Annotated in this window: 58 protein-coding genes and 2 pseudogenes (2 of these 60 running past the window's edge); 33 read left to right on the forward strand and 27 right to left on the reverse strand. The window is 61.2% G+C overall.

The window, feature by feature from the left end:
- From ABLU95_RS09090 to ABLU95_RS09125, 8 genes are all read left to right on the forward strand, one after another.
- On the forward strand, positions 1-242 hold the end of the coding sequence (locus tag ABLU95_RS09090) for a CatA-like O-acetyltransferase, family 1 (protein ID WP_241516431.1). Its footprint begins 442 nt before the window's first position; only the last 242 of its 684 coding nucleotides appear in the window; its start codon lies beyond the left edge, outside the window; the stop codon is at positions 240-242.
- A gap of 342 nt (positions 243-584) precedes the next feature.
- Positions 585-2,288, forward strand: coding sequence for an ABC transporter substrate-binding protein (locus tag ABLU95_RS09095; protein ID WP_241516432.1), 1,704 nt, complete (start codon positions 585-587; stop codon positions 2,286-2,288).
- A gap of 44 nt (positions 2,289-2,332) precedes the next feature.
- The gene (locus ABLU95_RS09100; RefSeq protein ID WP_008804589.1) at positions 2,333-3,292 is read left to right on the forward strand and encodes an ABC transporter permease; all 960 of its coding nucleotides are present in this window, start codon (positions 2,333-2,335) and stop codon (positions 3,290-3,292) included.
- Entirely contained in the window at positions 3,289-4,239 is a 951-nt protein-coding gene (gene opp4C / locus ABLU95_RS09105) for an oligopeptide ABC transporter permease (RefSeq protein WP_101978566.1), read from the forward strand. The genes ABLU95_RS09100 and opp4C overlap by 4 nt, the downstream gene beginning before the upstream one ends.
- Positions 4,236-5,216: an ABC transporter ATP-binding protein gene (locus ABLU95_RS09110; RefSeq protein WP_348879278.1), complete on the forward strand. Its 981-nt coding sequence runs from the start codon at positions 4,236-4,238 to the stop codon at positions 5,214-5,216. The genes opp4C and ABLU95_RS09110 overlap by 4 nt, the downstream gene beginning before the upstream one ends.
- Positions 5,213-6,184, forward strand: a complete 972-nt coding sequence (locus ABLU95_RS09115; protein WP_277475896.1) for an oligopeptide/dipeptide ABC transporter ATP-binding protein — start codon at positions 5,213-5,215, stop codon at positions 6,182-6,184. The genes ABLU95_RS09110 and ABLU95_RS09115 overlap by 4 nt, the downstream gene beginning before the upstream one ends.
- A 367-nt stretch (positions 6,185-6,551) precedes the next feature.
- Positions 6,552-7,082, forward strand: coding sequence for an anti-virulence regulator CigR family protein (locus ABLU95_RS09120; RefSeq protein WP_044523602.1), 531 nt, complete (start codon positions 6,552-6,554; stop codon positions 7,080-7,082).
- Positions 7,083-7,199: 117 nt separating this feature from the next.
- Positions 7,200-7,688 (forward strand): DinB family protein, encoded by a 489-nt coding sequence (locus ABLU95_RS09125; protein ID WP_262963192.1) that lies wholly within the window; start codon positions 7,200-7,202, stop codon positions 7,686-7,688.
- An 8-nt stretch (positions 7,689-7,696) separates the two neighbouring features.
- Here the strand turns inward: ABLU95_RS09125 and ABLU95_RS09130 are convergent, their stop codons facing one another.
- The 3 genes and pseudogenes from ABLU95_RS09130 to ABLU95_RS09140 form a co-directional block, all read right to left on the reverse strand.
- On the reverse strand, positions 7,697-8,500 hold the full coding sequence (locus ABLU95_RS09130; RefSeq protein WP_348879309.1) for a LuxR C-terminal-related transcriptional regulator: 804 nt from the start codon (positions 8,498-8,500) through the stop codon (positions 7,697-7,699).
- Positions 8,501-8,656: 156 nt separating this feature from the next.
- Positions 8,657-8,770: pseudogene (locus ABLU95_RS09135) on the reverse strand (LuxR family transcriptional regulator); the annotation flags it as partial.
- A 159-nt stretch (positions 8,771-8,929) separates the two neighbouring features.
- A complete protein-coding gene (locus tag ABLU95_RS09140) occupies positions 8,930-10,462 on the reverse strand; it encodes an MFS transporter (RefSeq protein ID WP_348879280.1) in 1,533 nt (510 codons plus the stop codon).
- Between the two features lie 120 nt (positions 10,463-10,582).
- On the opposite strand from ABLU95_RS09140, the gene ABLU95_RS09145 reads away from it, so the two are divergent.
- Entirely contained in the window at positions 10,583-11,500 is a 918-nt protein-coding gene (locus ABLU95_RS09145; RefSeq protein WP_065805038.1) for a LysR family transcriptional regulator, read from the forward strand.
- A gap of 73 nt (positions 11,501-11,573) precedes the next feature.
- On the opposite strand, the gene ABLU95_RS09150 is transcribed toward ABLU95_RS09145, so the two are convergent.
- The 4 genes from ABLU95_RS09150 to ABLU95_RS09165 all read right to left on the reverse strand — a co-directional run bounded on the left by ABLU95_RS09150 (position 11,574) and on the right by ABLU95_RS09165 (position 16,198).
- Positions 11,574-12,563, reverse strand: coding sequence for a 2OG-Fe(II) oxygenase family protein (locus tag ABLU95_RS09150; RefSeq protein WP_072413302.1), 990 nt, complete (start codon positions 12,561-12,563; stop codon positions 11,574-11,576).
- A gap of 20 nt (positions 12,564-12,583) precedes the next feature.
- Positions 12,584-14,002 carry an amidohydrolase family protein gene (locus tag ABLU95_RS09155; RefSeq protein WP_087776880.1) on the reverse strand — a complete coding sequence of 473 codons (1,419 nt, stop codon included), beginning with the start codon at positions 14,000-14,002 and terminating at the stop codon, positions 12,584-12,586.
- Positions 14,003-14,013: 11 nt separating this feature from the next.
- Positions 14,014-15,003 carry an ABC transporter substrate-binding protein gene (locus ABLU95_RS09160; RefSeq protein WP_048335915.1) on the reverse strand — a complete coding sequence of 330 codons (990 nt, stop codon included), beginning with the start codon at positions 15,001-15,003 and terminating at the stop codon, positions 14,014-14,016.
- 295 nt (positions 15,004-15,298) lie between these two features.
- The gene (locus ABLU95_RS09165; protein WP_004202952.1) at positions 15,299-16,198 is read right to left on the reverse strand and encodes a LysR family transcriptional regulator; all 900 of its coding nucleotides are present in this window, start codon (positions 16,196-16,198) and stop codon (positions 15,299-15,301) included.
- 205 nt (positions 16,199-16,403) lie between these two features.
- On the opposite strand from ABLU95_RS09165, the gene ABLU95_RS09170 reads away from it, so the two are divergent.
- From ABLU95_RS09170 to ABLU95_RS09220, 11 genes are all read left to right on the forward strand, one after another.
- A complete protein-coding gene (locus ABLU95_RS09170) occupies positions 16,404-17,372 on the forward strand; it encodes a PDR/VanB family oxidoreductase (protein WP_065812963.1) in 969 nt (322 codons plus the stop codon).
- An 11-nt stretch (positions 17,373-17,383) separates the two neighbouring features.
- Positions 17,384-18,667: a cytosine deaminase gene (locus ABLU95_RS09175; RefSeq protein ID WP_102004547.1), complete on the forward strand. Its 1,284-nt coding sequence runs from the start codon at positions 17,384-17,386 to the stop codon at positions 18,665-18,667.
- The gene (locus tag ABLU95_RS09180) at positions 18,657-19,136 is read left to right on the forward strand and encodes a RidA family protein (RefSeq protein WP_016161230.1); all 480 of its coding nucleotides are present in this window, start codon (positions 18,657-18,659) and stop codon (positions 19,134-19,136) included. The genes ABLU95_RS09175 and ABLU95_RS09180 overlap by 11 nt, the downstream gene beginning before the upstream one ends.
- Entirely contained in the window at positions 19,133-20,014 is an 882-nt protein-coding gene (locus tag ABLU95_RS09185) for a creatininase family protein (protein WP_032453162.1), read from the forward strand. The genes ABLU95_RS09180 and ABLU95_RS09185 overlap by 4 nt, the downstream gene beginning before the upstream one ends.
- Entirely contained in the window at positions 20,014-20,997 is a 984-nt protein-coding gene (locus ABLU95_RS09190; RefSeq protein WP_048335919.1) for an ABC transporter substrate-binding protein, read from the forward strand. Before ABLU95_RS09185 ends, ABLU95_RS09190 begins: the two co-directional genes overlap by 1 nt.
- A complete protein-coding gene (locus ABLU95_RS09195; RefSeq protein WP_065881457.1) occupies positions 20,994-21,824 on the forward strand; it encodes an ABC transporter ATP-binding protein in 831 nt (276 codons plus the stop codon). The genes ABLU95_RS09190 and ABLU95_RS09195 overlap by 4 nt, the downstream gene beginning before the upstream one ends.
- Position 21,825: 1 nt before the next feature.
- Positions 21,826-22,641 (forward strand): ABC transporter permease, encoded by an 816-nt coding sequence (locus ABLU95_RS09200; protein ID WP_023289996.1) that lies wholly within the window; start codon positions 21,826-21,828, stop codon positions 22,639-22,641.
- 26 nt (positions 22,642-22,667) lie between these two features.
- Positions 22,668-24,089, forward strand: a complete 1,422-nt coding sequence (locus ABLU95_RS09205) for an FAD-binding oxidoreductase (protein ID WP_049014250.1) — start codon at positions 22,668-22,670, stop codon at positions 24,087-24,089.
- A gap of 391 nt (positions 24,090-24,480) precedes the next feature.
- Positions 24,481-24,957: a hypothetical protein gene (locus tag ABLU95_RS09210; protein WP_348879286.1), complete on the forward strand. Its 477-nt coding sequence runs from the start codon at positions 24,481-24,483 to the stop codon at positions 24,955-24,957.
- Position 24,958: 1 nt separating this feature from the next.
- Complete coding sequence (locus ABLU95_RS09215) at positions 24,959-25,390, forward strand: hypothetical protein (protein WP_348879287.1); 432 nt, start codon at positions 24,959-24,961, stop codon at positions 25,388-25,390.
- 41 nt (positions 25,391-25,431) lie between these two features.
- Positions 25,432-25,812, forward strand: a complete 381-nt coding sequence (locus ABLU95_RS09220) for a hypothetical protein (protein ID WP_289552235.1) — start codon at positions 25,432-25,434, stop codon at positions 25,810-25,812.
- 8 nt (positions 25,813-25,820) lie between these two features.
- On the opposite strand, the gene chrA is transcribed toward ABLU95_RS09220, so the two are convergent.
- The 4 genes and pseudogenes from chrA to ABLU95_RS09240 all read right to left on the reverse strand — a co-directional run bounded on the left by chrA (position 25,821) and on the right by ABLU95_RS09240 (position 29,251).
- Positions 25,821-27,188, reverse strand: coding sequence for a chromate efflux transporter (gene chrA, locus ABLU95_RS09225; RefSeq protein WP_136070135.1), 1,368 nt, complete (start codon positions 27,186-27,188; stop codon positions 25,821-25,823).
- Positions 27,157-27,438 (reverse strand): annotated as a pseudogene (locus ABLU95_RS09230) (chromate resistance protein ChrB domain-containing protein); the annotation flags it as partial. The pseudogene ABLU95_RS09230 and the gene chrA, both read right to left, overlap by 32 nt.
- A gap of 184 nt (positions 27,439-27,622) precedes the next feature.
- A complete protein-coding gene (locus tag ABLU95_RS09235) occupies positions 27,623-28,816 on the reverse strand; it encodes an MFS transporter (protein WP_226650512.1) in 1,194 nt (397 codons plus the stop codon).
- Between the two features lie 198 nt (positions 28,817-29,014).
- Entirely contained in the window at positions 29,015-29,251 is a 237-nt protein-coding gene (locus ABLU95_RS09240) for a tautomerase family protein (protein ID WP_289552230.1), read from the reverse strand.
- Between the two features lie 60 nt (positions 29,252-29,311).
- Here ABLU95_RS09240 and ABLU95_RS09245 point away from each other — a divergent pair, with 60 nt between their 5' ends.
- Together ABLU95_RS09245 and ABLU95_RS09250 are read left to right on the forward strand one after the other, a co-directional pair.
- Positions 29,312-29,773 carry a helix-turn-helix domain-containing protein gene (locus tag ABLU95_RS09245; RefSeq protein ID WP_023290003.1) on the forward strand — a complete coding sequence of 154 codons (462 nt, stop codon included), beginning with the start codon at positions 29,312-29,314 and terminating at the stop codon, positions 29,771-29,773.
- Between the two features lie 253 nt (positions 29,774-30,026).
- Positions 30,027-31,244, forward strand: a complete 1,218-nt coding sequence (locus tag ABLU95_RS09250; protein WP_065881439.1) for an MFS transporter — start codon at positions 30,027-30,029, stop codon at positions 31,242-31,244.
- Between the two features lie 60 nt (positions 31,245-31,304).
- On the opposite strand, the gene ABLU95_RS09255 is transcribed toward ABLU95_RS09250, so the two are convergent.
- Positions 31,305-32,213, reverse strand: a complete 909-nt coding sequence (locus ABLU95_RS09255; protein WP_032453173.1) for a DUF535 family protein — start codon at positions 32,211-32,213, stop codon at positions 31,305-31,307.
- 289 nt (positions 32,214-32,502) lie between these two features.
- Here ABLU95_RS09255 and ABLU95_RS09260 point away from each other — a divergent pair, with 289 nt between their 5' ends.
- On the forward strand, positions 32,503-32,643 hold the full coding sequence (locus ABLU95_RS09260) for a hypothetical protein (protein WP_002908189.1): 141 nt from the start codon (positions 32,503-32,505) through the stop codon (positions 32,641-32,643).
- A 47-nt stretch (positions 32,644-32,690) separates the two neighbouring features.
- Here ABLU95_RS09260 and ABLU95_RS09265 read toward each other — a convergent pair whose 3' ends face one another.
- On the reverse strand, positions 32,691-33,581 hold the full coding sequence (locus ABLU95_RS09265) for a LysR family transcriptional regulator (RefSeq protein ID WP_023290006.1): 891 nt from the start codon (positions 33,579-33,581) through the stop codon (positions 32,691-32,693).
- Positions 33,582-33,721: 140 nt separating this feature from the next.
- On the opposite strand from ABLU95_RS09265, the gene ABLU95_RS09270 reads away from it, so the two are divergent.
- The 6 genes from ABLU95_RS09270 to ABLU95_RS09295 are packed head-to-tail and all read left to right on the forward strand — an operon-like array spanning position 33,722 to position 39,446.
- On the forward strand, positions 33,722-34,429 hold the full coding sequence (locus tag ABLU95_RS09270; RefSeq protein WP_023290007.1) for a CoA transferase subunit A: 708 nt from the start codon (positions 33,722-33,724) through the stop codon (positions 34,427-34,429).
- Position 34,430: 1 nt separating this feature from the next.
- The gene (locus ABLU95_RS09275) at positions 34,431-35,087 is read left to right on the forward strand and encodes a CoA transferase subunit B (protein WP_021312467.1); all 657 of its coding nucleotides are present in this window, start codon (positions 34,431-34,433) and stop codon (positions 35,085-35,087) included.
- Positions 35,088-35,096: 9 nt separating this feature from the next.
- Complete coding sequence (locus tag ABLU95_RS09280; protein ID WP_348879291.1) at positions 35,097-36,278, forward strand: acetyl-CoA C-acetyltransferase; 1,182 nt, start codon at positions 35,097-35,099, stop codon at positions 36,276-36,278.
- An 11-nt stretch (positions 36,279-36,289) separates the two neighbouring features.
- On the forward strand, positions 36,290-37,213 hold the full coding sequence (locus ABLU95_RS09285; protein ID WP_348879293.1) for a 3-hydroxyacyl-CoA dehydrogenase family protein: 924 nt from the start codon (positions 36,290-36,292) through the stop codon (positions 37,211-37,213).
- A gap of 44 nt (positions 37,214-37,257) precedes the next feature.
- On the forward strand, positions 37,258-38,652 hold the full coding sequence (locus ABLU95_RS09290; protein ID WP_348879295.1) for a GntP family permease: 1,395 nt from the start codon (positions 37,258-37,260) through the stop codon (positions 38,650-38,652).
- Between the two features lie 23 nt (positions 38,653-38,675).
- Positions 38,676-39,446: a 3-hydroxybutyrate dehydrogenase gene (locus ABLU95_RS09295; RefSeq protein WP_277475908.1), complete on the forward strand. Its 771-nt coding sequence runs from the start codon at positions 38,676-38,678 to the stop codon at positions 39,444-39,446.
- A gap of 19 nt (positions 39,447-39,465) precedes the next feature.
- Here the strand turns inward: ABLU95_RS09295 and ABLU95_RS09300 are convergent, their stop codons facing one another.
- Positions 39,466-40,338, reverse strand: a complete 873-nt coding sequence (locus tag ABLU95_RS09300; protein WP_004145376.1) for a LysR family transcriptional regulator — start codon at positions 40,336-40,338, stop codon at positions 39,466-39,468.
- Between the two features lie 106 nt (positions 40,339-40,444).
- On the opposite strand from ABLU95_RS09300, the gene budA reads away from it, so the two are divergent.
- From budA to ABLU95_RS09315, 3 genes are read left to right on the forward strand one after another with little or no spacing between them, the layout of a single operon-like run.
- A complete protein-coding gene (gene budA, locus ABLU95_RS09305) occupies positions 40,445-41,224 on the forward strand; it encodes an acetolactate decarboxylase (protein WP_031590062.1) in 780 nt (259 codons plus the stop codon).
- A gap of 9 nt (positions 41,225-41,233) precedes the next feature.
- Positions 41,234-42,913 (forward strand): acetolactate synthase AlsS, encoded by a 1,680-nt coding sequence (gene alsS, locus ABLU95_RS09310; protein ID WP_023290012.1) that lies wholly within the window; start codon positions 41,234-41,236, stop codon positions 42,911-42,913.
- 23 nt (positions 42,914-42,936) lie between these two features.
- The gene (locus ABLU95_RS09315; protein WP_004151179.1) at positions 42,937-43,707 is read left to right on the forward strand and encodes a (S)-acetoin forming diacetyl reductase; all 771 of its coding nucleotides are present in this window, start codon (positions 42,937-42,939) and stop codon (positions 43,705-43,707) included.
- 174 nt (positions 43,708-43,881) lie between these two features.
- On the opposite strand, the gene ABLU95_RS09320 is transcribed toward ABLU95_RS09315, so the two are convergent.
- A complete protein-coding gene (locus ABLU95_RS09320; RefSeq protein WP_348879297.1) occupies positions 43,882-44,244 on the reverse strand; it encodes a TonB family protein in 363 nt (120 codons plus the stop codon).
- A 26-nt stretch (positions 44,245-44,270) separates the two neighbouring features.
- Here ABLU95_RS09320 and ABLU95_RS09325 point away from each other — a divergent pair, with 26 nt between their 5' ends.
- Entirely contained in the window at positions 44,271-44,495 is a 225-nt protein-coding gene (locus tag ABLU95_RS09325) for a hypothetical protein (RefSeq protein ID WP_348879298.1), read from the forward strand.
- 529 nt (positions 44,496-45,024) lie between these two features.
- Here the strand turns inward: ABLU95_RS09325 and ABLU95_RS09330 are convergent.
- The 12 genes from ABLU95_RS09330 to ABLU95_RS09385 form a co-directional block, all read right to left on the reverse strand.
- Positions 45,025-45,414 (reverse strand): hypothetical protein, encoded by a 390-nt coding sequence (locus ABLU95_RS09330; protein ID WP_043519870.1) that lies wholly within the window; start codon positions 45,412-45,414, stop codon positions 45,025-45,027.
- Between the two features lie 339 nt (positions 45,415-45,753).
- Positions 45,754-46,227 carry a GNAT family N-acetyltransferase gene (locus ABLU95_RS09335; RefSeq protein ID WP_048297685.1) on the reverse strand — a complete coding sequence of 158 codons (474 nt, stop codon included), beginning with the start codon at positions 46,225-46,227 and terminating at the stop codon, positions 45,754-45,756.
- 1,633 nt (positions 46,228-47,860) lie between these two features.
- Positions 47,861-48,703 carry a c-type cytochrome biogenesis protein CcmI gene (gene ccmI, locus ABLU95_RS09340; protein ID WP_348879300.1) on the reverse strand — a complete coding sequence of 281 codons (843 nt, stop codon included), beginning with the start codon at positions 48,701-48,703 and terminating at the stop codon, positions 47,861-47,863.
- Complete coding sequence (locus ABLU95_RS09345) at positions 48,700-49,146, reverse strand: cytochrome c-type biogenesis protein (protein ID WP_241516601.1); 447 nt, start codon at positions 49,144-49,146, stop codon at positions 48,700-48,702. The genes ccmI and ABLU95_RS09345 overlap by 4 nt, the downstream gene beginning before the upstream one ends.
- 11 nt (positions 49,147-49,157) lie before the next feature.
- A complete protein-coding gene (locus ABLU95_RS09350; protein WP_023290021.1) occupies positions 49,158-49,712 on the reverse strand; it encodes a DsbE family thiol:disulfide interchange protein in 555 nt (184 codons plus the stop codon).
- The gene (locus ABLU95_RS09355) at positions 49,709-51,661 is read right to left on the reverse strand and encodes a heme lyase CcmF/NrfE family subunit (protein ID WP_085551015.1); all 1,953 of its coding nucleotides are present in this window, start codon (positions 51,659-51,661) and stop codon (positions 49,709-49,711) included. Before ABLU95_RS09355 ends, ABLU95_RS09350 begins: the two co-directional genes overlap by 4 nt.
- Positions 51,658-52,116 carry a cytochrome c maturation protein CcmE gene (gene ccmE, locus ABLU95_RS09360; RefSeq protein WP_032453185.1) on the reverse strand — a complete coding sequence of 153 codons (459 nt, stop codon included), beginning with the start codon at positions 52,114-52,116 and terminating at the stop codon, positions 51,658-51,660. The genes ABLU95_RS09355 and ccmE overlap by 4 nt, the downstream gene beginning before the upstream one ends.
- Positions 52,100-52,330, reverse strand: coding sequence for a heme exporter protein CcmD (gene ccmD / locus ABLU95_RS09365; RefSeq protein WP_023290024.1), 231 nt, complete (start codon positions 52,328-52,330; stop codon positions 52,100-52,102). Before ccmD ends, ccmE begins: the two co-directional genes overlap by 17 nt.
- A complete protein-coding gene (locus ABLU95_RS09370) occupies positions 52,327-53,064 on the reverse strand; it encodes a heme ABC transporter permease (protein ID WP_023290025.1) in 738 nt (245 codons plus the stop codon). Before ABLU95_RS09370 ends, ccmD begins: the two co-directional genes overlap by 4 nt.
- A gap of 49 nt (positions 53,065-53,113) precedes the next feature.
- Complete coding sequence (ccmB, locus tag ABLU95_RS09375; protein WP_348879304.1) at positions 53,114-53,773, reverse strand: heme exporter protein CcmB; 660 nt, start codon at positions 53,771-53,773, stop codon at positions 53,114-53,116.
- Complete coding sequence (gene ccmA / locus ABLU95_RS09380) at positions 53,770-54,393, reverse strand: cytochrome c biogenesis heme-transporting ATPase CcmA (protein ID WP_048297691.1); 624 nt, start codon at positions 54,391-54,393, stop codon at positions 53,770-53,772. Before ccmA ends, ccmB begins: the two co-directional genes overlap by 4 nt.
- Before the next feature lie 83 nt (positions 54,394-54,476).
- Positions 54,477-55,726, reverse strand: the 3' portion of a protein-coding gene (locus tag ABLU95_RS09385; protein WP_072096551.1) for a cytochrome c. 91 nt of this gene lie beyond the right edge of the window; only the last 1,250 of its 1,341 coding nucleotides appear in the window; its start codon lies beyond the right edge, outside the window — the gene reads right to left on this strand; its stop codon occupies positions 54,477-54,479.

Raw genomic sequence — 55,726 nt, forward strand, 5'->3', positions numbered from 1 at the left:
TCACCTCGATGACCCATGCGGAATACGCGGTGGGCGCCGCGGTTCCGGCGCTCACCTGGGGGAAACTGCAGAACGGCGTGATCCCGGTGGCCGGGCGATTTAACCATGCCTTCGTCGACGGTCTCCACGCCAGCCGCTTTTATGCCCTCATCGAAGAGGGGTTTCGCGACCCCGAGCGGCTCTGGCAGCCGCTAGCCGCAACCGCCCCCTCACTGCTTCCCCCTGCGGCGAAGGAGCGTTAACGTCTGCCCGGAACCGACCGTCACGGTGCCTTACGCCGTACACGGCGGTCGGTACGGGTTCACTTTCATCGTTCTCGCCCAGCCGGCGAATACCGCGCAGGTGTGACGCCTGTTCAGAACCTCGCGATGGAAAGGCTGGGTCGCGGACAGCATGTTGCCTCCCTCATCGCACAGCGGAAACCACTGCTTCATAGCCATAGAATGGGATTATATTGCCGATCCTTTGCTAAGGATAATTGGTTATAAATCATAGCGTTTCAGTGTTAGACAGGGCGAAGTGCGCCTCTTATCTTTCGTCATGAATTGTAAATCACCACGCAATCACTTGATGAGGTAGCACTTTTGTCCAGATTACAACAAGGATTAAAAACCAGAAAAACCCGCTTTGCCCTGGCGCTAAAAGTGGCCCTGCTCGGCGGCGTGGTAGCATTTTCTTCTGCCATCTTTGCTGAGGGTCTCCTGAAAGAAGGTATCACCCCGGCCGCCGACGCCAGTCAGATCCCGGCCAGCGCTAAGCTGCGCAAGGACACGGTAGTGGCCGGGATCTCCGAGCCGCAGGGGATCTTCAACCCCTACTTTTTCGTCAACGGCTGGGATGAGAACGTCACTAACGTCATTTTTTCACGCCTAATCGACTGGGACAGCCAGGGCAAGCTGGTCCCGGGGCTGGCGGAGAGCTGGACGGTCAGCCCGGACAATAAAGTCTATACCATCAAATTGCGCCCTGGCCTGACCTTCAGCGACGGTTCACCGCTGACGGCGGAAGATGTCGCCTTTACCCTGACGGTCCTGCTCGACCCCAAATATGATGGCGATACCGACATCACTCTGGCCAATATCGCCGGCGGCGCAGAATACAAAGCCGGCAAGGCTGACCGCGTCAGCGGCCTGAAGGTCATCGACCCGCTCACCCTGCAGGTAACCACCACCCAGCCAGGCGCCACCACGCTGGCCAAAATTGGCGGGCCGGTGTTGTCGAAAGCCTGGTACGGCAAAGGATATCAGCGGGGAAATCTCGACTATCTGCGCTCACTGCACGGCAAGCCGCTGGGCAACGGCCCTTACGTGTACGATACCTATATTCCCGGTCAGGAAATTCGCTTCCATGCCAATAGCCACTTTTACCGTGGGACGCCGCCAACGCCGCGCTTTATCTATCGCGTAACCAATCCGTCGACCAACTTCCAGCTGTTCCAGACCGGGGAGACCGACTACGACGCCTTTACCTCTCGTCCTGACGATATCGAACAGCTGAAGATGCTCGGCTTCGCCAACATTAACCTTTACGGCTCCAGCGACTACAGCCAGGTGGAATTCAACGTTCATCGCCCGGCGCTGCAGGATAAGCGGGTGCGCCAGGCGCTGATTTACGGCCTGGACCGGCAAAAGCTGATCGACGTGGTCTATCAGGGATACGGCAAAGTCGCCATCGAGCCGATCGCCCCTATCTCCTGGGCCTTTAACGCAGAAGGCGTCAATCCTTACCCTTACGATCCGGCGCAGGCGAAAAAGCTGCTGGATGAGGCCGGCTGGAAAGCTGGCGCCGACGGTATCCGCGTCAAAGAGGGCCAGCGTCTGGAGCTGACCCTGCTGGTGAGCAAGAAGGTGCTCAACGATGCGTTGATCCCCATCGCCAAAGAGAACTGGCGGCAGATCGGCGTGCTGCTTAAGCCGCAGGTGGTGGATTTCAACGCCCTGATGGCGCAGCGCAAAGCCGGAAATTACGATCTGGCCTCGTTCAGCACCAGCACCCTCAACGACCCGCACGATGGGGTATGGGATTTCTACAGCAGCGAAGCGAAAGCGTCCGGCTACCACAACGCGGAGGTCGATAAGCTGATAAACGCCGGCAACGCGGTGCTCGACATCGAACAGCGCAAGCCGATCTATCACCAGCTGTACAAAGTGCTGGCCGACGATCCACCGGTGATCCTGCTCGGCTATCGCAATATTCTTTCCGCCAGCAGCGCCCGCGTCACCGGCTTTAAACCGGATATCTTCAACGGCCTGACCGGCAGCCTGCCGGATGTGAAAATCGTCAAGTAAATCCCCTGGCCGCCGGGTTAACCGGCGGCTGATGCGAGATCGTCATGAAAAATTTCATCCTGAGGCGCCTGCTGCAAACGCTGCCGATGCTGCTGCTGGCCTCGTTCATTATTTTTATGCTGTTTGCCAAAACCCCCGGCGACTTTATCGATGGCAATATCACCCTGACCGCCGCCCGCGCCGCGGAGCTGAAGGCGATCTATGGCCTCGACCAGCCGCTGTTCACCCGCTATCTCCACTGGCTGGGACAGCTGCTGCGCGGCGATTTAGGCTTTTCGCTGCAGTATCAGATCCCGGTCAGCCAGCTGCTCAACCAGTACATCTGGAACTCTTTTCTGCTGGCCAGCGTCGCGCTGGTCTTTTACTGGGGCATTGGCCTGGCGGTCGGCGTGGTGTCAGCCCTGCGACCCGGCTCCTGGTTTGATCATCTGGTGAGCGTCGCGGTGTTTGCCGCCATGTCGTTCCCCACCTTTTTCCTCTGCCTGCTGCTGATTAAATGGTTTGCCGTCGATCTCCACTGGCTGCCGGTAGGCGGGATGACCAATACCGGCAGCGACGAGAGCGGCTGGCAGTATGTGCTGCAGGTGGCGGCCCACCTGGCGCTGCCGGTGCTGGCGCTGGTGATGCTGCAGGCGGGCAGCCTGACGCGCTATGTGCGCGCCAGTATGCTCGACGTGGTGAAAATGGATTTTATCCGTACCGCCCGCGCCAAGGGGTTGCAGGAGCGCACGGTGATCCTCAAACATGCGCTGCGCAACGCCCTGCTGCCGATCATCACCCTGCTGGGCTTCGAGCTGCCGGGGCTGTTCTCCGGGGCGATCATTACCGAAAAGGTATTCAACTGGCCGGGGGCGGGCCACATCCATATCGACTCGCTGGCCGCCCGCGACTATCCGGTGCTGATGGGGTTCACCCTGTTTCTGGCGGTGCTGACGATCGTCGGTAATTTGCTCGCCGACGTGCTGTACGCCTGGGCCGATCCGCGTATTCGGGTGAGGTCATGATGATTCTGTCTTACTTTGCTACCCGTCGTCGCCAGCGGCAGGCGGCTATCCCGGCGCTGGCGCACATTACCCCCTCTCCCTGGCGCCAGGGGTGGCGACAGCTGCGCCGTAACCGGCTGGCCATGTTCTGCCTGTTCCTGCTGGCGGTCATGGCGGTGTGGTGCGCGCTGGGGCCCGTCTGGTCGCCGTGGAAAGAGGATGCCACCGACGCCCTGAGCATCAACCACCCGCCCGGTGCCGAACACTGGCTGGGGACCGATTTCCTCGGCCGTGATGTTTACACCCGCCTGCTGCTGGCCGGGCGCATCTCGCTGATTATCGGTCTGCTGACCATGGTGATGTCGGTGTTCCTGGGCTATCTGCTCGGCGCTCTCTCGGGGTATGTCGGCGGGTTAACCGACAGAGTGATCATGCGCGTGGCCGACCTGGTGATGACCATCCCCGGATTGCCGCTGTTGATCGTCGCCGGGGCGATGCTTTCCGAGCTCGATTTTTCTCCGGACTCGCGCATCTATATGGTGGTGGTGATGCTCAGCCTGCTGGAGTGGCCCCGACTGGCGCGGCTGGTGCGCGGACAATGTCTCTCCCTGCGCGAACGCGATTTTATGCTGGCCACCCAGGTGCTGGGCCTGTCGGCGCGTCGCCGGCTGTTTGGCCACCTGCTGCCGAATACCATTCCGATTCTGATGGTGATGGCGACCATGGCTGTCGCCAACGCCATTCTCAGCGAATCCGCGCTGAGCTATCTCGGCCTCGGCGTGGTGCCGCCGACGCCGTCGTGGGGCAATATGATGGACGCCGCCAATAGCCTGATCGATTTCCAGCGCCGTCCCTGGCTGTGGATGCCGCCAGGGATCGCCATCTTTATTACCGTGATCGCCATTAACGTGCTGGGCGATGGCCTGCGCGACGCCATGGATCCCAATATGAAACCGAGGCTGAAATGAGCATACCGTTAGTCTCCTTTAATCATCTCTCCGTCTCTTTCGCTGGCGAACGCCATCGCGTGCGCGCGGTGCAGGACGTCTCTTTCACGATTCAGGCCGGGCAAACCGTTGGCGTGGTGGGCGAGTCCGGCTGCGGCAAAAGCGTCACCGCGATGGCGCTGATGGGCCTCCTGCCGCCGCAGGCCGCGCGCATCGACGGCGGCGAGATCCGTTTCGCGGACCGCGATCTGCTGCGGGTAAAAGCCAGACAGATGGCCGACCTGCGCGGCCACCAGCTGGCAATGATCTTTCAGGAACCGATGTCGGCCCTGAACCCGGTGTTGACCATCGGAGAGCAGCTGTGCGAACCAGCGATCCGCCACCTCGGCGCCTCGCCGAAAGCCGCCTGGCAGCAGGCTACCCGGCTGCTCAGCGAGGTCGGCCTGGCGCGCGGCGACAGCCTGATGGTCAGCTATCCCCACCAGCTTTCCGGCGGCATGCTGCAGCGGGTGATGATCGCCATGGCGCTGAGCTGTCAGCCCAAACTGCTGATTGCCGACGAACCCACCACCGCGCTTGACGTCACCGTGCAGGCGCAGATCCTGCGCCTGCTGCGGGACCGGGCGCGGGCCAGCCAGATGGCGATGATGCTGATTACCCACGACCTGGGGGTGATCGCGCAGATGGCCGAGCAGGTAGTGGTGATGTATGCCGGACGGATTGTGGAACAGGGCGCCACCGCGGAGGTATTACGCCATCCGCAGCACCCTTACACGCGTGGGCTCATCGCCTCCCGCCCGGTGCCGGGCGAGCGGCGTCGGCGGCTGTACTCGATTCCCGGCCAGGTGCCGGACCTGGCCGCCCTGCCGACGGGCTGCGCCTTTGCCGGGCGCTGCGAGCGGGCGACACCGCGCTGCCGGGAGGCGATTCCGCCGCTGCTCGGCGAGCGCCAGCGGGCCGCCTGCTTTTACAGTGAATTTGCGGAGGCGACAGCATGAGCGAACGCTATGTTATTGAAGTGGATGGATTGAAAAAATATTTTCCGCTGCGCGACGGCCTGTTTGGCCAACAGACCGGCGAGCTTCGCGCGGTGGACGGCGTCAGCTTTAACATCCGTCCGGGCACCATTTTTGGCCTGGTGGGCGAGTCCGGCAGCGGGAAAACCACCGTCGGCCGAACCCTGCTTGGCCTGTACGAGAAGAGCGCCGGCAGCGTGAAATTTCACGGTCAGGAGCTGGCCGACCTGACCGCGCCTGCCCTGCGCGCTATTCGGCCGAGGATGCAGCTGGTATTTCAGGATCCCTACAGCTCGCTGAACCCGCGGCTGCGCATTGGCGAGGCGATAGGCGAAGCTATGCTGCAGCACAAGCTTTGCGCCCGCGATGAGCTGTATGACCGGGTGATCGACGTGATGAAGATCTGCGGCCTGGCGCCGGAACACTACGCCCGCTTCCCGCATCAGTTTTCCGGCGGCCAGCGCCAGCGGATCGGTATTGCCCGGGCGCTGATCCTCAACCCGGATTTTATCGTCGCCGATGAGCCCATCTCGGCCCTCGATGTGTCCATTCAGGCGCAGATCATCAATTTGTTTTCCGACCTGCGCGACGACCGCGGCGTCACGTTTCTGTTTATCTCCCACGACCTCGGGGTGGTGGAGCATCTATGTGACGATGTGGCGGTGATGTATCTCGGGCAACTGGTGGAAAGCGCCAGCCGCGATGCGCTGTTCAGCCGCCCCCTCCACCCCTACACCCGAGCGCTTCTGGCCGCGGTGCCGACCCTCGACCCGCACAGCGAACCGCAGACGCTGGTGCAAGGCGAGATCCCGGATCCGGTCAATCCTCCCGCCGGCTGCCGTTTTTCATCCCGTTGCCCGCAGGTCGGCGAGCGGTGCCGCAGAGAAGCGCCGGCGCTGCGCGAGGTGGCCCCTGGCCATCGGGTCGCCTGCCATTGGATCGCGTCCTGAGCGCGGTCGGCGTGGTTATTTATTTCTAAACAAGCGGCCGATTGTGCGCAGCGGCGCCAGGATTTACTATCCGCTCCGTCTTGTGAGACGCGTTATGAATGAAGCGTAATATTTTTATTCATTTGTGCCCGATGGCTTCGGGCATTTTTTTGCGACACGCCCGGGAGCGATCCTGCCGGCGACACATTTAGCGGGGCGCGGTCGCCCGTCTGTCAAAACGCAGCAATGGAACTGCTCGTCCGCGCCCCGCTATCCCTTTGTGACCTTCCCGTGAAAACCCGGCAAAAAATAAGACTATATGAGATTGCCTGGGGCATAGCTTTATCTTATTTTTTAAGCGTGTACTCCACATTAAGGAATCAAGATCATGCTTAAGCGTCGCACTATTAAAACAGCACTGGCGGCGGTTATTTCTCTCGCCGTCATGGCGGCTCCGGCCTATGCCAACCCGGGTAACGGCAATGGCAATGGCGGCGGTGGTAATCACGGGAACAGTGGTAACCATGGCAATAGCGGCAATCATGGTAACAGCGGTAACAGCGGCGACCATGGCAATAAAGGACAAAATAAAGGTCAGTCCAATGACGATCATGGCAACCGCAAAAACTACGGCAAGCCCGACCACGTCGACAGCGATATTAGCTTCTCACGGGCGCGCTCCCTTGCGGTGAACTACGGTCTGGTCGGCTATCAGGCGCTGCCTCCGGGTATCGCCAAAAATGTCGCCCGCGGCAAACCGTTACCTCCGGGTATCGCGAAAAAGACCCTGCCAGCTTCTATGATTAACGACCTGCCCTATTATCCGGGCTATGAATGGCGCGCGGTCGGCGATGACCTGGTGCTGGTCGCCCTGAGCACCGCCATCGTTACCGCCGTGATTAACGGTGTGTTTGACTAAATCACCTGCTGATTAAAAAGCCTCGCCCCGGCGAGGCTTTTTTGTGCCTGGCGCGGGAGAGTGACAACTCGCTGGCATCATCGCTAAGATAGTGGCTCAACCAACCCGGGACCGACAATGGACAAAGACACCGTAGTGACGCTGTTGAAATACAAGCGCTGGATTGACCTTGCCACCTTGCAGGCGATCCGCGCGATAGACGGTACAGTACATGGCGAAAAGCGTCACCTGACCCTCAGACTGATGAACCATATCCATGTCGTTGACATGATTTTCCGGGCGAATCTGCGCGGCAAGACGCACGGTTACACCGCGCTGAATACCCCCGAGACGCCAACCATTGATGAGCTGGAAACGGCCATGACCGCCTGTACGGACGAATACATTCAGTACGTCAGCGCCATGACGCCCGCCGATTTCCACGAACGTATCGCCTTCAAATTTGTCGACGGCGGCGACGGCAATATGACCGCGATGGAGATGCTCAACCACATGCTCTTTCACGGCGCCTATCACCGCGGCGCGGTGGGCTGGATGATTGGCGAATGCGGCGGCGTGCCGCCGAAAGAGGTGCTGACCGTTTTCCTGCGCGACCATCATTCCTGAGCAAGCTGTCAGCCGTGGATCGCGCGGATGATCAGCAACAGTTCTGCCTGATTACGGGTGTGGGTTTTCCGGTACAGGGCGCTGAGGTGGGTTCTGATGGTGGCGATTGATACGCCCAGATGTAAGGCGCACTCATCCGGCGTCATGCCCCGCACCAGCAGCTCCGCCACTGCGTTCTCGGCAGGCTTGACGTTAAACAGCTCCATCACGGCGCTACCGGTGAGAAACGGCTCAGGAATAATCACGCAGGCCACCCCGGCAAGGCGGGCCGCCGGGATCACGAGGATCGGTTTCAGCTGGCGCCCGGCGGTATAGCACAGCCCTGCCCTTGGCGGCTCTGCCGTTCGGGTGGCCTGCTCGATAGCCCGTTTCAGTTTTTTGCTGTCGGTATTAAGGCACAGCGTATCGCCCCCGCTGTACCAGGAGAGGCGGGCGTTGGCGCGCAGGTAGCGTTCGGCATGCGCGCTGGCGTAGAGAATGTTACCGCCATGATCCACCAGCCATACCGGGTAGATCCCATTGTCCATTACCGCGCTCTGGTATTTTATGGTGTCCCGCAGCTGTTCAAACCGGGCGTGTAGCTGGCAGGCGGTTTTTAGCGCCGGGATCAGGCGCCTGAACAGTTCAAACTGCGCCAGCTGCGGGTAAGCCGCCGTATTGGCCGTCATCAGTGACAGATAGGTGGCATAGCCATTGAGGGTGCACAGCTTGACGCTGGTAAGATTATTCAGATCGTTGGGGTGATGAAACTCATTGTAATAGACGCTGCCGGCAATAAACTTATCGCCTAAATACTCGCGGTCCCGGTACATCTGCCCGACCGGTAACGCGGTCAGTATTTTTTCGGCGGGATCGATGGCCAGAAACACGTCGCGATAGGCGGTGAAAACCTTCTCCTCCAGCAGGAGTGAATCGGTCAACAGGTGCGCATTGCCTTTATCGTAGAACAGAAATGCCGCGTACTGATGGCCGGTGAGGAACGCCAGTTTCTGCAGCGCCGATTTCCACAAATCAGGATCCAGGGTGGCCATCAGCATCGTTTCAAGGATCTCGATGTAAATCAGTTCCGGATCGCTCGCCATACCGCCACCTGTGAGTCACTGTTTCCGCTGCCGGAGCGGCGCATGTGGCCGCCCTAATCAGCATAGTTCCGCCAGAGAAACAATGACAGTCCCGGTTCGCTGAGCAGACCGGAAAAGACGATTATCGGGAGCGTGACGCCAATGCACCGTCATGGGGGTTCAGGATCCGCTGTTGCGGGTCTGGATAGCGCCCCCCTTGCGGCATAGCGTTCGCCAGACCATCAGGGCGCACAGCAGGGTGACGACCGCCAGCCCGCTAAACAGTACCGTATAAGCCGTGTCATAGCTCTCGCGCAGCGCCCGAAGGGAAAAGTCAGGCAAAAGCGCTGCCGCCTGCGGCATATTACCGGCCCCCAGCCAGCCTGCGGCGCGGCGAATCACCTCGGGCGCATACCCGTGAACGCGACTCTGCAGAGTCAGGTTATTGCTTGCCGTTAATACCGCGGTGACGACCGCCAGGGCGATCCCCTCGCCGGCAACGCGAACGGTGTTGAACAGGCCTGCCGCCATACCGGCTTTGGCGACCGGCACTGCGGATATCGCCAGGCCATCCATCAATCCCCAGGGAAGCGCCGCCCCCGCCCCGCACAGGATCAGCGCCAGCACCAGCTGCGGGAGGTGGTGGCTGTGAAAAGCATCACCCAGCAACAGCAACCCGACGGAGGCAATCATCAGCCCCCCCGTGGCCACCTGCCCCGGTGAAAACCAGCGGGTGAGCAGGGCCGCAAGGGATGGGAAAATCAGCATCGGCGCGGTCAGCGCCATCAGATACAGCGCGCTCTGCGACTCACTCATCCCCTCTCCGCCCATAAAATGCAGTGGAACGATAATCAGCAGGACAACGTAGCAACAGCAGGTGGCGACAGGCAGCAACAGTACGCCGACAAAACGCGGATGGCGCAGCAGGGAGAGTTCCAGCACCGGGTTATTCACTCTTCGGCAGCGCACGGCAAACGCGACGAACAGTCCCCCCGATACGATGAACAAGGCCAGCGTGGTCAGCGATAAAAAACCGCGGGCCGGAATGACCATCAGCGATGCAGTGAACAGCATCAGGGCCAGCGTAAACAGGGTTAAGCCGAGATTGTCGGGTGTCCGCGGCTCGCTTTTTTTTGCCGCGGGCAGACAGGCCAGACCGAGAAACAGAACCATCGCCGAGAGCAGCGCAAACAGGGCGTATACGCCGCGCCAGCCCACCGCGTCGGTCATGAAGCCGATCAGCAGCGGACCGAACGCCAGGCCGGCGCCGAACACCGTGCCCAGGATGCTGAATGCCCGCGTCCGCTGAGCGCCGTCATACAGCTGGGCCAGCGCCGCACTGCCGCTGGCTAAAATCATCGCCGCGGCCAGACCTTGCAGAGCCCTCAGCACGCCTGACAGGAAGAGATCGTGCGTCAGGCAAAACAGCAGACTGCTCAGGCAAAACAGCGCGGCGCCAGCGAGAAAGATGCGTTTTCTGTCAATGGCATCCGCGGTCACGCCTGCGGCCAGCAAAAAGCTGCCGAAGGTCAGCATAAAGCCATTGGTCAGCCACGACAGCGCAGCGGGAGAGCCGCCCAGCGACTGCTGTATCGCCGGGGTGGTCATGACGCCGCCGGTAAAACTTAACGGCAGCAGCATGGCCGCCATAAAGACAGAAAGCGCGGCCAGGGCGCTGGCGGATCGGGAATGTGTTCTGGCGGTGAGTAACATCAGGCGGCCCTCATCTGTCGGCAAGGAAGGAATGAATAAACTGCCGCCATCCTATTGCGGATGTTAATGCCGATAAATAGACTGAAAATATCTTCTTAAGAGACATAAGGTGTATAATCGATGGACAGCCTCACCTCGCTAACGTCCTTTGTCCGCACCGCCGAAACGCTAAGCTTTGTTCAGGCCGCCAGGCTGCTGGGCATTTCAGCCTCGGCGGTGGGTAAGAATGTCGCCCGGCTTGAGCATAAGCTGGGGGTCCGGCTGTTTAACCGCAGCACCAGAAACGTCAGCCTGACGGCGGAGGGAGCAGCGTTTCTGACCCGCTGCCAGAGTATCCTGGAGCAGATCCAGGAGGCCGAGTCTGAGCTGACGAGCAGTCTCTCACAGCCCTCCGGCAAATTGAGAATTTCACTGCCTGTCATCGGCTACCGCCTGCTGCTCCCTGCCCTCACCGCCTTTAGCCGTCTTTATCCGCAGGTTGAACTGGATCTCGATTTTAGTGACCGGCTGGTCAATCTGATCGATGAGGGATTTGATATCGCTATCCGCAGCGGTGAACTAGCGGACTCCCGCTTGATCGCCAGAAAGCTGGGGGGTTTTCGTTTTGTGCTCTGCGCCAGCCCGGCATATCTGGCGGAATACGGCGTTCCCGGCTCGCCAGCGGAATTGGCGGCGCACAAGTGCATTTTTTTTCGCTTCCCTTCGACGGGGCTGATCCAGCCCTGGGAACTGCGCGATATGCGGCTGACGGGGGATTTCAGGGCCGCTTCCGTGATGAGGGTCAATAACATTGAGGCAGCCATTCGCTTAAGCGCGGCGGGGATGGGTATCGCCTATGTCCCTGATTTTGTTGTGCGTGAGGCCATCAATGAGGGACACCTGCAGGAGGTGTTGCCCGGCTGTTGCGTCAAGGATGGGCATTTCTCCGTCCTGTGGCCTGCCAGCCGCTACCTGTCGCCGCGAATACGCTGTTTTATCGATTTTATGGCTGCGGCAGAGATACCCTTGTCGCCCGCATCGACAATACCGACCTCCTGAAAAGCCCAGCGCCGGATATCCTGCCGCCGGGCCAGCGAAAGCCGGCGACAGGAAAACCACTCAAGAGTACATCCTACCCTTTGGCGAAATTGGCCTGGATCCGCTGCTGCAGATAATCCTCGGCGCTGATGGGCGGGTACTTCCTCTGCGGCCCAAGGATCTCGATATCTTTATTGGCCTGGCAGAAAAACGCCAGGCTGTAGCGCGGCCCCTGATATTCGTGGGGCTGCGGGTTTCTCACCCGGTGGAAGTTAGACGGCAGCTGGTCGTCGCTCCAGCGCATCAGCATATCGCCGATATTGCAGGTGATGACCTCTTCCCTTGGCTCAATGCTGGTCCACTGCTGGCTTTCGCGGTCCTTGCCAGGGCAGACCTGCAGGCCGCCCTGACCGGGGCGCTGGAACAGCAGCGTCAGGCAGTCAAAATCGGTATGCGCACCGGCCCGCCACATCCCCTGCTGCGACTGCTCGGTTGCATAGTAGTGCAGCATGCGCAAGGTGCTCTGATAGGTGTCACGCTGCGGATCGTGCGCGGTGGTAAAAAACGATTCCGGAAAACCGAGCTTTAAAGCAAAGCAGGAGAGGATCTTCATCCCCAGCTGCCAGCACTGCGATTCAAATCCGAGCATCGTCTGTCGGAAGCCTGGCAGCTCCCGATCGCTGGGCCAGCGCCCGTCCATCAGCGGACGGGTTATCTGATATGACTCTTTTTGATCCGGCGTGCGGGTCGATGGCCGGACCTGCGCCTTGCTCTCCCAGCCGGCGTTGCCGGCCAGCGGATACTGGCGCTTCACCTCGTCGGGCAGGTCGAAAAACGCCTCGGTCGTGCTGAACGCCTGGCGGATCGCCGCCAGCGGAATACCGTGGTGGCTGACCTGGAAGAAACCGATCTCCACCGCCGCCTCCCACAGTTGTTCGGCAATGTCATTTTTTCTTTCTGCAAAGTTAGACAGGTCGATACAGCGCACTTCGCGGGCGAAGGTCTCTTCGCCCTGGGCGCCCATCAGCGCCTCTTTTTCCAGTTCCTGTAAGGCATAGCGTTGATTTTGGGTGGTTGCGTTCATCGTCATTATCCTGTTATCAGTTAAACAGCGGCGCGCTGTTGGAGGGTACGGACTGCCGCCAGCGCGTCGTGGCGCATCGCGTCAAGGTCGAGACCGGGAATGGCGTCATCTTCCACGATGGGCCGGCCATTCAGCAGCAGCGCCTTCAGCGCGGCGCGGCCGCCGCAGGCCACCGGGCCAATCGCCATATCATGCAGGCCGAAGTAGCGCGGATCGTCCAGCCGGTAAATGGCGAGGTCCGCCTGCATCCCGACCTGCAGGGTGCCGCTCTGCGCTAAGCCAAGGATCTGCGCCCCGCCGGCGCTGCCCCAGCGCACCACATCCTCCACCGTGGCCGCATCGGCTCCGCCCTCGAAGGTGCCTCCGGCGTAGCGCGGCTGCGCCAGCATCCCTTTGCGCGCGCGCTGTAGCAGCCATGCGGCATGGGCTTCGCTTTGCATATCCGCCGCTTCATTGGAGGCAGCGCCGTCCACCCCCAGCGAGACCGGGACCCCGGCCTGCTCCAGCGCCAGCAGATCGGCGATGCCGCTGCCCAGCCGGCCATTGCTTTGCGGACAATGAGCAATGCCGGTACCGGTGCGGCCCAGCAGGGCAATCTCCTCCGGCAGAAGCTTCACCAGATGGGCAAACCACACGTCATTTCCCAGCCAGTCGTGCTCCGCGCAGAACTGCACCGGCGTCATGGCGAATTTCTGCCGCGCGGCGTCAAGATAATCGACGGTTTCCGATAAATGGCTGTGCAGCCGGATCCCCAGCTGGCGGGCCAGCTTCGCCATCTCCCGCAGCTGGGCGCCCGGCGCGGAGTGCAGGATGGTAGTGGGCGCCATCACCACCCGGCGCAGCGAGTCGGGCCGCGGGTCGTGATAGCGGCTGACCAGCCGTTCGATATCCGCCATATAGCCGTCGAAGGTTTCCGGACGCAGCGCCACCGGCAGATCCTGCTCCACCGCCCGGCCCTGGGTCGCCCCACCCCGGCACAGAACGATGCGCATCCCCAGCGCTTCCCCTTCGCTGAAGAGAATCTCCGACGTATCGAAAGGCATATCCGGCCAGTACAGGTAGTTGTGATCCGCCACGCTGGCGCAGCCCGAGCGCAGGAGCTCCACCAGACCAATGCGCACCGCCAGACGAAAGGTATGTTCATCGAAAGCCGCGCGAAAGCGGTACGGCGTGGCGCTCAGCCAGGCCGTCAGGCTCTGGTTCAGCCCCTGCGGCTCGCCCTTCAGCAGCGACTGAAAAAGATGATGGTGCGTATTCACCCATGCCGGATAGATCACGCAGTCGCGGGCGTCGATCAGTCGCTCTTCCGGCAGCGGCGTCAGGCTGCCGATGGCCGCAATCTTGCCGTCGCGGATGCGAATATCCGGCCCGGCCAGCCGCGCCGCCTCTCCGGACAGACCGCTGAGGATGGCATGGGCATTTTTAATGATGAATGACATGGCGTCGCTCCTCAGGGTTTAACCTGCATGGTCTGGACAAAGTCGGTGGTATAGGCCTGTTTCCAGTCGGTGGCCGCCGCCAGCAGACCGGCGCTGACCATAAAGTCGCGCGTCTTCTGCCAGCGGGCGTCGGTCATCGTCCCCCAGCCCTGGCTGGCGGCATCCCCGCCGTCGATCAGGTGATGCTCACGGATCTGGGTCACGCCCCAGGCGAGCAGATCGTCGGTCATTTTCGGGTTGTCCTGCTTAATCAGCGCATTTCCCGGCGCCGGATCCTTGAGATAGCTCACCCAACCCTCCATTGAGGCGCGGACAAACTTCGCCATCGCCGCTTTACGCTCAGCGATGGTGTCCGGGCGGGCGATGAGAATACCGCCATAGGGAGGGTAACCATGCTCAGAAAAGAGGAAGAAGTTCGCCTTCACCCCGGCCTTCTGCACCTGGAACACCTCGGAGCTGACATAGGCCTGCTGGGCGACAGCGTCGTCGACGACAAAGGGTTGAATATTGAAGGTATAGGGGCGAACCTGAGCGTCGCTCAGCTGGTATTGCGCCTTCAGCCACGGCCACCATGTCGCCTGACCGGAGCTGGAGACCAGAATGGTTTTGTCTTTCAGCCCCTGCAGGGAGCTTACATCGGCGTGGGTCAGCAGCCCCTGGGGATCGTACTGAAAGGGCGCGGCAATGGCTTTCGCCTGGAAGCCGCGCTGAATGCCTTCCAGCAGCTGCAGATCGTAACCGATGATCACATCGGCCCGCTTGGACAACAGCAACTGCATGCCGTTGACCTGCGGTCCGCCGGAGCGGATCTCGACGTCGAGACCATATTTTTTGTACAGCCCAGTAGCCTGAGCCTGATAATAACCCCCCTGCTCCGCCTGAGCGTACCAGGAGGTCAGCAGAACGATTTTTTCCTCGGCCTGAACGGCCAGCGAGACACCGCCGAGGGCCATCAGGCCCAGCCAGCGTAAACCCCGGGGAAGGCGTGCGCCTGTTTTCATTATCCCTCTCCTCTTTACGCCGGGAGGGGGAGCGAGCGAATGTGGCTCAGCCTCCCATCCCGGTCAACATTGAACCGCGACATGGTGACTGAGCAATGTCCCGTATGGATAACCCGTACTGACCGCTTCTACTCACACTCAGCTATACAAAAACAATGCCAGATTTGATGGCCCGCGAGCGGCCGCGAAAAATCGCCTGCGCCGCCGCCCTTGGGCATGCAACCTTTGATTCATGCACACAATAAATGCACCACTTTGGTGCGTTGATGAATGATTTTAGTGCCTGTCCGGTCTCTCACAGCTGGCTGAAGAGCATCTCCAGCTGGTTCAGCATCATCGAGGCGGCAAGGGAAAGCTGGCGGGCGGGCGAGACGCATAGCGCCAGGGTGAAAGGCTTAAGCTGCGGATCGGTTAGCGGCACAAACGCCAGCTGGCCGGACTCGATCTCATCGAGAATATCCAGCCGGCACAGGATGCCGATGCCCATCTGCTCTTTGATCAGGGTGCGGATCATGTGGATGTTATTCGATACCGCCACCTCCTTCACCTCGTTGCCGCTGATGTTCACCAGCGCCTCCACCGGTTCGCTGATCATCAACGGGGCGGATGGCAGGATAAACGGGTAGTCGATGCACTGGCTAAAGCGCACAGCGCTGCGGCTGGCCAGCGGATGGCCGGTCGGCACTACGATCCCCATATTCATTTCGGCAAACGCCCGCACCTGCAGTTCGCGGGAGGTCTGCGGATTGAGCATGATGCCGAAATCCGCCTCGCCGGAGATCAGCGCCTGCTGGATGTGGATATTGTTGATGGTGGTCAATGTAAAAGAGATGTTGGGATAATGTTTGTGCACCTCTTTAAGCATCGTCGAAAAGAAATGTCGGTTAATGGCATCGATAGTGGCGATGCGCACATGCCCCCGCCGCAGTCCGCGCAGGTCATCCAGCTGCTCGCAGACCCGGGTAAAGTCCTTTTTCCAGTTATTGGCCGCGTGCAGCAGCAGCTCCCCGGCGGCGGTCAGCCGCAGCCCGGTGGGATGGCGCTCGAAGAGCGGCATCGCCAGCTCCTGTTCCACGCGCAAAATCTGACGGTCAATAGAAGACGCAGACACATGCAGCGCCTCTGACGCTTTACGAAACGACCCCTGACGGGCCACTTCGGTGAAATAGAGCAGAAATCGGGAGAAGGCAAACATCGTTTGGGTGCTCTCTTTTTTGCAACGGGTTGTGCGAATCAAAGCTCTGGACGCAACAGTTTTATCACAATACCGTAGCATTCATAGCGGAGAAACGATCGTTTCATCCATTTTTGCACGCCGGACAGTCACCGCGAAGGAGCGGGTATCCCTTCGCTGCCCCTGGCCGCCCTGCAGACAGCGGATTGAGGGAGAGAAAACGGTAATGCACAGCCACGATCTTATTTCGGTCTCGGTGGGGGAAATACGCCCCAACGGCGAGGGAAATCTATCTTTAATATTGCAGGCGGCGGCCGGGGAAATATTACCGGCCTACTCCGCCGGGGCGCATATCGATATTATTATTCCCGGCGTTGGCCCGCGGCAATATTCCCTGTGCGGCATGCCTGACCGCGGTAATCATTATGAAGTTTGCGTCCGGCTGACGGACGCGTCCACCGGCGGCTCACGCTATTTGCACCAGCAGCTCAAACACGGCGATCGGCTCTCCATATCGTCGCCGCGTAACCATTTTCCCCTGCCGGAGGCCGGGCGCTACCTGCTGTTTGCCGGCGGCATCGGCATCACGCCTTTGCTGGCGATGGCCGAAGCGATTGCCGCCAGAAAAGGGGCGCTGGAGCTGCATTATTATGTCGCCAGCTCGCGCCAGACGGCCTTCACATCGCGCCTGGCCCAGCTGGCCGCGAGCGGCACGGTGGCGATCCACTGCAGCGAGGAAGGCGCGTCGTTTCGCCAGCGGATCCCCGAATGCTTAACCACGCCCCACCCTGATACCGCAGTGGTGGCCTGCGGCCCGGAGGGCTTTATTCAGCGACTGCGGTCAGTCATGGAGGAATATCGCTGGTCGCCGTCGCAATTCGTATTCGAGCGCTTTACTCCCGCGGCGGAAAATAATATCGCGGCGAACAACGCATTTTATATTGAGCTGGCCTCCAGCGGGCAGCGTCTGCAGGTCGCCGCGGATCAAACCATTGCTCAGGTATTACAGCACGCCGGGGTGGAGGTGATGCTCTCCTGCGAACAGGGAATGTGCGGATCGTGTATTACCGGGGTTCTCGACGGGCTCCCCGAGCACCGGGACAGCGTGCTGACGGCGGAGGAGAAAGCCGGCAACGACCAGATCACACTCTGCTGTTCGCGGGCGAAATCGCCGGGTCTGGTTTTGGATCTGTGAGGAGACTGACGATGACGTTCCCCTCCTCTTGCGCGCCGCTCGCCGGCATCAGCCGCGCCCGACTTCCGGCCTGGGCGCTGCCCGACGGCTGGCCGACGCAGGCCAACGATGAACCGCGGCTGGCGGACCTGGCCTTTCGCGATGGACGGATCGCCGCCGTGACGCCGTCCGTCGAGCCGGCTCCCGGCCTGTGGGACCTGGCGGGGGCCCTGACGCTCCCCGGCCTGGTGGAACCCCATGCCCATCTGGACAAAACCTTTACCATTGAACGCTGCCGTCCAGCGCAGGCCGGGCTGCTGGCGGCGATCCACGCCATGCACGAGGATCGCCGACACTGGACCAGGGCGGATATTCAACGTCGGGCGTCCGCCGCGCTGGCCCGGGCGGCCGCAAATGGCGTGACCCATTTACGCAGCCATATCGACTGGTTTACCGCCGACGCGCCGGACGCCTGGCAGGAGATCGCCCGTCTCGATACCGGCGGCATCACCCTGGAACGGGTGGCGCTGGTCCCGCTGCCCCTGTTTCGCGATCCGGCGGACGCCGAGGCCATTGCCCGGACGGTCGCCAACAGCGGGGAGCGCTGCCTGCTGGGGGGCTTCATTCACTCCTCCAACTGGGACGCCGCCGCCATGGCAAACCTGCTGCGCAGCGCGGCCCGCTGGGAACTGGATCTGGATTTGCATATCGATGAGGAGCTCAGCAAGGTGTCTCAGGGGCTGACCTGGCTGGCGGATCATCTCTCCCGCCACCCATTCCCCGGGCATATCTGCTGCAGCCACGGCTGCGCGCTGGCCGCCGGCAGCGACGCGCAGGCGGCGCTGATCCTGCGCCAGCTGGCGGCGCACGGCGTCACCCTTATCGCCCTGCCGATGACCAACCTGCTGCTGCAGGATGCGACGTTCGGCCGCACGCCGCGCCAGCGGGGGATCACCCTGCTGCACGAGGCGCAGGCCGTCGGCGTGGCCACCCTGCTTGGGTGCGACAACGTACAGGACGCCTTTTGTCCGGCGGGAAGCTACGACCCGCTGGACACCCTGGCCTGCGGCCTGTTCAGCGCCCAGCTCAGCGACCCGTTCGACCGGCAGTCTCGGCTGATCTGCGATCGCGCGGCGCTAACCGGTTCGCCGGCAGACGCGGCCCCTTTTGCCGTCGGGGCGGCGGCCAGCGTGGTGATTTTCCCGGGTAGCGACCGTTTTACCTGGCCTTTAAACAGCGCCGCCCGTCTGGTGGTTAACCATGGCAGGTTAACCCACCGGCGAGTGTGGCAGGAGGAGATGGCACATGAGTCTTGAAGCAGGCGCGGGGGCGCCGCTGGCGCGGTATGCCGCCTGGCGCAGAGCCGGCGATTTTATTTTTCTCTCCGGCATTATTCCGGTCAATCCCCTGACCGGCACCATCGTCAACGGCTTTCAGGATGTGCCTGAGCCGGTGCGGGAGCTGCTGGGGGCGACCGGGGAATTTTCAACCGATGCGAAGCAGGGGCCGATCCTCGCCCAGAGCTGGTACGTACTGGAAAGCATCCGCCGCACCGTGGCGTCCGCGGGGGGGCAGATGAGCGACGTTATCAAGCTGGTGCAGTACTTTCGCAACCTTGACCATTTTCCCTATTACAGCCGGGTCAGGAAGCTGTTTTATCCCGACCAGCCGCCCGTATCCACCGTGGTGCAGGTCAGCGAAATGCTGCCCGACGCCACGGTATTGATTGAAGTCGAAGCAACCGTCTGGTTACCCCAGCCAATTCACTCCGAGGCACCGCGATGATTAACGGTTACATTCCTGCAGCGCGCTTTCTCCCTTTTCTGAGCTGGACGGACGTGGCCGCCCTGCCGGATAAAAGCAATACGGTTATCGTCCTCCCCACCGGGGCGATTGAACAGCACGGCCCCCATCTGCCCTGCTCGGTGGACAGCGTGATCTCCTCCGGCGTGGCGGGCCATGCCCTCGCCCGGCTGCCGGCGGCGATCCCGGCCTACGCCATCCCGCCGATCGTCTACGGTAAGTCAGAAGAGCATCTGCATTTTCCCGGCACCCTGACCCTCAGCGGCGACACCCTGCTGCATACCCTGCTGGAGATCGCCGAATCCCTCTATCGGGCCGGTTTTCGCAAGCTGCTGATGATCAACGGCCACGGCGGCCAGCCGCAGATCCTGCAGATCGCCTGCCGGGAAATGCGCCTGCGCCACGGGGATTTCATCGCCATCCCGCACGACGTGTTCAACGTGCCCAACTGCGAAAAACAGTTCCTCAGCCCGCATGAACAGCGGATGGCAATGCACGCCGGGCATAGCGAAACGGCGCTGATGCTGGCGCTGGCGCCGGAGTGCGTTCATATGGAGCGAGCGGTCGCCAACTTCCCGCCGGAATTCCCCTGCCCGACCCTGTCGAAAGGCCGTCCTGCGGCGGCGTGGGCGTCCTATGACTTTGGCCCCAGCGGGGTGATTGGCGACCCAACCCCGGCGACGCGGGAGCAAGGCGAAGGGCTTCTCGACTCCCTCGCCGCCAGCTGGGCGCAGGCAATCATCGAGATCCACCGCATGGCCTGGGTCGAACGTCGCGAACCGACCTGGGGCAAACAGCACTGGCACGGCTTTGTGCAGTCCCTACCACCCTCTTTCGCTGCTGAATCCAAGGAGCCCTGATGAATACCAGATCAACGCCAGTTTTTACCCTGCTGACCGTGGCCGCCCTCGCGGCCTCAGCCTCCTGCGTCGCGGCGGAGAAGTTCACGTTTCTCACCAACTGGTATGCTCAGGCGGAGCATGGCGGTTTTTACCAGGCCCAGGCCACCGGGCTGTATAAGCACGCCGGACTTGATGTCGAAATTAAAATGGGCGGCCCGCAGATCAACGTCATGCAGCTGATGGCGGCCGGCCAGGCGGACTGCACCCTTGGCGACAACGGCCAGGCGCTGGAGACCTGGCAGGCCGGGGTGCATGCGGTAACCGTCGCCACCGTGTTCCAGCACTCGCCGACGGTGTTTATCACTCATGACAAAGTGAGCAACCCGGCGGAGCTTAAAGACAAAACCTTCCTGCTCGCCACCGAGGCCTATACCTCCTTCTGGCCGTGGGCGAAGAGCGAGCTGGGTCTGGCTGGCAGCAAAGTGCGCCCCTATACCTTTAACGTCCAGCCGTTCCTCGCCGATAAAAATCTGGTGCAGCAGGGCTACGTGACCTCCGAGCCGTTCTCCGTCGCCAAAGGCGGGCAGCCGTTCTATGTCTATCCGCTCAGCGACTGGGGCTACCCGCCCTACGGCAACTCGATTATCTGTATGGCGGACACCATCCGCAAACGTCCGGCGGCGGTGGCGGCCTTCGTCAAAGCCTCCATGGAAGGGTGGAAAAGCTACCTGCAGGATCCTGGTCCCGGCAACAACCTGATCGGCAAAGCGAACCCGCAAATGAGCGCCGAGCAGATCGCCTTTGGCATTGCCCAGATGAAGCAGTACCAGCTGGTGACCGGCGGCGACGCCATGACCGGCGGCATCGGCATCATCACCGAGCCGCGGTTGAAGAAAACCTGGGACATGCTGGTGAAAAACAAACTGATCGACGCCAGCAAGGTGCCGTTTGAGCAGACTTACACCCTGGAGATGGTCAAAGACGCCGGAGTGATGCCATGAATACCGCCCCGAAACTGACCGTGATGAGCGACACCCGCTTTATGCCAGCCTCCGCCACGCCGGCCATCGAGGTGCTGTCGGCGGAGAAGATCTACAGCAACGGCACCCGGGCGCTGCTGCCCGTTAACCTGACCATCAACCAGGGGGAGTTCATTACCCTGCTCGGCCCGTCCGGCTGCGGTAAGAGTACGCTGCTGAAGATGGTCGCCGGCCTGGTGGAGCCCAGCGACGGCAAGCTGATGCTGTGGCGGCGCGACAGCCGGGAAAAAGCGCAGCATCCGCTCTCGTTCGTCTTTCAGGAGGCCACCCTGATGCCCTGGAGCAGCGTGCGCAATAACGTCAGGCTGCCGCTGGATCTGGCCGGCGTGCCGCGGGCGGAGGGGAATACCCGGGTGAGTGAAGTCCTTGAGCTGGTGGGGCTGGGCAAGTTCGCCGACGTCCTGCCGCGCGAACTCTCCGGCGGCATGCAAATGCGCGTCTCCATCGCCCGCGGCCTGGTCACCCGGCCAAAGCTGCTGCTGATGGATGAGCCCTTCGGCGCGCTGGATGAAATTACGCGGAACAAGCTCGACAGCGATCTGCTGCGCCTGTGGCAGGAGCAGAATCTGACGGTGGTCTTCGTCACCCACTCGATCCACGAAGCGGTGTTTCTCTCGCAGCGGGTGATCATGATGGCGGCCCGTCCCGGACGGGTGGTGGAAGATATCGCCATCCGGGAGCCGTTCCCGCGCAGCGAGGCGTTCCGCGTCAGTCCGGCATTTTCCCTGTATGCCCGTCAGCTGCAGGACAGTCTGTTGCAGGCCAGCCAGTCCGGTATGGAGCCATAATATGAAGACCACAACCTCAACGCCGTGGATCCAGCATCCGCGTTTTCTCAAAATTCTCTATCCGACCCTCGTCGCGGTGGCGGTGGTGCTCCTCTGGCAGGGCGCGGTAAGCTATTTCCGCATCCCGGCCTTTCTGGTGCCGTCGCCGCTGGTGATGCTGGACAGCCTGTGGACGCATCTCACGCCGCTGCTGCTGGCGCTGCTGTTCACTCTCAAGATCACCCTGATCTCGTTTCTGCTGTCGATTGTCATCGGCGCCGCCGTGGCGTTTATCCTGGTGCAGAACCGCTTTGTGGAGACCGCCCTGTTTCCCTACATCGTGTTTTTGCAGGTGACGCCGATCGTCGCCATCGCCCCGCTGATCATCATCTGGGTAAAGGACGCCACCCTCTCGCTGGTGGTGTGCGCCACCCTGATGGCGGTCTTCCCCATCATCTCCAATACCACCCAGGGACTGCGCAGCGTCTCCCCCGGCCTGCTGAGCTATTTCCGCCTCAATCACGCCAGCCGCTGGCAGACCCTGGTGCGGCTGCGTATCCCCTCGGCGCTGCCCTATTTCTTCGGCGCGCTGCGTATTTCCAGCGGGCTGTCGCTGATTGGCGCGGTGGTGGCGGAGTTTGTCGCCGGCACTGGCGGGACCAATACCGGGCTGGCCTATCAGATCCTGCAGGCCGGCTACCAGCTGGATATCCCGCTGATGTTTGCCGCGCTGCTGCTGATCTCTCTCGCCGGGATCGCGCTGTTCGGCGTGATGTCCTGGGTCTCGCGCCGGGCGCTCAGCGCCTGGCATGAAAGCGAAGCCGTGCAATCTCATTAATGTTTTGCTGACGAACAGGAAAAAGAATGATGACTGATGAACAGCGGCAACAAGCGGTCGCGGCGATCCAGCAGGCACTCCCGGCGCTGGAGTGGACCCTGCAGCCGGCGAAACTCAAACGGCTTTCCCGCGATTTTCACTGGTTCAGTCCGGTACTCGCCGAGCAGCTGGCGGGAAAACAGGCGGACGCGGTGGTTCGCCCGCGCGATGAAGAGGAGCTGCGCCAGCTGGTCGCCGCCTGCGCGCAGCATCAGCTGCCGCTGACCTTGCGCGGCAGCGCCACCGGCAACTACGGACAGCTGGTCCCTCTCGAAGGAGGGATGCTGGTGGATATGACCGGGCTCAACCAGATCGTCGCCCTCGGCAACGGCACGGTGAGGGCCCAAGCCGGTATTCGCCTGGCGGACATCGAAACCGCCGCCCGCCCGACGGGCTGGGAGCTGCGCTGTATGCCGTCGACCTATCGACTGGCGAGCCTGGGCGGCCTCTACGGCGGCGGGTTCGGCGGCATCGGCTCCATCAACTATGGGCCGCTGGCGGCGCCCGGCAATGTGCTCAGCGTCAAAGTGATGACCGTCGAGCCGGTCCCTCGCGTACTGACCGTCCCGGCTCCCGAAGCGCTGCTGCTGCATCATGCCTACGGCACCAACGGCATCATTCTCGAGGTTGAGCTGGCGCTGGCTCCCGTGCACCAGTGGATAGAACGCCTGGACGTGTTTGACGATTTCGCCGATGCCCTGAACTATGCCAACGCCTGCGTCCGCTCGCCGGGGCTGGTGAAGCGCCAGGTCGCGCTGCTGGCCACCCCGATCGCTGACTATTTTAGCCACCTCAACGATCGTTACCGCGCCGGGCAGCATGCGGTTATCAGCCTGATCGCCGAAGAGAGCGAAGGCGTGTGCGCCAGCCTGTTACAGCGCCATCGCGGGGCCAACGCCATCCGCCAGGCCAGCGATGAGGCCCGGGCGCACAATGGCTCGTTAATGGAATACTGCTGGAACCACACCACCCTGCATGCGCTCAAGGTGGACAATACGCTGACCTATCTGCAGACCGCGTTTGATCCGCAGCGCTATCCGCAGCAAATTTTACAGATGGAACAGCATTTCGCCGGGGAGGTGATGTCCCATATTGAATTTCTGCGCGATATCGAAGGCAACCTCACCGCCAGCGGTCTGCAGCTGGTGCGCTATACCACGCCCGAACGTCTCAACGCGATCATGCAGATATTTCGCGATAACGACGTCAAAATTAATAACCCCCACGTGCTGCAGGTTGAGGACGGCAAACAAGGGGTGATTCGCCCTGACGTGGTGGCGGTGAAACAATCTCTCGACCCCGCGGGATTGCTTAACCCCGGCAAGCTGCGCGGCTGGGCGCTGCGCGACCAGCTGGAACTGGACAGCAACCCGCTGGCGCGGGCCACCCGCGAAACTCCCGCGACCTGATCGCCCCGCTCCGCTCCGCGTGCGGGCTAACGCGGAGCGGGCCCGTCTCTCTTCCCCCTGCCCGCACGGCGAGTTTTTTTACGCCACTCATTCATATGAATGAGTGGCGTCTCTGTTTCCTCCGTTATACTCATCAAAAAAGCGACGATAAATTTATTATCGCGGGTTAAATTCACGGTTCAATATTGCTCTCGAGTTAAATTGTCATTTCTGGCAGGTACTGGCAAATAGTTTATTATTCGCGATCATTAAATTATCACTTGCCCCTTGCCTACCTGAACAATAAAAAATGACCGTGAAACTTACCCGCCAGGAATTATTCCTGTGCAGTAAACACTTGTTAAAAACGTTGTCATTTATTTTTATTCAACACAGAAATAGTGAGGGTGATATGAGCGATGCCATTTCTTCGCAACTTGAAAACATCATTACGATGCTGATCGCCATTAGTATCGCCTCGGAAAGAGTGGTAGAGATTATTAAAGGGTATTTTCCCTGGCTTAATCTGGAAAAGCAGGATCCAGTCATAGAAGGAAAACGCAAATCTGCCCTGCAGCTATTAGCGGTGGGGGCCGGAATTGTGACGGGGTTTTTGACGCAACCCTTCGTCGCCGGCAGTTTTTCGGCCTTTAAACACCCGGATCTGATGACATTATGTATTGGCTTGATGGCGAGCGGCGGGTCTGCGTTCTGGAACGCTATCCTTAATTATCTTTTGCAAGTGAAGAACCTGAAGAAGCAACAAGTCAACAGCGTGAAAGCGGATACAGTAGTCGATCCTCTCCCCCCATCTCCGGTTTATCAGGACATGGTTCCTGGCGCAGAACCGGTCAGCTCAAACCCCTGTTTCAATCCGGAGGGTAAATAACATGGTATGGCGTGTCGCAAAGAGTCTGCTGATACTCAGAGATCAGATTAATCAATATGCTCCGCACCGCAATAAGGCCAGCGATGGCACCATTGGTGATGAACATCATGCCCACACCAACTCGGATCATAACCCACAGGTGTTGGATGGAAATATTGGTGTGGTTACGGCTATCGATATTACGCACGATCCCGCTCAGGGGTGTGATGCTCAGGCGATTGTCAATGCACTGGTCGACAGCAAAGACAAACGAATTAAATACATTATCTGGAACAAACATATTATTAGCGCTTCTGTCCAGCCATGGGTATGGCGCGATTACCATAGCGCCAGCCCGCACGATAAGCATTTCCACTTATCCGTAGTGCCGGTGAAAGCGCTGTACGATTACACCTTACCGTGGCTTTTCTTTAAGCCACAAACCTGGAAGTAAAAATGAGTTAATCCTCTTTCTCCTGTTACTACGAGGCTAACATGACACAACAAACTGATATTGAGAAAATAAAAGCGGCACTCAACGCCATCGAAGAACTCGAACAGATTGCCCGTTCAACGCAGCCAGCCGATGTAAAGAATTTTTGCGTGGAATATAACAAAACATGGAAAAAGAAAGTGGATGCCGCGCTGACGCTGCTTGACGGATCTACAGGCTCACTGCTTGTTAAGTTCGTTCCGTACTTACCCATGCTGCTAATGATTATTAAGATGCTTAAAGAAGGAGTTGAACAATATTGTCAATTGCATCTCGCGGTGGAGCCTCCCGTAGTTAAAGAAGTGCTCCCCATCCGGCCAGGGCCTGCACAGGCACTGGCCTCTTCCCCGCTACCGCATCTGGCGACATTTCTCTCAGCCTGACGCCGACCTTATCCTGCGCCGGACAGTCCCGCCATATGGACGATAAGGCCCACCGCGGCGGCGGCGGCCAGCACCCAGGTCAGCTTCCACTTATAGCGAAACAGCAGCCCGGCGGCGGCGAGAGCAATGGCCGCAGACCATGGGTCGAAACCGGATGGTCCCCAGACGCTATGCCAGATAAAAAACAGCGCCAGATTCAGGATAACGCCCACCACCGCGGCGGTGATAGCAGTCAACGGCGCGGTAAATCCCACTTTATTATGCGTGGTTTCAATAAACGGCCCGCCGGCGAGAATAAAGATAAACGAGGGCAAAAAGGTAAACCATGTCACCAGGCACGCCGCCGCGATGCCCCCCAGCAGCACATCATCAACGCCCAATACCGCTTTGGTGTAGCCGCCGACAAACCCGACAAAGGTCACCACCATGATTAACGGCCCGGGGGTGGATTCCCCAAGGGCGAGGCCGTCCATCATCTGTCCTGCCGTCAGCCAGCCATAGTGGGTCACCGCCCCCTGGTAAACATAAGGTAAGACGGCATATGCCCCGCCAAAGGTCATCAGCGCGGCTTTGGTAAAGAACCAGCTCATCTGAGTCAGCGGATGCGCCCAGCCCAGCATTAGCGCCAGGGCGGCCATCGGCACCAGCCACAGCAGCATCCCGGCGATCAGCACCTGAGAGGTACGCCGCCAGCTGAAAATGGCATGGGCCGGGATCGGCGTCGCGTCATCAATGATGGCGGCCCCGCCGGGATGACTCTGCGCACGGTGGGCGTCCGCTTTGCCGAATGTCGCCGGCGCCATCCATCCGCCGATAAACCCGACGATCGCCGCGGTCAGGACGATCAGCGGAAAAGGAACGTTCAGCGCAAAAATAGCGACAAAGGCAGCGGCGGCGATGGCCCAGTAGGCGCCATTTTTCAGCGCCCGCGAGCCGATGCGGTGCGCCGCCTGCAGCACGATCGCCGCCACGGCGGGTTTGATGCCATAAAAAATCCCCGCCACCACTGCGACATCTCCCCAGACGAGGTAGATCCACCCCAGCGCGATGAGTAACGCCAGCGAGGGCAAAATAAACAGCACCCCGGCGATGACGCCTCCCCAGGTTTTATGCATCAGCCAGCCGATATAGGTCGCCAGCTGCTGCGCCTCCGGGCCGGGCAGGACCATACAAAAGTTGAGCGCGTGCAGGAATCGTCCTTCCGAGATCCAGCGGCGGTTATCCACCAGCTCCTGGTGCATCATGGCGATCTGCCCGGCAGGCCCGCCGAAGCTGATAAAGCCGAGCTTCAGCCAGAAGCGAAAGGCCTGCCAGAAGGAGACGGAGGCGACGACGGAAGGACTGTCACTCTGCGGAAGAACCACCGTTTTGCTCATGATTGCCAGACCTCATTTCACAGGATCTCAGTAGGCCGTCGAACAGCGAGCAGGCTGCCGCCAGCAGTTGGTGATCGTCCGTAATGGTTTCCCGCAGCCCTGCAAGCACACTCTCCACTCCCGCCGCCTCCGGGGTCGGTACCCCACCGACGTCCAGGAAGTGGATAAGCCGCCCCAGGGTATCGGGGATCGCGGCCTCCAGAGCACTGCGTCGGGCCAGAACGTCGAAGGTCACCCGCGTGCTGACGTGCTCTTCAGGGTTCAGCGGCTTGAGACATCGTCAGGTTGAGGGTCAGGAGATGCATTCTCATGCTGTAGACATTACTACAGCATGTCGCGTATGTGACGTTTTCCCACGCGCTGGCTTTGATAAAGTTCGGCAACGCATTTGCGAAAAGCGCAAAAAGACGGCCCGCGCAGCGGCAGACCAGGCGCTAAGCGCGGGGTGGCGATAAGGGGCGCAGCGGCAGGGTGAACAGCGCCAGCCCCACCGGCACCAGAGAGCCCCACAGCACCGCGTTCCAGCCGAAGGCGTTGAGCAGAACGCCGGACGAAAACGAACCCACGATCATCACGCCGAAGACCAGAAAATCGTTGAGCGACTGCACCTGGGTCTTCTCTTCCGGGCGGTGGAAATCGATGATTTTCGCCGAGGCGCCGGTGAAGCCAAAGTTCCAGCCGATGCCGAGCAAAATCAGCGACAGCCAGTAATGATATACCCCGACGCCGCTGAGACCGACCGCCACCGACGCGCCGGTGATCAGCAATCCCGCCGCCGCCATGCGCACGGCGCCGAAGCGCTGGATCAACCGGCCGGTGACAAATCCCGGGCCGTACATCGCCATCACATGCCACTGGATCCCGAGGTTGGCGGCCTGCTGGGAAAGACCGTGCATATGCATGGAGAGCGGCGCGGCGGTCATCAGAAAATTCATCACCATATAGGCCACCGCCCCGCTGAACACCGTGGTGGCGAAGCCCGGCTGGCGGATAATCTCGCGCAGCGGCCGCCCTCCGCGCACGCTGGCCGCCGCGGGCTCTGCCGACGTCACGCCTGCCAGCAGAATGGCGGCGAGCGCCGCCACCAGCGCCTGAGCGAGAAAGGTGAAGGCGAAGGTATGGGTCGGCCAGAGGTGCATGGTGCCGGTGACCAGCATCGGGCCAATGATCCCGGCGGCCACGCCGCCGCCCATCACCAGCGACAGCGCGCGGGCGCGACGTTCCGGAGCGACGCCGTCGGTGGCGGCAAAGCGAAAACTGAGCGCCACCGCGGCATAGGCGCCGCCGAGCATCGCGGCGAAGCAAAACAGCAGAAAAGAGCCCAGCACCACCGCCAGAGCGGCCGCCAGACCGGTGACCACCCCGGCGCCGGTACCGGCCATAAACGCGGCTTTGCGGCCCCGCTTTCGCGCCAGCGCGCCGAAAGGCAAAATCGAGGCCGCCATCCCCAGCACAAACAGGGTGATCGGCAGCGTGGCCAGCGACGGGCTGGGGGCGAGGGTATTGCCGACGATAGCGCCGGTGGCGTAGAACACCACCGAGTTGGCGCCGGCCAGCGCCTGAGCGGCGGCCAGGCGGATGATATTTTTGTTCTGCGCCGCCAGCGGCAGCATCTGTTCTGTAGACATCCGTTGTTTTCACCGGTGTGAGAGTGGCGCCAGGCTGGCCGTCTGGCATCGCGCCCTGTTTGTTGGGTTCCCTGACCGTTACCTTAGCCGCAAAATACGCTTTTGCACCATAGCGAATAGCAATATTACCCGGCGATCTGACTCCTCTTCTGCGCCAGATCGCCGGGGCGGGCTTCGCAGCCCGGTTTATTCAGGGGATCAGTCGCGCCGCGCCGCGGCGAATTTAGCCGCAATCATCGCGGCCGTCGGCTGGACGCCCCCGAGGCTCCACTGTTCCGGGTCATGTTCATCAATGCGGATCCATACCGACTGGCGGAACTGCGGATCGCTCTGCCCCTCAATCTCCACCAGCAGATCGGTCATCCGCCGCAGCAGCTCACTTTTCTGTTCCGCGGTCATGATCCCTTTAATGGTTTGCACGTTAACAAATGGCACGCTATGCTCCTTCGCATCTAAGTCTAAAATTCAAACTCAGAGTAGAAGGTCGATCTCGCGATGTCAAAAAATAAATCACTGCCCTACCTCGATCCGGAGCTGTGCGGCCTGGCGGAAGGAGCCAAAATACTCGGCGACCGCTGGGTGCTGCTGATCCTCCGCGAGGCGTTTTACGGTGTGACGCGCTTTGAAACGATGCAGACGCATACCCATATCACCCGCCAGACGCTCACCACCCGGTTGAAAACGATGACCGAAATGGGATTGCTCCGCAAAGTCCCCTACCGGGAAGCGGGGGCTCGCGAGCGCTATGAATATGTTCTCACCGATAAAAGCCGTAGCCTGGCGCTGGTGCTGTTCGCCCTGATGGAATGGGGCCACCAGCAGGTGCTGCACAGCGCGCCGCATATTGCGCTGGTGGACAGCGTCAGCGGCGAGGCCGTCCATCCGGGGTTCGTCACCGCCAGCGGCAGCGTGGCGAATCCCGCCGCGCTGCAGATCGTTAAAGCAGACGAACGCTGATAGCCCCGCGGCGCAGGCTGCGGCGCGGTTGCCCCGTTACAGAACTTTCGTAGACCTCTGGCGGAAGCCGCGACGAGCAGGTATGTTGCATTGCCACGTTACCCGAAGACAGCGGGACATTTTGCTTTCATCGAACGGTGCGATAAAGGATGACGCTCTCTGCCGGGTCCGATCCCGGCCATTATCCGTGGCGCACGCCATGACCGCCCTGGTCCGCCGCTGATCCGCGGATCGCTCATGCTAAAGGTAGAAAATGTCGCTTCGTTCACTGCGGGCTTTATGTTTGACCAGCTTCTTTATCGCCGACGTTCGCGACGGCCTTGGGCCGTTTCTGGGGATCTTTCTCACCCAGCGTCATTGGCAGGCGGAGGATATCGGCCTGTTGATGACCATCGGCGGCGTTGCTGGCCTGCTGGCGACCCTGCCCGCCGGCTTCATCACCGACACCTCGCGGCATAAGCGCGTGCTGCTGGCCGTGGTCTGCCTGGTGATAACCCTCACCACCCTGCTGCTCTGGTTCAGTCAGAAGACCAGCGTGGTGGCCCTTTCGCAAGTCGCCAGCGGGATCTGCGCGGCCTTTGTCGGACCGTTAATCGCCGGGATCACCCTTGGGCTGACCCGACAGCGCGGCTTTAGCGCCCAGATGGGCAAAAACGAAGCCTTCAACCACGCGGGGAATTTCTTCACCGCGCTGATTGCCGGGGCCATCGCCTGGTACTGGGGCATCGGCGGTATTTTCATTCTGATGGCCGGTACCACCCTGTTCACCCTCATCGCCCTGCTGGCGATCCGCGGCAGCGATATCGACGATGACGCCGCCCGCGGCCTCGAGTCGGCCGTCCCGCCCGCGCTGCCTGGGTTTGCCATCCTGTTCCGCCATACGCCGCTGCTGATCGCCGGCGTGACCCTGATGCTGTTCCATCTCGCCAACGCCGCGCTGTTGCCGATGCTGAGCATGCGGATCGCCGCCGCGCCGGGACACCTCAATCCGGGGCTGTTTGCCGCCGCCACGGTAATTATTTCGCAGGTGGTGATGATCCCGGTGGCCATTCGGGTCGCCGGCAGCATCGACAAATATGGTTACTGGAGATGCATTCTGCTGGCGCTGCTGATCATGCCCATCCGCGCGGCGCTGGCGGCCTCCAGCGACGCCCCGGAGATGATGGTCCCGGTGCAAATTCTTGATGGTCTGGCGGCAGGGATTTTGGGGGTGGCGGTGCCCAGCTTTATCGTCTCTCTGCTGCGCGGCAGCGGGCACGTCAACGCCGGACAGAGCGTGGTGATGCTGATGCAGGGGGCCGGGGCGGCGATGAGTCCGGCGTTAACCGGCGCTATCGCCGGACGCTACTCCTTTGCCACCGCCTTCGGGGTGCTGAGCGTTATCGCGCTGGTCGCGCTGATGGTGTGGTGGCGTAGCGCCCCGCTGCTCGCCGCCTCCGCGTCGCCGCCGGTCGGCGAAAGCGGCCAGTAAAGAGAGGATATCGTCAGGCGGACAACAGCCCCCTGCTGTCCGCCTGACGTATAAGAGGCGTTAATTCACCCGCGAACGCAAGGTGATTTGCCGCAGGGCGTTGGCCATATCGAGCTGAATCAGCTCTTTAATGCCTTCGCGCTTAATAAACTGGCTGCGGTGTTTACTTTTCACCTCTTCAATACTTTTTTTGATCTCTTGCGCCGGCAGTTTATACCAGCCGCGAGCCTGTTTCTCACCGCCCATTTCCAGCCACAGCGATGAGTAACTGGCTTTCACCAGATCGCTTTTCACGTGGTAATCGGAATCGATCGCGTAGACCGTGGTGATGTTGAAATAGCCTAAGAAACCATACAGCACGCTCATGATGATATTTTTCGGCCGCGCGCCATGCAGCTCTTTGGTCAGCGCCTTCACCTCTTCATTGGTGATATCTTTCCCGCCCTGAATACCGCCGATATAGGCGCGGCCATCGTCGGTACAGGAAAAACAGACGCTATAGACGCGACGGTCGCCGAGAAACAGCTGCAGCATCAGTTCCCCCTCCTCCTGAAACGGCGACGCCAGCAGCTTAACGTCAAGCTTATCGCCATTTTTCAAAGGAATAGCAAACATCGCCCGGCCAAAATCCGCCACGGTATAGAGCTGCGGCAGCACATCCGGCTGAAATGTTTTCTCGATAAAATTCAGCGAACCGTGGGCAATATCCAGCTTGCGCCGTTTTGACATCCGTTTATTAAGATAGGCCTTAAAGGGTTTATCCTCGAAAGGCACCAGCCCCTGGGTTACGGCGGTCAACCGCGCGCACTGATATTTGGCGCAAAGTCCTTGATATTCTCTGTACTTACCTCCTGCGAGCGAGAGCTCTCTGCATTTTCGTAAAATTTTTTTATAGTTTATTTTGACCTGACCGATCACTTTATTATGTTTACGCCATTCTTTGATGGCGCCTGCAACAGTATGTCCCATTGATTAAGATCCATAGATTCATCCATAATCGCGGCCATATTAACATAAAAGATATTCGTCAACGCTTAATTACACCTTTGTTGTCCTTTCATTTAATATTGCGGCAGAAAATTGTTCTGCCGACGATAATTAAAATTAACGCCATCCTGTCAACGGTTAATTATGGTAGGTGATGCCCGCCGCCCAGCGACTTAACGCTCTGTGCGTTCGGCTGGAAGCGCGGGTACATCCGCGGGCGGTTTTACCCTATACTTGACGCTGATCCAAAACCAGCAACGATAGGTAACTTATGGAAATTGATCTCGACAACCTGGTCTTCAGCGGCCTGGATGAAGCGGAAGAGCGCAACGCGGAGCGTCTGGAAGAAGCGGACAAAAAAGCCCAGGCGATCGTTGCCGATGACGATTGCGGCGACGCCTGCAAAATCTGATTATCAAACCGGCCCGCGGGCCGGTTTTTTTTTGCCTCCCGCCCGCCTCAGCTGGGTAAAAACCCTTTCAGCGTATCCAGCAGCGCCTGCGCCGCCTTCGACAGCGGCAGATGTCCGGCATAAATCGCCCCAACGCACTTTTCAATCGGCGGATCGCTAAGCGGAATGCACACCGCCCCCAGCGAGGCCATCTGCGTTTTACATAGCGCAGGCACCGCGCTGCCCCCCAGCCCGCTGGCCACCATTCTCCCCACCGTCACCAGCTGATGGCTCTCCAGGGCCACATCCAGCTGACGCCCGCTGCGCGCCAGCGCCTCCTCCAGCATCAGGCGCACCGCCGAAGGGCGCTGGAGGGTAATAAAGTCGAGGGTTAACAGCTCCTGCCAGGTGAGCTTTTTTTTCTTCGCCAGCGGCGATTGCCGGGGAACGATCGCCACGAAGCGGTCCACCGCCAGCGGGGTAAACAGCAGGTTGTGGCTGGGCGATGGCTCGAAAGCGATACCCATTTCCACCCGCCCCTCGCGCACCATCTCGATCACCTGCTCATTTATCACGTCATGCACCGTGACGTTCACCCCGGCATAGCGGTCGCGGAAGGCTTTCAGCGCCTCCGGCAGAACGTTGGCGGCGAACGACGGCATCGCGGCGACCGAGATTTTGCCCCGCTGCAGGGTAAAGCTCTGACGCATCGCCTCCTCGACGTTATCCCAGTCGGCCAGCAGCTGACGGGCCATCGGCAGAAAGAGTTCCCCCTCCTGGGTGAGGGTCACTTTGCGGGTGCTGCGCTGCAGCAGCGCGCCCCCCAGCGCCTCCTCCAACCCTTTGATGGTCAGGCTGAGAGCTGGCTGCGACAGATTCAGCCTTTCGCTGGCGTGGGCGAAATTGAGAGTGTGAGCTACCGCTAAAAACGCGCGTAACTGTTTGACACTCATTCTCATTTTTCATCCTGTTAACTAATTGAAAGAAATTAGTTAACAGGAAATTAATAAAATTTCCAAATGAGTGGGTCACAAATTCAAAATTATCAAATCAGTCGCCAGCGCCAATGATAAGGCTATCGCAAGGCAGGAGAGACAAGATGGCAGGACTGGATAAACGCGTCGCCAGCTACGAAGCGGCGCTGGAAGGGTTAACGGACGGCATGACGCTGCTCGCCGGCGGCTTCGGCCTGTGCGGTATACCCGAGAATTTGATCGCCGAAGTGAAGCGCCGCCAGGTGCAGGGGTTGACGGTGGTTTCCAACAACTGCGGCGTCGACGGCTTCGGTCTCGGCATGCTGCTGGAATCGCGCCAGGTCAGCAAAGTGGTGGCCTCTTACGTCGGGGAAAACGCGCTTTTTGAACAGCTGGTGCTGAGCGGCGAGCTGGCGGTAGAGCTCACCCCGCAGGGAACGCTGGCGGAAAAAATCCGCGCCGGCGGCGCCGGGATCCCCGGCTTTTACACCGCCACCGGCTATGGCACCCCGGTCGCCGAAGGCAAAGAGGTGCGCCAGTTCGACGGTAAAAATTACATTCTCGAACAGGCCATTCGCGGCGATTTCGCCCTCGTGAAGGGCTGGAAAGCTGACTGGTACGGCAACGTGGTTTACCGCCACACCGCGCAGAATTTCAACCCGCTAATGGCCACCGCCGGGCGCATTACGGTGGTGGAGGTGGAAGAGATCGTGCCGCCGGGCGAACTGCCGCCCTCCGCCATTCACACCCCGGGGATCTATGTCGACCGGCTGATCGTCGGGCAATTCGAAAAACGTATTGAACAGCGCACCCTGCGCGCCGGAGGGCACTGAGATGCTAACCCGTGAACAAATGGCGATGCGCGTCGCCCAGGAGCTGCGCGACGGCGACTACGTCAACCTCGGGATCGGTATCCCGACGCTGGTGGCCAACTATATCCCCGCCGGTATTGAAGTGATGCTCCAGTCGGAGAACGGCCTGCTGGGGATGGGCGAATTTCCCGATGAGGAAACCATCGACGCCGACATGATTAACGCCGGCAAACAGACCGTGACAGCGCAAACCGGGGCGGCGATCTTCGATTCCGCCCAGTCGTTCGCCATGATCCGCGGCGGCCACGTCGATCTTACGGTTCTTGGCGCCTTTGAGGTCGACGTCGCGGGGAATATCGCCTCATGGATGATCCCCGGGAAAATGGTTAAGGGGATGGGCGGCGCCATGGACCTGGTGGCCGGCGCGCAGAACATCATCGTGGTCATGACCCACGCCTCAAAGAACGGCGAATCCAAACTGCTGCCGCAGTGCACCCTGCCGCTCACCGGCGTGGGCTGCATTCGCCGGGTGCTCACCGACCTGGCCCTGCTGGACATTGTCGACGGGGCGTTTGTCCTGCGCGAAGTGGCTCCGGGGGTCAGCCCCGACGAGGTGATGCGTAAAACGGCGGGACGGCTGATCGTCGCCGACGACGTGCGCGAAATGCGCTTCAGCTAAGGAGAGACCATGACCGATATTGCCATTGTTGCTGCAGTACGCACCCCGGTCGGCAGCTTTCGCGGCGCCTTCGCCCCGCTTTCCGCCGTCGACCTCGGCGCGACGGTGGTGCGCAGCCTGCTTGAACGCTGCCAGCTGCCCGCCGCGGCGGTCGATGAACTGATTTTCGGCCAGGTGCTCACCGCCGGCTGCGGGCAGAACCCGGCGCGCCAGACCGCGCTGCAGGCCGGCCTGCCGGTGGACACCCCGGCGGTCACCGTCAATCTGGTGTGCGGCTCCGGGTTGAAAGCGGTTCAGCAGGCGGTGCAGGCGATCCGCTGCGGCGACGCCGGGATCGTTATCGCCGGCGGCCAGGAGAGCATGAGCAATGCTCCCTATCTGATGCACGGCGCCCGCGACGGCCTGCGTTTTGGCCACGCCAGCCTGCAGGACAGCATGATCCAGGACGGCCTGTGGGACGCCTTTAACGACTACCACATGGGCATTACCGCCGAGAACCTCGCCGATGCCTTCGATATCAGCCGCGAGCGCCAGGACGCCTTCGCCGCCAGCTCCCAGCGCAAAGCGGCGGCCGCTATCGCCGCCGGACGCTTTCGCGAGGAGATCGTCCCGGTCAGCGTCCCGCAGGGCAAAAAACCGCCGCGTGTCGTCACCGACGATGAACAACCGCGCCCGGAGACCAGCGAGCCGCAGCTGGCCAAGCTGCGCCCGGCGTTTCGCCCGGCTGACGGCAGCGTCACCGCCGGGAATGCCTCATCCCTGAACGACGGCGCCGCGGCGGTCCTGCTGATGAGCGTCGATAAAGCGCGCGAGCTTGGGCTGCCGGTGCTGGCGCGCATCGTCAGTGCGGCGGTCGCCGGGGTCGACCCGTCGGTGATGGGCATCGGCCCGGTGAGCGCCTGCCGCCAGGCGCTGCAGCGCGCCGGCTGGACGCTTGACGAAGTGGATCTTATCGAAGTCAACGAGGCCTTTGCCGTCCAGGCGCTGGCCGTCGGTCAGTTGCTCGAATGGGACAGCGAGAAAGTCAACGTCAACGGCGGCGCCATCGCCCTCGGCCATCCCATCGGCGCCTCCGGCTGCCGGATCCTCGTCAGCCTGGTGCATGAGATGCAGCGCCGGGGCGCCAGCAAAGGGCTGGCCACCCTGTGCGTCGGCGGCGGCCAGGGCATCGCCATGACCCTTCAACGTTAACAGGAGCCACTATGTTTACACCACGTCTGGCGGTACTCGGCGCGGGACTGATGGGCGTCGGCATCGCCTGTCATTTCGCCCGTCACGGTCACGCCGTCCGCCTGTATGACACCGATCCGCAACGTCTTGCCGAAGTGCCCTCGGTGGCGGGGGCGATCCTGCGCGAGCTGGAGGCGACCGGTCAGCAGGATCCCGCCGACCGCGACGCCGTGCTGAGCCGTTTAACCCCCACCCCGGCGCTGCAGGCGCTGGCCGACGCCACGCTGCTGATTGAAGCGATCCCCGAACGGCTGGCGCTGAAGCACGCCCTGTATACCGAACTGGAAACGCTGATCGCCGACGAGGCGATTATCGCCAGCAACACCAGCGGCCTGCCGCCGGATCGGCTGGCGCAGGGCATGCGCCTTCCGGAACGGCTGCTGATCGCTCATTTCTGGCATCCGCCGCACCTGATCCCGCTGGTGGAAGTGGTGCCCGGGAGCGCCACGCTGCCCCATCTGGCGCGCCAGGTAAGCGACTTTTGCGCCGCCTGCGCGCTGGAAGCGGTGGTGCTCAATCGCGCCGCGCCGGGCTTTGTCGGCAACCGGCTGCAGTTCGCCCTGCTGCGCGAAGCGCTGCACATCGTCCACAGCGGCATCGCTTCCCCGGAGGTGGTGGACCAGGTGATGCGCGCCTCGCTGGGCCGTCGCTATGCGATGGTCGGCCCGCTGGAGGCGGCGGACATGACCGGCCTGGCGACGGTCCAGGATATCTGCCAGCACCTGCTGCCGGAGCTGGCCAGCGGTACGGAGATGATGTCGCTGGTGGCGGAGAAAGTGGCGCAAGGCGACACCGGCGCCCGCAGCGGGCAAGGCTTTTACCGCTGGGACGAGGCGCGGCGCCAGCGCATCCAGTCGCGCCGGGAACACCAGCTGCGCTTCGCCCTGAAACCCTAGTATCGCGTTCTGTACCCCTACAATAACAATGAGAGTGAGACGTCGTGATGAGTGTGATAATAGCCCTGGCCGCGCTGGCGTTACTGATGCTGGCAGCCTACCGTGGATACAGCGTAATCCTCTTTGCGCCGATCGCCGCCCTCGGCGCGGTGCTGCTCACCGACCCGGGCGCGGTCGGCCCGGCCTTTACCGGCCTGTTTATGGAAAAAATGGTTGGCTTTGTAAAGCTCTATTTCCCGGTGTTTCTGCTGGGCGCCGTGTTCGGCAAGCTGATTGAGCTGTCGGGATTCTCACGGTCGATTGTCGCCGCCGCCATCCGCATCCTCGGCCGCCGCCACGCGATCCCGGTGATCGTGCTGGTGTGCGCCCTGCTGACCTACGGCGGGGTGTCGCTGTTTGTGGTGGCCTTTGCCGTTTACCCTTTCGCCGCCGAGCTGTTTCGCCAGAGCGGGATCCCCAAACGGCTGATCCCCGCCACCGTCGCCCTCGGCGCGTTCTCGTTTACCATGGACGCCCTGCCCGGCACGCCGCAGATCCAGAATATTATTCCCACCAGCTTCTTCGGCACCAACGCCTGGGCGGCCCCGTGGCTGGGGCTTATCGGCTCGCTGTTCATTATCCTCTTCGGTTTGCTGTGGCTGGAGCGCCAGCGCCGCAAAGCGCAGGCCAGCGGCGAAGGCTATGGGACCGATCTGCAAAATGAGCCGGAGACCCCGGATGACATCGACCTGCCGCATCCGCTGATCGCAATCGCCCCGCTGCTGCTGGTGGGGGTGCTGAATCTGCTGTTTACCCACTGGATCCCGCAATGGTACGGCGCCAGCCATGAGCTCACCCTGCCGGGTCTGGCGAAGCCTGTCGTCACCGAGGTGGGGAAAATCACCGCCATCTGGGCGGTGCAGGCAGCGCTGCTTTCCGGCATTGTGCTGGTGCTGGTCTGCGGCTATCGCAATATTCGCGGCCGGCTGGCGGAGGGGAGCCGGACGGCGGTGGGCGGGGCGATTCTCGCGGCAATAAACACCGCCTCTGAGTATGGCTTCGGCGCGGTTATCGCCGCCCTGCCGGGTTTCCTGGTGCTGTCGAAAGCCCTCGCGGCCATTCCCAATCCGCTGTTAAACGAGGCGATAAGCGTCACGGTGCTGGCCGGGATCACCGGCTCGGCCTCCGGGGGAATGAGCATCGCCCTGGCGGCGATGTCCGAAACCTTTGTCGCCGCCGCCCACGCCGCCAATATTCCGCTGGAGGTCCTGCACCGCGTCGCCGCCATGGCCAGCGGCGGCATGGACACCCTGCCGCATAACGGGGCGGTGATCACCCTGCTGGCGATCACCGGCCTGAGCCATCGCCAGGCCTACGGCGGCATTTTCGCCATCACGGTGATCAAAAGCCTCGCGGTGCTGTTTGTCATTGCCACGTTCTATGTAACCGGCATTGTCTGATACCAGATTGAAGGAGAAATAGCATGAATTTAGACGGTAAAACGGCGCTGGTCACCGGCTCCACCAGCGGCATCGGCTTAGGGATCGCCAAAGTGCTGGCGCAGGCAGGCGCCCAGCTGGTGCTCAATGGCTTCGGCGACAGCAGCCACGCCCGGGCTGAAGTCGCCGCGCTGGGCAAGATCCCCGGCTATCACGACGCCGACCTGCGCGACGTCGGGCAGATCGAGGCGATGATGCGCTATGCCGAAAGCACCTTCGGCGGCGTCGATATCGTGATCAATAACGCCGGTATCCAGTACGTCGCCCCGGTGGAGCAGTTCCCGGTGGACAAATGGAACGACATCATCGCCATCAATCTCTCCAGCGTCTTCCACACTACCCGCCTGGCGCTGCCAGGCATGCGTCAGCGCGACTGGGGGCGCATCATCAACATTGCCTCAGTGCATGGCCTGGTGGCGTCGAAAGAGAAATCGGCCTATGTCGCCGCCAAGCACGCGGTGGTCGGTCTGACCAAAACCGTGGCCCTGGAAACCGCGCGCAGCGGCATCACCTGCAACGCCATCTGCCCCGGCTGGGTGCTGACCCCGCTGGTGCAGCAGCAGATCGATAAGCGCATCGCCGAAGGGGTCGACCCGCAGCAGGCCAGCGCGCAGCTGCTGGCGGAAAAACAGCCCTCCGGGGAGTTTGTCACCCCGCAGCAGCTGGGCGAAATGGCGCTGTTTCTGTGCAGCGACGCCGCCGCCCAGGTGCGCGGCGCGGCGTGGAACATGGACGGCGGCTGGGTGGCGCAGTAAACCGCAGGCGTCGCGACGATCAGAACATCGCCAGAAAGCGTTTCACCGTGCGCGAGCGCTCGAAGCGCCGCCAGGCGATGGCGATATCGGTCTTCAGCGGCGCCCCGCTGAGCGGGTGATAGCTGACGTTCGGCTGTTGAATGCAGGTCATCGACTGCGGGACCAGCGCGAAGCCGAACCCGGCATTGACCATGCTCAGCGATGACGAAATCTGCGACGACTGCCAGGCGCGCTCCATATCGATGCCGGCGCGCAGGCAGCTGTTGTACACCAGCTCATACAGCCCCGGGGCCACCTCCCGCGGGAAGAGGATCGGCGCCACGTCGCGCAGCTGCTCCAGGGCCAGGGTCGGCTGCGTCGCCAGCGGGTTGTCGCGCGGCAGCGCGATAACCATCGGCTCCTCATCGATAATCCGCAGATTAAAGGCTTTACTGCTCTCGCACGGCAGACGGACGAAGGCGATGTCCAGCTCGGCCTCGCTCAGGGCGGTCATCAGATTGGCCATATTGTCTTCCATCTGGTGCAGGGTCACCCCGGGGTGATCGAGCTGAAAACGGTGCAGCAGCGTGAAGATTTGCGGGTGGAATGCATCAGAACTGGTAATGCCTAGCGACAGGCTGCCGTTCATCCCGCGGGCAATGCCCTTGGCCTTCTCCAGCGCCGCATCGCTCATGGCGAGGATCTGGCGGGCATCCTCATAGAACGACTCACCGGCCTCGGTGAGCTCCACCCCGCGGGTCAAACGCCGAAACAGCGGGGTCCCCACCTCGCGCTCAAGCCGCTGAATTTGCTGACTTAACGGAGGCTGTGAAATACCCAGTTCCTTGGCGGCCTGGGTGAAGTGCCGCGTCCTGGCGACGGCGACAAAATAGCGAAGATAACGAAGTTCCATATCGAAAACGTCTCAAACCAGCATGGTTTCTATATTGGAACTGTGAGCTGAATCGGGTCAACATTTATTTAACCTTTCTTATATTTGTTGAACGAGGAAGTGGTATATGAATCATTCTGCTGAATGCACCTGCGAAGAGAGTCTGTGCGAAACCCTGCGGGCGTTTTCCGCGCAGCATCCCGAGAACGTGCTCTATCAGACATCGCTCATGAGCGCCCTGCTGAGCGGGGTTTACGAAGGCAGCACCACCATCGCGGACCTGCTGAAGCACGGCGATTTCGGTCTCGGCACCTTTAATGAGCTGGACGGGGAGCTGATCGCCTTCAGCAGTCAGGTCTATCAGCTGCGGGCCGACGGCAGCGCGCGCAAAGCCCAGCCGGAGCAGAAAACGCCGTTCGCGGTGATGACCTGGTTCCAGCCGCAGTACCGGAAAACCTTCGACCATCCGGTGAGCCGCCAGCAGCTGCACGAGGTGATCGACCAGCAAATCCCCTCTGACAACCTGTTCTGCGCCCTGCGCATCGACGGCCATTTCCGCCATGCCCATACCCGCACCGTGCCGCGCCAGACGCCGCCGTACCGGGCGATGACCGACGTCCTCGACGATCAGCCGGTGTTCCGCTTTAACCAGCGCGAAGGGGTGCTGGTCGGCTTCCGTACCCCGCAGCATATGCAGGGGATCAACGTCGCCGGGTATCACGAGCACTTTATAACCGATGACCGCAAAGGCGGCGGTCACCTGCTGGATTACCAGCTCGACCACGGGGTATTGACCTTCGGCGAAATTCACAAGCTGATGATCGACCTGCCCGCCGACAGCGCGTTCCTGCAGGCCAATCTGCATCCCGATAATCTCGATGCCGCCATCCGTTCCGTAGAAAGTTAAGGGGGTCACATGGACAAACAGTATCCGGTACGGCAGTGGGCGCACGGCGCCGATCTCGTCGTCAGCCAGCTGGAAGCCCAGGGGGTACGTCAGGTGTTCGGCATCCCTGGCGCCAAAATCGACAAGGTATTCGACTCACTGCTGGATTCCTCCATTCGCATTATTCCGGTACGCCACGAAGCTAACGCCGCCTTTATGGCCGCCGCCGTCGGGCGCATTACCGGTAAAGCGGGCGTGGCGCTGGTCACCTCCGGTCCGGGCTGTTCCAACCTGATCACCGGTATGGCCACCGCCAACAGCGAAGGCGACCCGGTGGTGGCCCTGGGCGGCGCGGTGAAACGCGCCGATAAGGCCAAACAGGTCCACCAGAGTATGGATACGGTGGCGATGTTCAGCCCAGTGACGAAATACGCCGTCGAGGTGACCGCGCCGGACGCGCTGGCGGAAGTGGTCTCCAACGCCTTCCGCGCCGCCGAGCAGGGCCGCCCGGGCAGCGCTTTCGTCAGTCTGCCGCAGGATGTGGTCGATGGCCCGGTCAGCGGCAAAGTGCTGCCGGCCAGCGGGGCCCCGCAGATGGGCGCCGCGCCGGATGCCGCCATCGACCAGGTGGCGAAGCTTATCGCTCAGGCGAAGAACCCGATCTTCCTGCTCGGCCTGATGGCCAGCCAGCCGGAAAACAGCGCGGCGCTACGCCGTTTGCTGGAGGCCAGCCATATTCCGGTCACCAGCACCTATCAGGCCGCCGGGGCGGTGAATCAGGATAACTTCTCTCGCTTCGCCGGCCGGGTCGGGCTGTTTAACAACCAGGCCGGGGACCGTCTGCTGCAGCTCGCCGACCTGGTGATCTGCATCGGCTACAGCCCGGTGGAATATGAACCGGCGATGTGGAACAGCGGCAACGCGACGCTGGTGCATATCGACGTCCTGCCCGCCTATGAAGAACGCAACTATACCCCGGACGTCGAGCTGGTGGGCGATATCGCCGGCACCCTCAGCAAGCTGGCGCAAAATATCGATCGCCGGCTGGTGCTCTCCCCGCAGGCGGCGGAGATCCTCCGCGACCGCCAGCACCAGCGCGAACTGCTGGACCGCCGCGGCGCGCAGCTGAATCAGTTTGCCCTGCATCCGCTGCGTATCGTTCGCGCGATGCAGGATATCGTCAACAGCGACGTCACGCTGACCGTGGACATGGGCAGCTTCCATATCTGGATCGCCCGCTACCTGTACAGCTTCCGCGCCCGTCAGGTGATGATCTCCAACGGCCAGCAGACCATGGGCGTCGCCCTGCCCTGGGCCATCGGCGCCTGGCTGGTCAATCCTGAGCGCAAAGTGGTCTCCGTCTCCGGCGATGGCGGCTTCCTGCAGTCGAGCATGGAACTGGAGACCGCCGTCCGCCTGAAAGCCAACGTGCTGCACCTGATCTGGGTCGATAACGGCTACAACATGGTGGCCATCCAGGAAGAGAAAAAATATCAGCGCCTGTCCGGCGTCGAGTTCGGGCCGATGGATTTTAAAGCCTATGCCGAGTCCTTCGGCGCCAAAGGGTTTGCCGTGGAAAGCGCCGAGGCGCTGGAGCCGACCCTGCGCGCGGCGATGGACGTCGACGGCCCGGCGGTAGTGGCCATCCCGGTGGATTATCGCGATAACCCGCTGCTGATGGGTCAGCTGCATCTGAGTCAGATTCTGTAAGTCATCACAATAAGGAAAGGAAAATGAAAAAAGTCGCACTTGTTACCGGCGCTGGCCAGGGGATTGGTAAAGCTATCGCCCTTCGTCTGGTGAAGGATGGATTTGCCGTGGCCATTGCCGATTATAACGACGCCACCGCCAAAGCGGTCGCCTCCGAAATCAACCAGGCCGGCGGCCGCGCCATGGCGGTGAAAGTGGATGTCTCCGACCGCGATCAGGTGTTTGCCGCTGTCGAACAGGCGCGCAAAACGCTGGGCGGCTTCGACGTCATCGTCAACAACGCCGGCGTGGCGCCGTCCACGCCGATCGAGTCCATTACCCCGGAGATTGTCGATAAAGTCTACAATATCAACGTTAAAGGGGTGATCTGGGGCATTCAGGCGGCGGTCGAGGCCTTTAAGAAAGAGGGGCACGGCGGGAAAATCATTAACGCCTGTTCCCAGGCCGGCCACGTCGGCAACCCGGAGCTGGCGGTGTATAGCTCCAGTAAATTCGCCGTACGCGGCTTAACCCAGACCGCCGCTCGCGACCTCGCGCCGCTGGGCATCACGGTCAACGGCTACTGCCCGGGGATCGTCAAAACGCCGATGTGGGCCGAAATTGACCGCCAGGTGTCCGAAGCTGCCGGTAAACCGCTGGGTTACGGTACCGCCGAGTTCGCCAAACGCATCACCCTTGGTCGTCTGTCCGAACCGGAAGATGTCGCCGCCTGCGTCTCCTATCTTGCCAGCCCGGATTCTGATTACATGACCGGTCAGTCATTGCTGATCGACGGCGGGATGGTATTTAACTAATAAATAATAAGCTCTGACATGGCTTGCCCCTGCTGATATGCAGGGGCTTTTTTTGGTTTGAGAGTAAACATTACGGTAAAACGAACCCTCTATTGATAGGTAGAGTCCGCTCCTGGCACCCAGGGGACTTTACCGGCGTAGATGATGCGTCAGGCTATTAATCCTCAAAAGTGCTTACTGCTTATTCGCGGGACCGCCGTCTGATTTGGGTGGGATCTTGACGACTAATCTTTGAGCTATTCCCGGTTTGCCCTTTTCAAAACGCCATTTTTTAATCATTTTATCAATGACTTGATGTTCCAACTCCGGAGTCGTTGTCGATTCAAGTATCTTTACATTCTGAACTCTGCCATCTGAATCAACATCGTACTGAACCCGCAGGAAACTCGGCAGTAGGTTTCCGTTCTTATCACGAGTGGTAATTGATGTGTTTGCAGAGGAAATACTGCCTGAAGGTGTGCTGGCGCTGGCCTCTGTGCCGGCGCAGAGTGTCAGTAACAATGGCAAAATTAGAGTGAATAGTCTGCTAGATTTCATAAATCGTCTGAGTTCCAAAGTTCACCATGAATATTTACGTTACCAACGGCGCGCGTGACAGGTTACCAGATGAGATGATCCGTGAACACCGCGTCTTCAGCAGCAATCACGTTGACCTCCTGACCTGGCGCTTCGTACTGCATCCATTCCCGAGGACGTTTGGCTATCAGGACAAGTGGGCGCTGAGCGACTATATCAACGACTCTTTTGCCAGTTGTCGGCAGCGCGATCCTGCTCGTCGGGGAACATGAGCGAGCTAACCCCCTCAGGTGATTAGCATGGATTCGCGTCCCGCGCTGAAGACGTTCAGCTAATCCTTTTTAACTCCGGTGCTCGGTATCTACCGCGCTTGCAGCGTTAAGGGAGTGTTCTCCGGGGCCTAAGCGGCAGCCTGCAGCTGATGCTAAGGGGGAGATTCTTCAGTCATTCCTGCGACACCTGAAACTTAACACGAAAGCGGCTGAGCATAGCGCCAGCAGGGAGAATCCCGGATAGCAATACGTGACGCCTTATCCCGGCTACGCTGTTGGGCCGCTCTTGTGCCGTATTTTTGCCGGGTGGCGGCTGCGCCTTACCCGGCCTACAAAAACTCGCTAACTATCTGACTGGCTTGCGCCGCGTTGAGTGGTACCTGGTGATGTCAGCGCTTTCCGCTCCTGGCATCAAGCGGACAAACCAGGTGAGCCAAAGGTCCGACATGGGCGAGGAGCGGAAGTTTGCAACTCCCACAACTACGTTACTAACATTGAGGTGCCGTAATCAACGGAGAGCAGGTCAAAGTCATTTTAGCTGCTTCAAGGGATAAGAGTTCGTGGTACTGGAACCGTCACTATAGAGCTCGGTAATAATTATTTTTTTACCATCAATAGAATATTTGACTGTACTGTCCGCAGGATCATCCCGCCAGCGACCGGTGCTGTCAGGGTTATCAGATGCCCACATAACCTGATCACCTATAAGTTTGCACTTTATTGCCCAACGGGTGCCATCGTTCTGTCGGATATAATGTACGTAGGCAATACCTGATTCAACTTTATCCAGTTGCATGATCTTATGGTCACGGCCAAACATCGCAGCAGAAGTAGCCTTACAAATCTGACCTACCGTGACTTCAGAAGCCTGTACCGGCGCAGTAAACACCAGCGGAAAAAGAAGTAAAAGTTTTTTCATACGGCTCAATCCATTTTGTTTATTTTCAGGAATAACATTAAATGTATATGTCGGCAATCTAAAGCGTTTCTTGACGCTAATTTAGTGTTGCGATGGCAGGACTGATTTTAGTCCCTAGCGTAATTTCAAGCTCTTCCTGATTGCCAGCTTGACTCCTTTGACACGCTCCCCGTTGCACCACACAGAATGTTGTAACCACTTCCGCACTTGGGCACAGAAGAAATTCATGCTAAGCAAGGTCCGGACGGTGCAAAGAGCGGACGTTAATTTTTGAAGCTTTTAAGATCTATCTGCAGTGGTTACTGGGTATAGTGATCATTGCGATTAGACAGCGAACTACTATCCCAGGAGATTTATAGACATTTCCATGCAGCGCAGTTCAGCCTGCGCCAAGGCAGAGGGATACATGCTTTCCTGCATAAGTTTGAAACCATGCTTCTCATAAAAAGTCTGGGCATTAGGTGTTGAGGACAAAGTCAATTGCTCAAATCCACGTTCACGAGCTTCACTTTTGATGGCTTCAATAATCTGACTACCTAACCCTTTACCTGTATATCGAGGTAACGTAAATACAGCCTCAATACTTCCTGTAGATAGATCAAGATAGCCTGTAGCTAATAGTCTGCCATCAGCCGCAACAACGAAAAAAGGATTCGCTACAATGACATTCCTGTAGCTTTCAGGCATTTTTTCCGGTGTCCAGGCTGCAATAACCGCATCATCATAACTATTCTTACATCCGTAACGTATAGCCTGATTTCGAATGTTCCAGCATTCTTCTGCCTCTACAGGCACAGCTAGTCTGATCTTCATAGCTTTTCCTTGTACGTTTTATTCTGCGAGCTATTTACATCTACCATAAAAGTTCTAAAGCATCCCCATCAAATTTGAGTGAGGCGACAATGTCCGCTCCTGGCACACAGCAGACGTGAAATTCTGCAATAGCATTCGTACCCTTACAATATCAAGTAGCTTCTGGATACCGCGTCAGCGGCATCACAGCGCCAGATGATGTCCATGTGGCAGTCCAGCCAAATGGCGCCGAAGGCCCGGCGCAGTCGGTTATCGGGTTATAAATTCTGCCGGTCCCCCTGCCCTGATTAGCCTTAACTCGCGTTCCGCGCTGAAGCCCCTTTTAACCTCGTTGATCGAGTTCTACCGCGCTTGCAACCTTAAGAGAGTGATCTCCGGGGCCTAAGCGACAGCCTGCTGCTGATGCTTAGGGGGAGATTCTTTAGTCATTCCTGCGACACCTGAAACTTAACACGGAAGCGGCTGAGCATAGCGCCAGCAGGGAGAATCCCGGATAGCGATGCGTGACGCCTTATCCCGGCTACGCTGTTAGGCGGTATTTGTGCCGCTCTTGTGCCGTATTTTGCCGGGTGACAGCTACACCTTACCCGGCCCGCGATTTGGTGCTCTATTCGCGCCCTTCGTAGGCCCGCGCAAGCGTAGCGCCGCCGGGCAAGGACAGCGGGCACGGAGCCGATTTTGTGCCGGGTGGCGGCTGCGCCTTACCCGGCCTACAGGGTTCGTGCGACCTGTCGTTAATATATTCACCATGGTTGCTGAAACTGCCGGTGCTGGCGGCCTCAAAATCGCTGAGACGTTCCCGGAAGGCCGGGGCAGCCCGCATGGATGCGGGCTGAGGGCCGTGTTTTGCACGGACGCTGCCTCGGCCCGACCCGAAGCCTGCAGGGATAAGTCGAAGGGACCACGCAGTGGCGATTTTGCTGGCCGGAGCCCGGGGGTACAGGGGGCGGCGGCGACTGGCCGCCCCCTGTGCGCTCCCTGCGCCATGAGTGACATAACGCAGACAATTAACCGGGAGCGCAATACCCGCTGAAGCCACAGATAACATAAAAGCCTTCCCAGCAGTACTTTCCCGCCCCTGGCCCTCTCCCGGAGGGAGAGGGAACCGTCCGGCAGTCGTTGCCGCTGCCATACTGCTCCCTGCGCCACGGAAAACAGGGTGCAGCAACACGAAGCGGGAGCATAAAGTACGCTGAAGTCACGCGTGATAAACACTTTCCCCGGGCTGAGAACCTGTAAAACCGATAACAGTCTGCCCCGCCGCCGGGCAAGCTATCGCTCCGTGCCCGCCATGTTGCCGGGTGGCGGCTGCGCCTTACCCGGCCTACAAAGACCTCCCGTCAGCTCATATCCCCAGGCCCACGCTAACGCAGCGCCGCCGGGAAGGTATCAGGCTCCGAGCTCAACATGTTGCCGGGTGGCGCTTCGCTTACCCGGCCTACAAAGGCTGCCCGCGATTTGGTGCTCTATTCGCGCCCTTAGTAGGCCCGCGCAAGCGTAGCGCCGCCGGGCAAGGACAGCGGGCACGGAGCCGATTTTGTGCCGGGCGGCGGCTGCGCCTGACCCGACCTACAAAACCAGGGCTGTCCGTACCGTCCTCGCGGTAGACCCCACGTTCAGCGCCGCCGGGCAGTTACTGCGCCTGCTGCTGCGCCTGCGCCAGCTGGCGGACAATCGCCTCGCGCCGCGCATCCCCTTCCGGCAGCCGGGCCAGCAACGCCTGCAGGACCGCCACGGCTTCGGGGTAATCTTCATTACGCACCGCGCTCAGGGCCAGCATCTCCAGCACCGGCAGGCTGGTCGGCTGTCGCTGATGCAGGTCGCGCAGCAGCAGCTCGCCCATCCGGACCTGACCGCTATCCCCCGCCCGCACCAGCGCGCTGGCATAATCGAAAGCCGCCGCCGGGTCGTCCGCCGCCAGCGCATGCGCCCGGCCAAAAGCGCCGATCGCCGTCTCGCCATCGTTCAACAACAGCCCCAGCCGCCCAAGCAGCTGCCAGCCGGCGAGGTCGTGCGGAGTATTCTGCAGATGGCTGCGCAGGCCAAGCCGCAGCTCCGCCAGCTCATCCATACGCAGAGGCGGCGCGGTCGGGTCCTTAACCTGCTGCAGCAGCGCAGGATAATGCCGCTCCGCCTGCTGCCAGAGCAGCACCTGGCCAATATCACTGGTTTTCAGATACAGGCCCAGGCTCAGGACCACCAGCAGCAGCGCGCCCGGAAACAGCGCCCAGCGGCTTAGCGGCCGTTCGCCAGGCTGTGCCTGGGGCGGGATATCCGTCAGCAGCGTGCGCTGCAGCTCGACGACCAGCGCCGGGTTGTCCTCGCCGCGCTCCTGCGCCAGCTCCTGCAGGCGCGACTGATACAGGGCGCGGTTAAGGGTATCGCGGTCCACCGCCCCTTTGCCCGGCCACGGGTAATAAAGCAGCCCCAGCGCGCCAGCCAGCAGCAGCCCGGCGATAACCACTAACAGGCTCATCGTTCTTTTCCTTCTTTCAATAATGCCGCCAGCCGCTGGCGCTCTTCAGCGCTGAGCGCCGCGTCAGGGATGTCGCGACGACGCGCGCGGGCGATAATCACCCCCGCGCCCGCCAGCACGAACAGCCCCGGCCCCAGCCACAGCAGCACCGTGCCCGCGGTCAGCGGCGGCTCGTAGCTGACAAAATTGCCGTAGCGGGCCACCATATAGTCAACGATCTGCCCTTTCGTTTTCCCCTGCTGCATCAGCTCGTACACCTTCTGCCGCATATCGGCGGCAATCATCGCGTTCGAGTCGGCGATGCTGTTGTTCTGGCATTTCGGGCAGCGCAGCTGGGAGGTGATCTCGCGGAACGCCTGCTCCTGGGCCTCGTTTTTAAACTGCCAGGTATCGATGGCGGCCCACGCCTGGCCGGTCAGCATCAGCGCCAGCAGGATGGCTATGACACGTCTCATCAGCCCGCCCCCCGGTTGTATTGATTCCACAGCGGCTGGAGCTCCTCGCGCCACACCCGGTCGTTCAGGTCGCCGGCGTGCCGCCAGCGGATAATGCCCTGACCGTCGATGAGAAACGTCTCCGGCGCGCCATAAACCCCCAGATCCAGGCCGAGCATGCCGTTGCCGTCGTACAGGCTCAGCCTGTACGGATTACCCAGGCGCTGCAGCCAGCTGATCGCCTTCTGCCGATCGTCTTTGTAGTTCATCCCCACCACCCGCACGCCCTGCTGCGCCAGGCCGTTGAGAAACTGATGCTCGGCGCGACAGGTTGGGCACCAGGTTGCCCAGACGTTAAGCAGCAGCGGCTTGCCGTCAATCAGCGTCCGTCGGTCCAGCGTCTGGCCGGGGGTATTCAGCGCTTCAAGGCGAAATTCCGGCAGCGGTTTGCCAATCAGCGCCGACTCGAGGGTCGTCGGGTCGTCGCCATCGGCGTTACGCATCAGCTGCCAGAACAGCGCGGCGGCCAGCGCCAGAAACAGCACCAGCGGGATAAACAGCAGCTTCCGGTTCATGAGGCCTCCTGCAGCTTCTTACGCATCCGGTAGCGCGGGTCGAGCATGCAGCACAGACCGCCGAGGGCCATCAGCACCCCGCCATACCAGATCCAGCGAACGAACGGTTTGTAGTACAGACGCACCGCCCAGCTGCCGTCGCTCAGTTCTTCCCCCAGCGCGGCGTACAGATCGCGGGTCAGCCCGCCGCTGATCGCCGCCTCGGTCATCATCATCCGGCTGGCGGTGTAAAAGCGCTTCTCGGCATACAGCGTCGCTTCCGGGCGGCCGTTGCGGGTCACGGCAATAATGCCTTCCCCGCCGGTCCAGTTGGGGCCGACAATATTGCGCACGCCGTTAAACACGAAGTGATAGCGGTGGATATCGATACTGTCGCCGGGGCGCATCCGTACATCGCGCTCCACGCTGTAGTTCTGGCTAAAGGTGATGCCGATAACGGTCACCGCCACGCCGACGTGACCGAGCACCATCCCCCACTGGCTGCGGGTCAGCGTCCGCAGGCCGCGCCAGAAGCCGTGGCGATGGGTGGCCCGTTCGTGAACCTCCATCAGGGCGAAGATCAGCACCCACAGGGCCATCATCAGGCCAATGACCGCCATCGCGGTGATACGATCCTGCAGCAGCCACGGCAGCGCCAGAGAAAGTGACAACGTCACCACCAGGGCGACCACCAGGCGCTTAATCTGCCTGGCGACGTCATCGCGCCGCCAGCGGATCAGCGGTCCCAGCCCCAGCAGCAGCGCAAACGGCGCCATCAGGGCGGTGAACATGGTGTTAAAGAACGGCTCGCCGATGGAGATGCTGCCGAGGCCCAGCTCTTTATGCACCAGCGGCAGCAGCGTTCCGAGGAGCACCACCAGCATCGCGGCCATCAGCAAGATATTGTTGCCAAGCAGGAACGACTCGCGCGACCACAGCGTATGTTCCACCCGCGCGCGCACCCTGCCGCCTTTCAGGGCGTACAGCAGCAGCGACCCGCCGATGGCGACAATCAGCAGCGCCAGAATAAACAGCCCGCGCGATGGATCCGAGGCAAAGGCATGCACCGAGACCAGCACGCCGGAGCGCACCAGGAAGGTGCCCAGCAGGCACAGGGAGAAGGCGGCGATGGCCAGCAGCACCGTCCAGGCGCGGAAGCTGCCGCGCTTCTCGGTCACCGCCAGGGAGTGCAGCAGCGCGGTCCCTACCAGCCACGGCATAAACGAGGCGTTTTCCACCGGGTCCCAGAACCACCAGCCGCCCCAGCCCAGTTCGTAATAGGCCCACGCCGAGCCCAGCACGATGCCGAGAGTGAGGAACATCCACGCCGCCTGGGTCCAGGGACGCGACCAGCGCGCCCACGCGGTGTCCAGCCGCCCCGCAAGCAGCGAGGCGATGGCGAAGGCGAAAGCCACCGAGAAGCCGACGTACCCCATATAGAGGATCGGCGGATGAAAAATCATGCCGATATCCTGCAGCAGCGGATTAAGGTCGCGGCCGTCAATGGGGTACTGCGGCAGGCCGCGGCTGAACGGGTTGGAGGTAAAGAGGATGAACAGCAGGAACCCAAAGGCGATCATCCCCATCACCGCCAGCACCCGGGCGACGGCGTCGAGCGGCATCCGGCGGCTGAAGAGGGCGACGGCGAAGGTCCAGACGCTGAGCAGCAGGACCCACAGCAGCAGCGAGCCCTCGTGCGCCCCCCAGGTCGCCGCCACCCGATACCACACCGGCAGCGCGCTATTGGAGTTTTCCGCCACGTAGCGGACGGTAAAGTCATTGACCACAAAGGCGTGCACCAGCAGCAGGAAGGCGCCGCCGATGCAGGCGAACAGCCCACAGGCCAGCGGCCGCGCCAGGGCCATCAGCCGCCGGTCCTGCCGCGCCGCGCCCCACAGGGGATAGACGCTCAGAAGCAGCGCCAGCCCCGCCGCCAGACACAATAAAAAGTTGCCCAGCTCCGGCATCATGGCTGCGCCTCCGCTTTCGCCGGCGTCATGGCGTTTTTCACCTCCGGCGGGGTGTAATTTTCATCATGCTTGGCCAGCACCTGCTGAGCGGTGATATGCCGCTCGCCGTCCAGAACGCCCTGGGCCACCACGCCCTGTCCTTCACGGAAGAGGTCCGGCAAAATGCCCTTATAGCTGACGTCCACGACCCCGCGGGCGTCATACAGCTTAAAGCGCACGTCGAGGGTTTGCGGGTCGCGCTGCAGGGAGCCGGGCTGAACGTAGCCTCCCACCCGCAGGCGCTGCCCGGTATGGGGCAGCGCCCGGGTTTCCGTTTTACCGTAGATAATTTCTCCCGGGGTGTAGAACAGATCGATATTGCTGCTCAGGGCGTACAGCGTCAGGCTGACGGTCAGCCCAAGGCCGGCGAGCACCGCCAGCACGATATACAGCCGGGTTTTACGACGCGCTTGCATCCGCGGCCTCCTTGTCATGTTCGCGAGCGGCCGCGATCCGCCGCTCGCGCGCCTGCTGGCGTCGCACCTCCTGGAATAGCGCCCGCCGCGCCCACAGGGTATGAACCGTCAGCAGGCCAAAGGCGGCGATGGCCACGGCCACCGCCAGCCAGACGTACAGGGCATAGCCGCCCATATTCAGGAAGGCGGCGAACGAAGAAAAAGCGGGGCTCATCGGGCGGCTCCTTTGTTAGCCAGCGCCACCACCCACGGCCGACGACGTTCCAGCTGGAGGATCAGGTTACGCAGGCGCATCAGGGTCAGGGTGACCGACAGCGCGAGGAAAGCAAAGATACAGATCCGCAGCGGCAGACGCATGCTCGGGTCGATGGTTTGCTGCAGGTTGGTCGAGCCCTGGTGCAGGGTGTTCCACCAGTAAACCGAGTAATGAATGATGGGCAGATTGACCACCCCGACCAGCACGAGGATCCCCGCCGCGCGCCCGGCCAGGCGGCGGTCGTCAAAGGCGTGCCACAGGGCGATGACGCCGGCATACAGAAACAGCAGCACCAGCTCCGAGGTCAGGCGGGCGTCCCAGATCCACCAGGTCCCCCACATCGGCTTGCCCCACGCCGCGCCGCTGACCAGCGCCACCAGGGTGCAGACCGCCCCTACCGGCGCCAGGGCGGCGATCGCCAGGTCGGCCATTTTGATCTGCCACACCACCCCGACGAAGGCCGCGACGGCCATCGCCAGGTACAGCCCCATCGACCACATCGCCGCCGGGACGTGAAGATACATGATCCGGTAGCTTTCCCCCTGCTGATAGTCCGCCGGGGCGAAGCCAAAGCCCCACCCCAGGCCGATGACCAGCAACAGCGCGCTCAACGCCGCCAGCCAGGGGATCCAGCACCCGCACAGGCGGTACAGCCGCTCGGGGATCGCCAGTTGATGTAACGCTTTCCACATAGACGCTTACTCACACGGTTATGATGGCCGCGCCCGCAGGCGCAGCGAATTATTGCACGGTCAGCCGCAGCGCGGCGGCGGTGGCGAACGGACACAGGGTGGCGCTGGCGGTTAAGAACGCCGCCAGCATCGCCAGATAGCCGCCGACCGGGAGCCCAGCGGCGGCCGCCTGGCAGGCCGCGGTGGCGAAAATCAGCAGCGGCACCGCCAGCGGCAGCACCAGCAGGCTCAGCAGGACGCCGCCGCGCTTCAGGCCGACGGTCAGGCCAACCCCCACCGCGCCAAGAAAACTGAGCGTCGGCGTGCCAAGCAGCAAGGTCAGCGCCAGCACGCCGGCGTCGTGCAGATTCATCCCCAGCAGCAGCGCCGCCAGCGGCGAGACGATCAGCAGCGGCAGGCCGCTCATCATCCAGTGAGCGACCACCTTCACCAGCACCACCGCCATCAGCGGCGTCGGCAGAAGCATCAGCTGCTCCAGGGAACCGTCCTGCCAGTCGTCGCGAAACAACCGATCCATCACCAGCAGCGCCGCCAGCAGCGCGGCGACCCACACCACGCCCGGCGCAATCTGCGCCAGCAGGTGCGGCGCGGCGCCGACGCCGAACGGAAACAGGGTGATGACGATCAGAAAGAACCATAGCGGATTGAGGATCTCTGCCCCGCTGCGCCACGCCAGGCGCAGTTCCCGGGCCAACAGCGCTCTCATCATTGCCGCCTCCCGCCGTCGTCGCCGAGGCGCAGGGTGCGCAACGGGCAGCCCAGCGGCCGCAGCGGCTGATGGGTGGTGAGGATCGCGCTTCCCCCCTGCCGGGCGTGCTGCTCCAGGCGACGGGTCAGGGTTTCTATCGCCGTGGCGTCGAGGGCGGTGAACGGCTCATCGAGGATCCACAGCGGCGCATCGGTTAACCACAGGCGGGTTAACGCCACCCGGCGCTGCTGCCCGGCGGAGAGCTGGCTTAAGGGGAGATCTTCATAGCCCGCCAGGCCGACGGCGGCGAGGGCGCTTTCCCGCTGCTGAAGGCGGCTGGCCGGAAAGAAGAAACGCAGGTTTTCATCGGCGGTCAGCGCCGCTTTGACGCCGGGCTTATGGCCCAGCCACAGCAGCTGCCGGTGAAATGACTCCCGCACCTGGGCCAGCGGCTGGCCCTGCCAGCTCACCACCCCGCTTTCCGGGCGCGCCAGGCCGCAAAGGATCCGCAGCAGCGAGGTTTTCCCCGCGCCGTTATCACCGGCGACCTGCAGCAGCTCGCCGGCAGCAAGGGACAGCGTCAGCTCCGCAAACAGCGGTCGATCGTCAACGATGCAGGTCAGTCGCTCTGCATGCAGCATGAAGGCAAACTCCTTGATTCAGACAGTATTTTACGTCCTGGCTAAGTCAGGGTTGCGCCGCGCGGGCGACGCAACCCTGACGGTTACTGTCCGGCCCCCGGCAGCTTCGAGATATCGGCGTTGCCTAACGCCTTCTCATCGTGCGCCGCGGTCTCCTTACGCACCTTCGCCACATCGCTGGCGCTGACCGCCGGCGCGTTGTTGCCCCAGCTGGTGCGGATGAAGTTGACCACATCCGCCACCTGCTGGTCGTCCAGACGCCAGCCGAACGACGGCATGGTCAGGTTGGAGACCGCATCTTTCACCGCCGGCGTGGTGCTCCCGGTCAGAACGATGTGAATAAGCGAAGTGGCATCTTCGGTCTGCACCACCGGGTTGCCCTTCAGCGACGGGAAGGCGCGCTGATAGCCCGCGCCGTCGGTGCGGTGGCAGGCGGCGCAGTTATCGACATACAGCGCGGCGCCGGTTTTGCTGTCGTTACCCTTCCACAGATCTTTCGCCACGCTGTCTTCCACCGGGGCTGGGGTCTGTTTGCCGCCGCGCGGCGGGAGCGACTTCAGATAGCGGGCGATGGCGGTGATGTCGTCATCAGAGAGATACTGCAGACTGTGCTCCACCACATCGCTCATGCCGCCGAAGACCACCGATTTATCGTTACGTCCGGTTTTCAGGAACTCAGCCAGCTCGGCTTCGCTCCAGGTCCCCAGACCGTCGCGATTTTCGCCGCGCAGGCTGGAGGCGACCCAGCCGTCAATCGGCGCATTGCTGCCCGCCAGGTAATCATCGCCTTCGCTTTCGCTGAGCGCTTTTTCCTGCATCGTCAGGCTACGCGGGGTATGACAGGCGCCGCAGTGGCCCAGGCCTTCCACCAGATAGCGACCGCGCTCCAGCACCGGGTCAACCTGCGGGTTGGCGACAAAGTCGCTCGGCGTCGGGGCGAAGATGCCGCGCCAGAACGCCAGCGGCCAGCGCATCGACAGCGGCCACGGGATGTCGGTGTCCTTGTTGGCGACATTCACCGGCTCCACGCCATGCATAAAGTAGGCGTACATGGCGCGCATGTCCGCTTCACTGATCCGCGCGAATGAGGGATACGGCATTGCCGGATAGAGCGTGGAACCGTCTTTCCGCACACCCTTGCGCACCGCGTCGTCGAACTCTTCGAAGGTGTACCCGCCGATGCCGTGTTCTTTATCCGGCGTGATATTGGTGGAGTAGATGGTGCCGATCGGCGTCTCCATCGGCAGACCGCCGGCGAAAGGTTTGCCCGCTTTGCCGTTGGTGTGGCAGGCGACACAGTCCCCCGCCCGCGCCAGATACTCCCCTTGCTTAA

This window comes from Klebsiella sp. GG_Kp146, assembly GCF_040061975.1.
Classification (GTDB): domain Bacteria; phylum Pseudomonadota; class Gammaproteobacteria; order Enterobacterales; family Enterobacteriaceae; genus Klebsiella; species Klebsiella quasipneumoniae.

Coding starts and splice junctions, on each gene's coding strand:
- ABLU95_RS09100 (WP_008804589.1), top strand. CDS start 2,333: ATGAAAAATTTCATCCTGAGGCGCCTGCTGCAAACGCTGCCGATGCTG.
- ABLU95_RS09355 (WP_085551015.1), bottom strand. CDS start 51,661: ATGATGCCGGAGCTGGGCAACTTTTTATTGTGTCTGGCGGCGGGGCTG.
- ABLU95_RS09115 (WP_277475896.1), top strand. CDS start 5,213: ATGAGCGAACGCTATGTTATTGAAGTGGATGGATTGAAAAAATATTTT.
- ABLU95_RS09120 (WP_044523602.1), top strand. CDS start 6,552: ATGCTTAAGCGTCGCACTATTAAAACAGCACTGGCGGCGGTTATTTCT.
- ABLU95_RS09220 (WP_289552235.1), top strand. CDS start 25,432: ATGACACAACAAACTGATATTGAGAAAATAAAAGCGGCACTCAACGCC.
- ccmA (WP_048297691.1), bottom strand. CDS start 54,393: ATGCTGCATGCAGAGCGACTGACCTGCATCGTTGACGATCGACCGCTG.
- ABLU95_RS09180 (WP_016161230.1), top strand. CDS start 18,657: ATGAGTCTTGAAGCAGGCGCGGGGGCGCCGCTGGCGCGGTATGCCGCC.
- ABLU95_RS09320 (WP_348879297.1), bottom strand. CDS start 44,244: ATGAAATCTAGCAGACTATTCACTCTAATTTTGCCATTGTTACTGACA.
- ABLU95_RS09335 (WP_048297685.1), bottom strand. CDS start 46,227: ATGAAGATCAGACTAGCTGTGCCTGTAGAGGCAGAAGAATGCTGGAAC.
- ABLU95_RS09125 (WP_262963192.1), top strand. CDS start 7,200: ATGGACAAAGACACCGTAGTGACGCTGTTGAAATACAAGCGCTGGATT.
- ABLU95_RS09215 (WP_348879287.1), top strand. CDS start 24,959: ATGGTATGGCGTGTCGCAAAGAGTCTGCTGATACTCAGAGATCAGATT.
- ABLU95_RS09130 (WP_348879309.1), bottom strand. CDS start 8,500: ATGTACCGGGACCGCGAGTATTTAGGCGATAAGTTTATTGCCGGCAGC.
- ABLU95_RS09250 (WP_065881439.1), top strand. CDS start 30,027: ATGTCGCTTCGTTCACTGCGGGCTTTATGTTTGACCAGCTTCTTTATC.
- ABLU95_RS09325 (WP_348879298.1), top strand. CDS start 44,271: ATGAATATTTACGTTACCAACGGCGCGCGTGACAGGTTACCAGATGAG.
- ABLU95_RS09330 (WP_043519870.1), bottom strand. CDS start 45,414: ATGAAAAAACTTTTACTTCTTTTTCCGCTGGTGTTTACTGCGCCGGTA.
- ccmE (WP_032453185.1), bottom strand. CDS start 52,116: ATGCAAGCGCGTCGTAAAACCCGGCTGTATATCGTGCTGGCGGTGCTC.
- ABLU95_RS09260 (WP_002908189.1), top strand. CDS start 32,503: ATGGAAATTGATCTCGACAACCTGGTCTTCAGCGGCCTGGATGAAGCG.
- chrA (WP_136070135.1), bottom strand. CDS start 27,188: ATGAGCAAAACGGTGGTTCTTCCGCAGAGTGACAGTCCTTCCGTCGTC.
- ABLU95_RS09285 (WP_348879293.1), top strand. CDS start 36,290: ATGTTTACACCACGTCTGGCGGTACTCGGCGCGGGACTGATGGGCGTC.
- ABLU95_RS09200 (WP_023289996.1), top strand. CDS start 21,826: ATGAAGACCACAACCTCAACGCCGTGGATCCAGCATCCGCGTTTTCTC.
- ccmB (WP_348879304.1), bottom strand. CDS start 53,773: ATGATGAGAGCGCTGTTGGCCCGGGAACTGCGCCTGGCGTGGCGCAGC.
- ABLU95_RS09140 (WP_348879280.1), bottom strand. CDS start 10,462: ATGTTACTCACCGCCAGAACACATTCCCGATCCGCCAGCGCCCTGGCC.
- ABLU95_RS09185 (WP_032453162.1), top strand. CDS start 19,133: ATGATTAACGGTTACATTCCTGCAGCGCGCTTTCTCCCTTTTCTGAGC.
- ABLU95_RS09235 (WP_226650512.1), bottom strand. CDS start 28,816: ATGTCTACAGAACAGATGCTGCCGCTGGCGGCGCAGAACAAAAATATC.
- opp4C (WP_101978566.1), top strand. CDS start 3,289: ATGATGATTCTGTCTTACTTTGCTACCCGTCGTCGCCAGCGGCAGGCG.
- ABLU95_RS09265 (WP_023290006.1), bottom strand. CDS start 33,581: ATGAGAATGAGTGTCAAACAGTTACGCGCGTTTTTAGCGGTAGCTCAC.
- ABLU95_RS09295 (WP_277475908.1), top strand. CDS start 38,676: ATGAATTTAGACGGTAAAACGGCGCTGGTCACCGGCTCCACCAGCGGC.
- ABLU95_RS09245 (WP_023290003.1), top strand. CDS start 29,312: ATGTCAAAAAATAAATCACTGCCCTACCTCGATCCGGAGCTGTGCGGC.
- ABLU95_RS09315 (WP_004151179.1), top strand. CDS start 42,937: ATGAAAAAAGTCGCACTTGTTACCGGCGCTGGCCAGGGGATTGGTAAA.
- ccmD (WP_023290024.1), bottom strand. CDS start 52,330: ATGAGCCCCGCTTTTTCTTCGTTCGCCGCCTTCCTGAATATGGGCGGC.
- ABLU95_RS09210 (WP_348879286.1), top strand. CDS start 24,481: ATGAGCGATGCCATTTCTTCGCAACTTGAAAACATCATTACGATGCTG.
- alsS (WP_023290012.1), top strand. CDS start 41,234: ATGGACAAACAGTATCCGGTACGGCAGTGGGCGCACGGCGCCGATCTC.
- ABLU95_RS09195 (WP_065881457.1), top strand. CDS start 20,994: ATGAATACCGCCCCGAAACTGACCGTGATGAGCGACACCCGCTTTATG.
- ABLU95_RS09170 (WP_065812963.1), top strand. CDS start 16,404: ATGCACAGCCACGATCTTATTTCGGTCTCGGTGGGGGAAATACGCCCC.
- ABLU95_RS09110 (WP_348879278.1), top strand. CDS start 4,236: ATGAGCATACCGTTAGTCTCCTTTAATCATCTCTCCGTCTCTTTCGCT.
- ABLU95_RS09275 (WP_021312467.1), top strand. CDS start 34,431: ATGCTAACCCGTGAACAAATGGCGATGCGCGTCGCCCAGGAGCTGCGC.
- ABLU95_RS09165 (WP_004202952.1), bottom strand. CDS start 16,198: ATGTTTGCCTTCTCCCGATTTCTGCTCTATTTCACCGAAGTGGCCCGT.
- ABLU95_RS09255 (WP_032453173.1), bottom strand. CDS start 32,213: ATGGGACATACTGTTGCAGGCGCCATCAAAGAATGGCGTAAACATAAT.
- ccmI (WP_348879300.1), bottom strand. CDS start 48,703: ATGAGCCTGTTAGTGGTTATCGCCGGGCTGCTGCTGGCTGGCGCGCTG.
- ABLU95_RS09300 (WP_004145376.1), bottom strand. CDS start 40,338: ATGGAACTTCGTTATCTTCGCTATTTTGTCGCCGTCGCCAGGACGCGG.
- budA (WP_031590062.1), top strand. CDS start 40,445: ATGAATCATTCTGCTGAATGCACCTGCGAAGAGAGTCTGTGCGAAACC.
- ABLU95_RS09205 (WP_049014250.1), top strand. CDS start 22,668: ATGATGACTGATGAACAGCGGCAACAAGCGGTCGCGGCGATCCAGCAG.
- ABLU95_RS09190 (WP_048335919.1), top strand. CDS start 20,014: ATGAATACCAGATCAACGCCAGTTTTTACCCTGCTGACCGTGGCCGCC.
- ABLU95_RS09270 (WP_023290007.1), top strand. CDS start 33,722: ATGGCAGGACTGGATAAACGCGTCGCCAGCTACGAAGCGGCGCTGGAA.
- ABLU95_RS09280 (WP_348879291.1), top strand. CDS start 35,097: ATGACCGATATTGCCATTGTTGCTGCAGTACGCACCCCGGTCGGCAGC.
- ABLU95_RS09155 (WP_087776880.1), bottom strand. CDS start 14,002: ATGTCATTCATCATTAAAAATGCCCATGCCATCCTCAGCGGTCTGTCC.
- ABLU95_RS09160 (WP_048335915.1), bottom strand. CDS start 15,003: ATGAAAACAGGCGCACGCCTTCCCCGGGGTTTACGCTGGCTGGGCCTG.
- ABLU95_RS09150 (WP_072413302.1), bottom strand. CDS start 12,563: ATGAACGCAACCACCCAAAATCAACGCTATGCCTTACAGGAACTGGAA.
- ABLU95_RS09175 (WP_102004547.1), top strand. CDS start 17,384: ATGACGTTCCCCTCCTCTTGCGCGCCGCTCGCCGGCATCAGCCGCGCC.
- ABLU95_RS09350 (WP_023290021.1), bottom strand. CDS start 49,712: ATGAACCGGAAGCTGCTGTTTATCCCGCTGGTGCTGTTTCTGGCGCTG.
- ABLU95_RS09145 (WP_065805038.1), top strand. CDS start 10,583: ATGGACAGCCTCACCTCGCTAACGTCCTTTGTCCGCACCGCCGAAACG.
- ABLU95_RS09370 (WP_023290025.1), bottom strand. CDS start 53,064: ATGTGGAAAGCGTTACATCAACTGGCGATCCCCGAGCGGCTGTACCGC.